Origin of the sequence: Paenibacillus dendritiformis (assembly GCF_015845845.1) — a bacterium.
GTDB classification, from domain to species: Bacteria; Bacillota; Bacilli; order Paenibacillales; family Paenibacillaceae; genus Paenibacillus_B; species Paenibacillus_B dendritiformis_C.
The window spans coordinates 57,672-115,342 of record NZ_LDIG01000091.1; the positions used below are offsets into that span (position 1 = coordinate 57,672).

General features: G+C 57.6%; 52 protein-coding genes and 2 pseudogenes (2 of these 54 cut by a window edge). 19 read left to right on the forward strand and 35 right to left on the reverse strand.

The window, feature by feature from the left end; translation table 11 throughout:
• The 6 genes from ABD76_RS07120 to ABD76_RS07145 all read right to left on the reverse strand — a co-directional run.
• Positions 1-1,054 carry the 5' portion of a DUF7309 domain-containing protein gene (locus ABD76_RS07120; RefSeq protein WP_168182709.1) on the reverse strand. 8 nt of this gene lie to the left of the window's left edge, so only the first 1,054 of its 1,062 coding nucleotides appear in the window; the start codon lies at positions 1,052-1,054; its stop codon lies beyond the left edge, outside the window.
• 162 nt (positions 1,055-1,216) lie between these two features.
• Positions 1,217-1,810: a GTP cyclohydrolase I FolE gene (folE, locus tag ABD76_RS07125; protein ID WP_197255503.1), complete on the reverse strand. Its 594-nt coding sequence runs from the start codon at positions 1,808-1,810 to the stop codon at positions 1,217-1,219.
• Positions 1,811-1,863: 53 nt separating this feature from the next.
• Complete coding sequence (locus ABD76_RS07130; RefSeq protein WP_168180073.1) at positions 1,864-2,070, reverse strand: YneF family protein; 207 nt, start codon at positions 2,068-2,070, stop codon at positions 1,864-1,866.
• 201 nt (positions 2,071-2,271) lie between these two features.
• Positions 2,272-4,005, reverse strand: coding sequence for a tRNA epoxyqueuosine(34) reductase QueG (queG, locus tag ABD76_RS30165; RefSeq protein ID WP_197255505.1), 1,734 nt, complete (start codon positions 4,003-4,005; stop codon positions 2,272-2,274).
• 190 nt (positions 4,006-4,195) lie between these two features.
• Complete coding sequence (locus ABD76_RS07140; protein WP_197255507.1) at positions 4,196-4,747, reverse strand: DUF402 domain-containing protein; 552 nt, start codon at positions 4,745-4,747, stop codon at positions 4,196-4,198.
• A gap of 128 nt (positions 4,748-4,875) precedes the next feature.
• Complete coding sequence (locus tag ABD76_RS07145) at positions 4,876-5,313, reverse strand: GNAT family N-acetyltransferase (RefSeq protein WP_197255509.1); 438 nt, start codon at positions 5,311-5,313, stop codon at positions 4,876-4,878.
• Positions 5,314-5,765: 452 nt separating this feature from the next.
• Here ABD76_RS07145 and ABD76_RS07150 point away from each other — a divergent pair, with 452 nt between their 5' ends.
• Entirely contained in the window at positions 5,766-6,380 is a 615-nt protein-coding gene (locus tag ABD76_RS07150) for a superoxide dismutase (RefSeq protein ID WP_197255511.1), read from the forward strand.
• 69 nt (positions 6,381-6,449) lie between these two features.
• On the opposite strand, the gene ABD76_RS07155 is transcribed toward ABD76_RS07150, so the two are convergent.
• Together ABD76_RS07155 and ABD76_RS07160 are read right to left on the reverse strand one after the other, a co-directional pair.
• A complete protein-coding gene (locus ABD76_RS07155) occupies positions 6,450-6,854 on the reverse strand; it encodes a TVP38/TMEM64 family protein (RefSeq protein WP_197255513.1) in 405 nt (134 codons plus the stop codon).
• Between the two features lie 160 nt (positions 6,855-7,014).
• Complete coding sequence (locus ABD76_RS07160; protein WP_242069429.1) at positions 7,015-8,001, reverse strand: LysR family transcriptional regulator; 987 nt, start codon at positions 7,999-8,001, stop codon at positions 7,015-7,017.
• A gap of 204 nt (positions 8,002-8,205) precedes the next feature.
• Here ABD76_RS07160 and ABD76_RS07165 point away from each other — a divergent pair, with 204 nt between their 5' ends.
• Together ABD76_RS07165 and ABD76_RS07170 are read left to right on the forward strand one after the other, a co-directional pair.
• Complete coding sequence (locus ABD76_RS07165; protein ID WP_197255517.1) at positions 8,206-9,189, forward strand: ABC transporter ATP-binding protein; 984 nt, start codon at positions 8,206-8,208, stop codon at positions 9,187-9,189.
• 26 nt (positions 9,190-9,215) lie between these two features.
• Positions 9,216-9,731: a type 2 periplasmic-binding domain-containing protein gene (locus ABD76_RS07170; protein ID WP_197255519.1), complete on the forward strand. Its 516-nt coding sequence runs from the start codon at positions 9,216-9,218 to the stop codon at positions 9,729-9,731.
• 42 nt (positions 9,732-9,773) lie between these two features.
• Here the strand turns inward: ABD76_RS07170 and ABD76_RS07175 are convergent, their stop codons facing one another.
• A complete protein-coding gene (locus tag ABD76_RS07175; RefSeq protein WP_197255521.1) occupies positions 9,774-11,240 on the reverse strand; it encodes an arylsulfatase in 1,467 nt (488 codons plus the stop codon).
• Between the two features lie 250 nt (positions 11,241-11,490).
• On the opposite strand from ABD76_RS07175, the gene ABD76_RS07180 reads away from it, so the two are divergent.
• The 5 genes and pseudogenes from ABD76_RS07180 (at position 11,491) to ABD76_RS07200 (ending at position 17,121) form a co-directional block, all read left to right on the forward strand.
• Positions 11,491-12,150, forward strand: a complete 660-nt coding sequence (locus tag ABD76_RS07180) for a chromate transporter (RefSeq protein WP_197255523.1) — start codon at positions 11,491-11,493, stop codon at positions 12,148-12,150.
• A 38-nt stretch (positions 12,151-12,188) separates the two neighbouring features.
• Positions 12,189-12,725: a chromate transporter gene (locus ABD76_RS07185; RefSeq protein ID WP_197255525.1), complete on the forward strand. Its 537-nt coding sequence runs from the start codon at positions 12,189-12,191 to the stop codon at positions 12,723-12,725.
• Entirely contained in the window at positions 12,718-13,956 is a 1,239-nt protein-coding gene (locus tag ABD76_RS07190) for an ROK family protein (RefSeq protein WP_197255527.1), read from the forward strand. Before ABD76_RS07185 ends, ABD76_RS07190 begins: the two co-directional genes overlap by 8 nt.
• A gap of 669 nt (positions 13,957-14,625) precedes the next feature.
• A pseudogene (locus ABD76_RS07195) lies at positions 14,626-15,474 on the forward strand (formylglycine-generating enzyme family protein); the annotation flags it as partial.
• Positions 15,475-16,176: 702 nt separating this feature from the next.
• Positions 16,177-17,121, forward strand: a complete 945-nt coding sequence (locus ABD76_RS07200) for a transposase (RefSeq protein WP_197255531.1) — start codon at positions 16,177-16,179, stop codon at positions 17,119-17,121.
• A gap of 742 nt (positions 17,122-17,863) precedes the next feature.
• Here ABD76_RS07200 and def read toward each other — a convergent pair.
• Together def and mutY are read right to left on the reverse strand one after the other, a co-directional pair.
• A complete protein-coding gene (gene def, locus ABD76_RS07205; protein WP_197255533.1) occupies positions 17,864-18,379 on the reverse strand; it encodes a peptide deformylase in 516 nt (171 codons plus the stop codon).
• Positions 18,380-18,494: 115 nt separating this feature from the next.
• Positions 18,495-19,598 (reverse strand): A/G-specific adenine glycosylase, encoded by a 1,104-nt coding sequence (mutY, locus tag ABD76_RS07210; RefSeq protein ID WP_197255535.1) that lies wholly within the window; start codon positions 19,596-19,598, stop codon positions 18,495-18,497.
• A 339-nt stretch (positions 19,599-19,937) separates the two neighbouring features.
• On the opposite strand from mutY, the gene ABD76_RS07215 reads away from it, so the two are divergent.
• From ABD76_RS07215 to ABD76_RS07230, 4 genes are all read left to right on the forward strand, one after another.
• Complete coding sequence (locus ABD76_RS07215; RefSeq protein WP_206765560.1) at positions 19,938-20,756, forward strand: sulfite exporter TauE/SafE family protein; 819 nt, start codon at positions 19,938-19,940, stop codon at positions 20,754-20,756.
• Entirely contained in the window at positions 20,753-21,127 is a 375-nt protein-coding gene (locus tag ABD76_RS07220) for a DUF1634 domain-containing protein (protein WP_197255539.1), read from the forward strand. The genes ABD76_RS07215 and ABD76_RS07220 overlap by 4 nt, the downstream gene beginning before the upstream one ends.
• A gap of 21 nt (positions 21,128-21,148) precedes the next feature.
• The gene (locus ABD76_RS07225; protein ID WP_197255541.1) at positions 21,149-21,625 is read left to right on the forward strand and encodes a chromate efflux transcriptional regulator ChrS; all 477 of its coding nucleotides are present in this window, start codon (positions 21,149-21,151) and stop codon (positions 21,623-21,625) included.
• A gap of 117 nt (positions 21,626-21,742) precedes the next feature.
• Entirely contained in the window at positions 21,743-22,084 is a 342-nt protein-coding gene (locus tag ABD76_RS07230) for a c-type cytochrome (RefSeq protein WP_197255543.1), read from the forward strand.
• 90 nt (positions 22,085-22,174) lie between these two features.
• On the opposite strand, the gene ABD76_RS07235 is transcribed toward ABD76_RS07230, so the two are convergent.
• From ABD76_RS07235 to ABD76_RS07250, 4 genes are all read right to left on the reverse strand, one after another.
• A complete protein-coding gene (locus tag ABD76_RS07235) occupies positions 22,175-23,890 on the reverse strand; it encodes a sensor histidine kinase (RefSeq protein ID WP_197255545.1) in 1,716 nt (571 codons plus the stop codon).
• Positions 23,891-24,100: 210 nt separating this feature from the next.
• Complete coding sequence (gene acpS / locus ABD76_RS07240) at positions 24,101-24,496, reverse strand: holo-ACP synthase (protein WP_197255547.1); 396 nt, start codon at positions 24,494-24,496, stop codon at positions 24,101-24,103.
• Between the two features lie 199 nt (positions 24,497-24,695).
• On the reverse strand, positions 24,696-25,502 hold the full coding sequence (locus tag ABD76_RS07245; RefSeq protein ID WP_197255549.1) for an ABC transporter permease: 807 nt from the start codon (positions 25,500-25,502) through the stop codon (positions 24,696-24,698).
• Complete coding sequence (locus ABD76_RS07250) at positions 25,499-26,452, reverse strand: ATP-binding cassette domain-containing protein (RefSeq protein ID WP_197255551.1); 954 nt, start codon at positions 26,450-26,452, stop codon at positions 25,499-25,501. Before ABD76_RS07250 ends, ABD76_RS07245 begins: the two co-directional genes overlap by 4 nt.
• Positions 26,453-26,768: 316 nt before the next feature.
• On the opposite strand from ABD76_RS07250, the gene bioA reads away from it, so the two are divergent.
• Positions 26,769-28,127 carry an adenosylmethionine--8-amino-7-oxononanoate transaminase gene (gene bioA / locus ABD76_RS07255; protein WP_197255553.1) on the forward strand — a complete coding sequence of 453 codons (1,359 nt, stop codon included), beginning with the start codon at positions 26,769-26,771 and terminating at the stop codon, positions 28,125-28,127.
• A gap of 57 nt (positions 28,128-28,184) precedes the next feature.
• Here the strand turns inward: bioA and ABD76_RS07260 are convergent, their stop codons facing one another.
• From ABD76_RS07260 to ABD76_RS07270, 3 genes are read right to left on the reverse strand one after another with little or no spacing between them, the layout of a single operon-like run.
• A complete protein-coding gene (locus ABD76_RS07260; protein WP_197255555.1) occupies positions 28,185-29,186 on the reverse strand; it encodes an acetoin ABC transporter permease in 1,002 nt (333 codons plus the stop codon).
• Entirely contained in the window at positions 29,176-30,051 is an 876-nt protein-coding gene (locus tag ABD76_RS07265) for an ABC transporter ATP-binding protein (RefSeq protein ID WP_197255557.1), read from the reverse strand. The genes ABD76_RS07260 and ABD76_RS07265 overlap by 11 nt, the downstream gene beginning before the upstream one ends.
• Positions 30,048-30,434, reverse strand: a complete 387-nt coding sequence (locus tag ABD76_RS07270; protein WP_168178464.1) for a GntR family transcriptional regulator — start codon at positions 30,432-30,434, stop codon at positions 30,048-30,050. Before ABD76_RS07270 ends, ABD76_RS07265 begins: the two co-directional genes overlap by 4 nt.
• A gap of 166 nt (positions 30,435-30,600) precedes the next feature.
• On the opposite strand from ABD76_RS07270, the gene ABD76_RS07275 reads away from it, so the two are divergent.
• Positions 30,601-31,458, forward strand: coding sequence for an alpha/beta hydrolase family protein (locus tag ABD76_RS07275; protein WP_197255559.1), 858 nt, complete (start codon positions 30,601-30,603; stop codon positions 31,456-31,458).
• A gap of 33 nt (positions 31,459-31,491) precedes the next feature.
• Positions 31,492-32,847, forward strand: coding sequence for a Na+/H+ antiporter NhaC family protein (locus tag ABD76_RS07280; RefSeq protein WP_197255560.1), 1,356 nt, complete (start codon positions 31,492-31,494; stop codon positions 32,845-32,847).
• 718 nt (positions 32,848-33,565) lie between these two features.
• Here the strand turns inward: ABD76_RS07280 and ABD76_RS07285 are convergent.
• The 5 genes from ABD76_RS07285 to ABD76_RS07310 form a co-directional block, all read right to left on the reverse strand.
• Positions 33,566-33,787 carry a hypothetical protein gene (locus tag ABD76_RS07285; RefSeq protein WP_197255562.1) on the reverse strand — a complete coding sequence of 74 codons (222 nt, stop codon included), beginning with the start codon at positions 33,785-33,787 and terminating at the stop codon, positions 33,566-33,568.
• Positions 33,788-33,850: 63 nt separating this feature from the next.
• On the reverse strand, positions 33,851-34,660 hold the full coding sequence (gene nadE, locus ABD76_RS07290) for an ammonia-dependent NAD(+) synthetase (protein WP_197255571.1): 810 nt from the start codon (positions 34,658-34,660) through the stop codon (positions 33,851-33,853).
• Between the two features lie 92 nt (positions 34,661-34,752).
• The gene (locus ABD76_RS07295; protein WP_197255573.1) at positions 34,753-35,187 is read right to left on the reverse strand and encodes a BrxA/BrxB family bacilliredoxin; all 435 of its coding nucleotides are present in this window, start codon (positions 35,185-35,187) and stop codon (positions 34,753-34,755) included.
• Between the two features lie 328 nt (positions 35,188-35,515).
• Positions 35,516-36,274, reverse strand: a complete 759-nt coding sequence (locus ABD76_RS07305) for a hypothetical protein (protein WP_197255577.1) — start codon at positions 36,272-36,274, stop codon at positions 35,516-35,518.
• Between the two features lie 33 nt (positions 36,275-36,307).
• Positions 36,308-37,927 (reverse strand): ATP-binding protein, encoded by a 1,620-nt coding sequence (locus ABD76_RS07310; RefSeq protein WP_338125066.1) that lies wholly within the window; start codon positions 37,925-37,927, stop codon positions 36,308-36,310.
• A 274-nt stretch (positions 37,928-38,201) separates the two neighbouring features.
• On the opposite strand from ABD76_RS07310, the gene ABD76_RS07315 reads away from it, so the two are divergent.
• Positions 38,202-39,464, forward strand: a complete 1,263-nt coding sequence (locus ABD76_RS07315; protein ID WP_197255581.1) for a BaiN/RdsA family NAD(P)/FAD-dependent oxidoreductase — start codon at positions 38,202-38,204, stop codon at positions 39,462-39,464.
• Between the two features lie 54 nt (positions 39,465-39,518).
• On the opposite strand, the gene ABD76_RS07320 is transcribed toward ABD76_RS07315, so the two are convergent.
• The 4 genes from ABD76_RS07320 to ABD76_RS07335 all read right to left on the reverse strand — a co-directional run bounded on the left by ABD76_RS07320 (position 39,519) and on the right by ABD76_RS07335 (position 43,019).
• Positions 39,519-39,923 (reverse strand): DNA/RNA helicase, encoded by a 405-nt coding sequence (locus ABD76_RS07320; RefSeq protein ID WP_197255583.1) that lies wholly within the window; start codon positions 39,921-39,923, stop codon positions 39,519-39,521.
• Between the two features lie 71 nt (positions 39,924-39,994).
• Entirely contained in the window at positions 39,995-41,296 is a 1,302-nt protein-coding gene (locus ABD76_RS07325; protein WP_197255585.1) for an ABC transporter permease, read from the reverse strand.
• Entirely contained in the window at positions 41,293-41,991 is a 699-nt protein-coding gene (locus tag ABD76_RS07330) for an ABC transporter ATP-binding protein (protein ID WP_197255587.1), read from the reverse strand. The genes ABD76_RS07325 and ABD76_RS07330 overlap by 4 nt, the downstream gene beginning before the upstream one ends.
• A 38-nt stretch (positions 41,992-42,029) precedes the next feature.
• Complete coding sequence (locus ABD76_RS07335; RefSeq protein ID WP_197255589.1) at positions 42,030-43,019, reverse strand: NAD(P)H-quinone oxidoreductase; 990 nt, start codon at positions 43,017-43,019, stop codon at positions 42,030-42,032.
• 185 nt (positions 43,020-43,204) lie between these two features.
• Here ABD76_RS07335 and ABD76_RS07340 point away from each other — a divergent pair, with 185 nt between their 5' ends.
• Entirely contained in the window at positions 43,205-43,678 is a 474-nt protein-coding gene (locus ABD76_RS07340) for a MarR family winged helix-turn-helix transcriptional regulator (protein WP_197255591.1), read from the forward strand.
• 58 nt (positions 43,679-43,736) lie between these two features.
• Here ABD76_RS07340 and ABD76_RS07345 read toward each other — a convergent pair whose 3' ends face one another.
• From ABD76_RS07345 to ABD76_RS07365, 5 genes are all read right to left on the reverse strand, one after another.
• Positions 43,737-46,487 carry a putative bifunctional diguanylate cyclase/phosphodiesterase gene (locus tag ABD76_RS07345; RefSeq protein WP_197255593.1) on the reverse strand — a complete coding sequence of 917 codons (2,751 nt, stop codon included), beginning with the start codon at positions 46,485-46,487 and terminating at the stop codon, positions 43,737-43,739.
• Positions 46,488-46,608: 121 nt separating this feature from the next.
• Entirely contained in the window at positions 46,609-48,111 is a 1,503-nt protein-coding gene (locus ABD76_RS07350; protein ID WP_197255595.1) for an MDR family MFS transporter, read from the reverse strand.
• A gap of 126 nt (positions 48,112-48,237) precedes the next feature.
• Positions 48,238-49,842 (reverse strand): ABC transporter ATP-binding protein, encoded by a 1,605-nt coding sequence (locus ABD76_RS07355; RefSeq protein ID WP_197255603.1) that lies wholly within the window; start codon positions 49,840-49,842, stop codon positions 48,238-48,240.
• Between the two features lie 12 nt (positions 49,843-49,854).
• Positions 49,855-50,457, reverse strand: a complete 603-nt coding sequence (locus ABD76_RS07360; protein ID WP_197255605.1) for an ECF transporter S component — start codon at positions 50,455-50,457, stop codon at positions 49,855-49,857.
• Between the two features lie 160 nt (positions 50,458-50,617).
• Entirely contained in the window at positions 50,618-51,349 is a 732-nt protein-coding gene (locus ABD76_RS07365; protein WP_197255607.1) for an energy-coupling factor transporter transmembrane component T family protein, read from the reverse strand.
• 249 nt (positions 51,350-51,598) lie between these two features.
• On the opposite strand from ABD76_RS07365, the pseudogene ABD76_RS07370 reads away from it, so the two are divergent.
• Positions 51,599-51,904: pseudogene (locus ABD76_RS07370) on the forward strand (MFS transporter); the annotation flags it as partial.
• A 146-nt stretch (positions 51,905-52,050) separates the two neighbouring features.
• Here ABD76_RS07370 and asnB read toward each other — a convergent pair.
• Together asnB and ABD76_RS07380 are read right to left on the reverse strand one after the other, a co-directional pair.
• Entirely contained in the window at positions 52,051-53,901 is a 1,851-nt protein-coding gene (asnB, locus tag ABD76_RS07375) for an asparagine synthase (glutamine-hydrolyzing) (RefSeq protein ID WP_197255609.1), read from the reverse strand.
• Between the two features lie 148 nt (positions 53,902-54,049).
• Positions 54,050-55,591, reverse strand: a complete 1,542-nt coding sequence (locus ABD76_RS07380; RefSeq protein ID WP_197255611.1) for a cobyrinic acid a,c-diamide synthase CobB — start codon at positions 55,589-55,591, stop codon at positions 54,050-54,052.
• Positions 55,592-55,768: 177 nt separating this feature from the next.
• Between ABD76_RS07380 and ABD76_RS07385 the strand changes: the two genes are divergently transcribed.
• Positions 55,769-56,812: an alpha/beta hydrolase gene (locus tag ABD76_RS07385; protein ID WP_197255613.1), complete on the forward strand. Its 1,044-nt coding sequence runs from the start codon at positions 55,769-55,771 to the stop codon at positions 56,810-56,812.
• A 734-nt stretch (positions 56,813-57,546) separates the two neighbouring features.
• Here the strand turns inward: ABD76_RS07385 and ABD76_RS07390 are convergent.
• On the reverse strand, positions 57,547-57,671 hold part of the coding region annotated (locus ABD76_RS07390) for a transposase (RefSeq protein ID WP_197254502.1) (this coding region is incomplete at its 5' end). The annotated region continues 79 nt past the right edge of the window; 125 of 204 annotated nt are visible.

Sequence of the window (57,671 nt, forward strand, 5' to 3'; positions counted from 1 at the left end):
CGTGTTGCGCGAAATAGTCGAACAGATCCGCCTGGGCCTCCTCCAGATAGACGAGGCGCGGCTCGCGTTCGATTTTGATTTTCAGGCGCTGCGCCGTCTTCTCGAACAGATCGAGGCCTTCGTTCGACCGGATAATGAGCTTTTGCGGGCGCGCCCCTTTCTCCTCGATTAATTTAATCATATGATCAATGAATTCCTGCTCGAAATTTCCTTCATAAGCGACATGGAAGCCGACCGCGCTGCGGGTCTGCCGATCCACCCACAGGCAGAGCCGCGGGTAATACGGCCGCTCGGCCTCGCCCTGCACCGCGACGGGAGCGAAGAAATAATCGGTCTCCCACTGCCCCCGCTTCTCCGGAATGCGGCGCACCAGGTCCGTCAGCTTCGCGTCGTCGCTGTATTCATACTTCGCCGGACGCTTCAGGACGAATTCGGGATCGCGCCAGCCTTCGCTCCATTCCCCGTTCTCCTGCGCGCGGACCAACAGTTGGCCGGAGACCGGCGGCACGAGCAGCCGATCGTCCTTCTTGCATCGGGCGGCCAGGTCCACCGCTTGCTCCAAGGCGTTCGTCAGGAAGCGGACCTGCTTCCGGTCAAGCGTCCATGGTACAAGCCCCGGGTCATAGGCCCGGAACAGCGGCCAAGCGTTGCGGCCGCGAAAGCGGAAGCCAAGCTCTTTGATTTGCGCCAGATCCTGCTTGTCCAGATCGGTCCGATCCTCGAATGTCACCATCATGCACTTTTGCCGGTTCAGCCAAGCATATTGATCATCCTGCTCCAGCATCATGTCCTGCAGGCTCTCCAGCCCTTCGGCGCCGCGGAAAACGGCCAGGCCGAACAGCTCTTCGTTCGATCCCATAATGGTGCAGTAGCCCACCTCTCCATCCTCCGGGTTGCATACGCCGAAGATCTCGGAGTCGGACACCCACTTCCAGCTTCCTTGCTTCTTGAAGGCTGCCGCCGCTTCATAGAGGCGATGCCATTCCGCCTGCTCTTCGGTTAACTCCACCGCTTCTTCATTGCGTTCCGTCTGTTCTACATCCGTTTTTGCCATAGAATTTCCTTCGTCCTCCTCTTCCTTGCTGCGCTCTGCCGCAAGCGCGCATCAATCCAAAACGCCGCGCCTCTCTCAACATTGCCGGCAAGCCAAGCAAAAAACCCGCCCCTTTGCCCGGAACGGGTTCCATTGGTTCTGCTCAAACCCTAAAGCACCAATTTACTGCTTAATCAGTGACAAAAATTCCGCGCGCTGCGCCGCATCGTCCTTGAAGCTGCCCCGCGTCGACATCGTAACCGTCTTGCTGCCGGGCTTCTTGACGCCGCGGGAACACATGCATAAATGCTCGCCCTCCACGACCACCATCACGCCGTGCGGCTTCAACACTTCTTCCATAATATCCGCGATTTCCGACGTGACCCGTTCCTGCACCTGCAGACGGCGCGTGACCGCTTCGACCAGCCGCGCCAGCTTGCTCAGGCCGGCAACCTGTCCGCTTGGAATATAGCCGATATGCACCTTGCCGAAGAAAGGCGCCATATGATGCTCGCACAAGCTGTAGTACGTAATGTCCTTCACGATGACGAGCTCCTCATGGGCTTCGTCGAAGGTGACCCCGAGCACGTCGCGCGGGTCGACCTCATACCCGCCGAAGATCTCTTCGTACATGCGGGTGACACGCGCCGGCGTCTCCTTCAGGCCTTCCCGATCGACGTCCTCGCCGATCAGCCTTAAAATTTCTTTTACGTGATGTTCGATCTTCTCGCGGTTCTCACCGACTTTTGAATTGACATAGTCTTTCAAGCCAGCCATAATTGTGCCTCCTCCCGCCTAACGTGCCCATGGACGCGGGCCGTTCCGTTATTTCATTTTCTCTTGTTTTTTTGCATCATTTTCTGAGCTTGCTGCATCTGCTTGGCATTCAAATTATAGCCCATTTGTTTCGCCATTTTTTGCAGCATTTGCGGATCCGATTGCATCTTCTCCATCTGCTTGCGCAGGTAGAACACCCCGCCGGCAAAGCCGATAATGACACCCACGATGAGTGCGATAATCCCTACAACCCAAATCATCTGCTTATGGTCACCCCAACAAAAAATTAGTTAGATGAGGTTATTCAAAAAACCGTCTTTTCGAGGAAACCCGGCTTTTGAACACTCACTTCGATCTATCCGTGAGAAGGCATGGCTTCGCGGAACTCGTCCGCCATTATGATAGCATGTCCCTTCCAATATGACAAACGAATGGAATCTGTCCTGGATTCGCCCTGCGGCTCATTGCCCGCAAGGAATGCCCTCGAGACGGAGCAGGGTGATTTTCTTGTCCATGCCGCCGCCATACCCGACCAGCTTGCCGTCGGCTCCGATCACGCGGTGGCAGGGCACGATAATGGAGAGCGGATTGCGATTATTCGCTCCCCCGACGGCCCGCACCGCCCCCGGATTCCCGATCGCTTCCGCAATCTGCTTGTAGGACCGGGTCTCCCCGTATGGGATCTCGGCCAAGGCTTGCCATACCTGCCGCTGGAACGGCGTCCCCTGGATATCGAGCGTCAGATCGAACTCGCGGCGCGTTCCCGCGAAATACTCCTCCAGCTGCCGCTTGGCCTCCTGCAGCCGCTCCGGATGGCGCTGCAGCGCGACGCGGCCGTACCTGCGGGCCGCCCGCCGCTGGAGCCCTTCCGCCGCCGACAACGCGTCTCCGAACTCGATCGCGAACAATCCGGTCGCGGTCGCGGCCAACGTCAGCGGACCGAGCGGGCTCTCCATCTCCTGCACATATAACGGCTCTTGCTGAGCTTCGGCGCGCTCCCGTGCTTGCATCACAGCTTCCTTCACCTTCGGTTCCTCCTCGCGGCTTAGCGCCGCTTGTAATAAGCGCTTGGCGTCCGGCCCCCCGATCTGGCCGAGCGCCCATGCCGCGGCGGCGCGGATATCCGGCCGCTCATCCGTGCGCAGCAGTCCTTCCAGGGCCGGGACGGCCTGGCGGTCGCGGAAATTGCCGAGCGCCGCGATCGCGTTGCGCTGGATCGGCTTCTTCCCGCGCCACGCCGCCGCGCTGCTGCCGAACTGGGACTTGAATTCCCGGTTCGACAGCGACAGCAACGGCACGAGCAGCGGCTTCGCCTGCTCCGGATCGGGCTGCATCTCGGCATGATGGGTCCAATTCAGCCCGCGGTTCTTCGGGCATACGATCTGACAGGTATCGCAGCCGTACAGCCGGTTGCCTATCTTGACCATCATCTCATGCGGCAGCATCTCCTTCGACTGCGTCTGGAACGAGATGCAGCGCTGCGCATTGAGCTGCCCGGGACCGGCGAAGGCTCCCGTCGGGCAGGCATCGAGGCAGCGCGTGCATTCCCCGCAATCCTCGGTCAGCGGGTGATCCGGCGGCAGCGGCAGATTCGTAATCATTTCTCCCAAGTAGATCCACGATCCCCACTTCGGAGAAATAATCGAGCAGTTTTTGCCGCTGAAGCCGATGCCGGATCGCTCGGCGACCGCCCGGTCGCACAGCTCGCCCGTGTCGACCATGCTCTTCACCCGCACCTCCGGCACCCGCTCGCGCAGGAACTGCTCCAGCCGCTGCAGCCGGTCCCTCAGCACCTGGTGGTAGTCCAAGCCCCATGCGGTCCGGGCGAACATTCCCCGGTACGCGCCCGGCTCCGACTTCGGACCGCCCTCCAGCTTGGACGGATAAGCAACCGCAATCGCGATAATGGAACGCGCCCCGTCCAGCAGCAGCGCAGGCTGCGTCCGCTTGTCCAGGTCCGGCTCCTCGAACCCGGACGCATACCCTTGATCGATGGAATGCTGCAGGCGCGCCTTCAATTCGGTGAACGGGTCTGCCGTCGTGAAGCCGACCTGATCGATGCCCAGGGAAGGCGCCGCATCCATAATCTCCTGCTTGAGCCGCTGCCAGCGGTCCGCTTCCCGGATCGCCCCACCCCCGGCCGCTTGGTCTGTTCTGTATGGGGTCCAGCGTTTCGTTTGCTTCTGTTCCGTCATCCCGTTCACCTCCTTCATTGATGTCGCTCCCGCGGATCGCGCCGCTCTAAATGCAGAACGGCCCCCTAGCTCCGGGTATCGGATTCCCCAGAGCAGGCGCCGCTCCTGTTACGGTCTGACTTCCCTGCTTTTCCATTCATCCCCCGACGCATTCCTTGCTCCCCGGTCTCCGGCCCGCACCGGAAGGCTCTCATTCCGGCTTGATCGACTGCTTCCAGTCGTCGTAATACCGGCGCACCTCATCGTCCCAGAACGGAGGCCGGCCATGCCGAATCCGTTCCAACACCGCGTCGAGGCCGGCGCTAATCTTGCGCTCCACCAGATCAGGATAATGGTATACATGCCGGTTCTGCTCATACTCGTCCTGATCCACCACATTCACCTGGCCGCCAGGCATCTGAATGACGTCCAGATCGTAATCGATATAGGTGAAAATGTTGTCCGTACGGTACGGCGGCGAGGCAATATTGCAGTAGTAGCGTATGCCATGATCCTCGATCAGCGCCACCACATTGAACCATTGCTTTGGAATGAGGAACGTAACGGCAGGAATTTTGCTGTTCCATTGCTTCCCGTCCGCTTCCCTGATCGGAGTCTGGCTGTTAATCAGCACGAACATTCCTTCAGCGGCATGCTCGGGATGCACGAGCGAGGATGGCACGATCCAGTTCTCCAGCCACATCCGGTGCAAATGGCCATCGTGTTTGAAACTTTTCACAAGGGCTTTCTCATAACGTTCCATGCGTTTTCCTCGGCTTTACTTCATTTCTCTTCACTTATTATTAATAGAAAAGCATATCTTCACCCCGATTGCAACGGTTGTAAAGATATGCCTTCCCATTCGGCGACAAATGTTCAATTCAGAGACAGCTAGCCGGTAACAATCCGAAGCTGCTTCAATGAACGCAAGACATGCTGGGCCCCGTATCCCAATGCCTCGAACCAAGGCAGCACGAATTCCGTATGCTCATCCGCAGCAATCATAATGTTGCGGACCTTGCGCTGCTGGAATTTCTGTTCCATTCCGGCGACAAGCGCCTTGCCTACGCCTTGGTTGCGGAATTCCGGGTGCACGGCCAGACGATAGTAGTACCCGTTGTTGCGATCGATGGTGCCGATAGCCAATCCGACCATGATCGTCTCCCCGTTCGGGTTCTCCTGTTCCGCGATGAGCACAAGCTCTCCATCCAAGGACAACTGGCGCGCGAAAGCATCCAGCGTCTTCTCGCAACATTCCTCGGACAGCGATTCCTTCAATAACTGAGTAGCCGGCAAATAATCCGCCAAACGAAAGGATCGAACGTTCATGTCTTACTCTCCCTCATCCTGAGCTTGGTGTAAAATTCGGTTCTCTTCTCTATCTGTGAACAAACAGTCTACGCCAACGGACATCCATTAAGCTCTCATTCCATTATATATAGTATTTACAAATACGACAAAAATCGCGAAATTCCTTCTTTATCATTCAGATTCGCGTAAAAACGCCGAAAAAACACGGTTTTTCTCGTGTAAGCGTTTTAAATAAAGCGTTTACATTACTTTTGGGTCCATAGGTATAAATAATTGGCAATTGTGCCAATTTTGTGACGAACCTTGCGAGTGCGGCGCTACGTTTGAAAGCATCCTATAATGGGTAATCATATAAAGTCAGGCGATATGACAAAGCTCTGACTTTTGAAACATTTATGTTGATTTATTAGCCCGACTCATGGTTAAATGAGTATATACATCACTTACATAGTTTTTGGGAGGAATGAACGATGGCACATCAATTACCAGCTCTTCCGTACGCGAACAACGCATTGGAGCCTCACATCGACGAGACGACGATGATGATTCACCATGACCGTCACCACAACACATATGTGACGAACCTGAATGCGGCGTTGGAATCTGCCCCTGAATTGCAGTCCAAATCCGTAGAGGAACTCATCTCCGATCTGAACAGCGTGCCTGAGAGCATCCGCACGGCAGTCCGCAACAACGGCGGCGGCCATGCGAACCACTCCCTGTTCTGGGAGACCATCGGACCGAACGGCGGCGGACAACCGTCCGGCAAGCTGGCGGAAGCAATCGACAAGGAGCTTGGCGGATTCGACAAGTTCAAGGAAGATTTCGCAAAAGCGGCTGCGACTCGCTTCGGCTCCGGCTGGGCTTGGCTGGCAGTCGACAAAGACGGCAAGCTGTCCGTATCCAGCACGCCGAACCAAGACAGCCCGCTGATGGAAGGCAAGACTCCGATTCTCGGCCTGGACGTATGGGAGCATGCCTACTACCTGAAATATCAGAACAAGCGCCCGGACTACATCGCTGCGTTCTGGAACGTCGTCAACTGGCCGGCAGTTGAAAAGAAATACGAAGAAGCTGCAAAATAAGGAATGAAATAAGGGACTGTACCCCAGGTCTTTCCAGACTTGGAGACGGTCCCTTTTTGCATGCTCCCGTCAGCAACGTTCCGCCTGCTCCCTCCGGCGCCGGCCCGCACGATAACGGTATACCGCATATAATCCGCCCGCCAACGCCGCATAGAGAAGCAGCACGGCCGGAATCTTCAGGCCGTCCTCCACCAGCTGCTCCCCGATGAAGGCAAAGACAAGCATCACCGGGAGCTTGCCTGCCGCCGTAGCGAGCACAAAAGAAACGAACGGCACCGACACGAGCGCCGCGACGACCCCGAACGGGATGACGGGAAAGAGAGAAGCGAGCGCCGCCAGGACGAACATTTGCGCGGCGGCGGCCGCATCGCGGGAGGACTGCAGACTCTCTATCCGATGAAGAAGATCCTCGCGGCAGAACCAGATTCCGGCCATAGCCAAAATGTAGAAGGCTGCGCTGGCCCATTTCCCCATCCCTTCACCTCGTTTTCATCTAACGGTACAAGCCCTTTTCCATTTTAGTGCAATATGTCCGCGCAATCTATTTCTCCCAACTTGCGATCACCCGGATTTCGGGTTACAGTTTATGGAAATATTGAATCCTATCTCATGGCCCTCCACCCTCTTACAGCCATTATCCCCTTCGCTCATCCGCCCTCATCCTCTTGCGCTGCGATGCCTCCATTTCTCCCGTTCGATGCTTCATTTCTCTCGTACGATGCTTCATTCGCCTCTGTCTTGCCGAGCGTCCCGTATTGCTCCAGCATGTCCACATCGCCTTCACCGGCGGCGACATCCACCGTTCCTTGTGATGACAGCGGTAAATGAACCGCTTCAGCCTCCGGTCCGGCAGGCGGATAGCGGTCAGCGTCCCGTTCGCCGCCTCCTGGCTCACGGCCCGTTCCGACAGCAGCGTCACGCCCTGTCCATGGATGACGGCCCGCTTGATCGCCTCGATCGAGTTCATGTGCAGCCGCGAGATCAGCTTGATCCCGTGAGCGTTCGCCCATTCGAGCATGATGCGCCGCGTCGCCGATTGGGTATCGTGGAAAATGAACGGCTCCTCGCCGATCCGCCCGGCCGTCGGGACTCCTTCCCGCGCCAACGGGTGCCCCGGCGGCACAACAAGCACCAGCTCGTCCTCCAGCCAGACCTGCTGATGAAGATCGTCGGCCTCGAACGGCTGCGACGAGAGAATCCCGATATCCAGTTCATGCTGCCGCAGCCGCTCTTCGATGGCCGGAGCCGTCTGAATCTCGAGATGCACCGTAACGTCGGGGTAGCGCATCGCGAAGGCGTTCAGCACATCCGGCAGCAAATACGCCCCCGGCACTTGGCTGGCGCCGATCCGCACCGTGCCCCGGCCGCCCTCCGTGAACTCCCCCATGACATGATAGGTCTCCTCCATCAAGGCATGGATGCGGCGCGCATAATGATGCAGCGCCTCGCCCGCTTCCGTCAGCACCAGCTTCCCGCTTCGCGACTCGAACAGGGGCATCCCGAATTCGTCCTCCAGGCTTTTCAGATGGAACGTGACGGTGGGCTGTTTGACGCCCAATATTTCGGCTACTGCCGTTATCTTTTGATATTTGGCCAGCAGCGCCACGATCTGCAGCTTCATAATGTTCACGGAACCGCTCCTCCCTCCGTCAAGCCAACGCCATGCTCCCATCATAGAGAAAATCTATACACCGCGAAAGAGATTAACAAAAACTTTAACTATACCTTTACATCACGAAAACATTAGCATGAACTTCCGCCCGTACAATGAGGCTAATCGAATGAGGCTAATTGAAGGCAAGAGAATGCAAGGAGGCACCATCTCATGAATGTTCATATCGAGAGCTTGACCAAGTCCTTCGGCCACGCGCCGGCCCTTCAGAACGTATCGCTCACGATTCGGTCCGGAGAGTTCACGACGCTGCTCGGCCCTTCCGGCTGCGGCAAGACGACGCTGCTCCGCCTGATCGCCGGTCTCGAGACCCCGGACAGCGGAGAGATCCACTTCGGGGAAGAGACGATCTTCTCGGCGGCGAAGCGAGTTCACAAGCCGGTTCACAAGCGGGGGCTCGGCATGGTATTTCAAGATTTCGCCCTGTGGCCGCATATGACCGTATTCGAAAATGTCGCCTTCGGGCTGCGGGCGGCCGGGCGCACCGCCGGCTTGAAGGACAAGGTGCAGGAAGCGATTCGCTTGGTCCGCCTCGCCGGCTTCGAGCAGCGGCGCCCGTCCCAGTTGTCCGGCGGGCAGCAGCAGCGGGTCGCTTTCGCCCGCGCGATCGTGACCGAGCCGCAGCTCATTCTGTTCGACGAGCCGCTCAGCGCGCTCGACGCCGTGCTGCGGGAAGAGATGAAGGCGGAGCTGATGGCTTTGGTCCGCGCTCTCGGCATGACCGCCCTGTATGTGACGCATGACCAGTCCGAAGCGATGTCGATGTCCGATCGGATAATCGTCATGCAGGGCGGAAAGATCCTTCAGGCGGCCGCGCCTGAGCATGTTTACCGCACTCCCGCCGATCCGTTCGTCGCCCGCTTCGTCGGCCGATCGAACTGGATTGACGGAGAGCTGGAGATGTTCCGTCCGGAGCATATCCGCTGGACGGGGAACGCGCACGATCGCTCCTGGAAGGGCAAAGTGATTCACACCGGCTATATGGGAGAACGGTACGAGCTGCATATTGAAGTGGAGCCCCACGGCGTGTGGACGGCCTATCACCAGGAACGGCTGCCTGTCGGAGCCCCTGTCACCGTATACGTCTCCCCGCAGCATATCCATGGCATGAACATGAAGGAGGACATTGCAGTATAAAAAAGAACGGACCCTTCTCCCTGCGCATGATGTCGTTATTGACCGTGCTGATGCTGGCCTGGCTGACCGTCGCTTGCGGCTCGGCCGCGCCGACCGCCCAATCCGGCGAAGCCGCGCCCGCCGCGCCGCAGGCCGCGAAGACAGACCCCGGCGACAGCGCCAAGCTGGTCATTTACACCGCCGGGCCCCAAAATTTATCCGAAGCGATCAAGAAGGGCTTCGAAGCGAAGACCGGCATCGCGATCGAGCAGTTCGAAGGCACGACCGGCAAGGTGCTGGCGCGGCTGGAAGCGGAAAAGAGCAATCCGGTTGCCGATGTCGTCATCCTCGCCTCCTGGCCGTCCGCGATGGGAATGAAATCGGCCGGGTGGACGCAGAGCTACAAGGAGGCCGCAGGCGCCGATAAGCTGTACAAGGACTGGATGGACCCGGATTATCATTTCTTCGGCTACAGCGCGGCGCTGGAAGCCGACCTGGCCCAAGCGGGCTGGCTGCTCCCGGTCGACCAATTGAAGACCCAGCTTATTTTGCAGCGATATTAAGCCGCAAGGCCAGCCCGATTTCCTTGAGGCTAGCCTTGTTCCTTATAAAATATGAGACAGACACGCGACCGGCGTACATCCGGTAATCAGCTTTTCCCCGTCGCTGTAACCTTCTTCCCTGTCCTTCAGCTCCCGCACGAGCACCTGCCGCCAATACGCCACCCGCTCCTGGACGGCGGCATCGCCGATCGCATTGTGAAGCTCCTGCGGATCATGAACGAGATCAAAATATTGCTCCACGCCGGTCTGGGAATACCAGATAAACTTCTCCTTGCCGTTCGTCACCCAGTGCGTCGAAGCCATTCCCTGTGCGTGCTCCCCGTGCAAATAGTCGCGCCATTCCCGCTCCCGGCCGCGCGCCGCCGCAAGCACGCTCTTCCCGTCCACGCCCGCCGGGATCGGCACGCCCGCGGCATCGAGCAGCGTCGGCATAATATCCCGCATCTCGACGACATCCTCGACGACGCTGCCCCGCTTCAAGCCGAGCCGGTTGCCCGGATCGTTCACAATGAACGGCACGCGGGCGCTTCCTTCATACGGCAGCGACTTGCGGAACAAATTATGGTCGCCCAGCAGCTCCCCGTGATCGGACGTGAACAGGATGACCGTATTCCGCAGTTCTCCGTATTCGTCCAGCACTTGCAGGAAGCGGCCGATCTGATGATCGAGATGCGTAATCAGCGCATAATAGGCGGCCATCGCCTGCTTCAGCCTCCGCTTCGGCACAATGCCGCGGGACGTAATCGGGCTGAGACCTTCCCGCGCTTCATCCTCCGTGCCCGCCCAATCCCCGACCGGCGGATCCGGAATCTCCTCATCCTTGTACATATCGAGATACGCCTGCGGCGGATCGAAGGGCGGATGCGGGCGCACGAACGACATCCAGAGGAAGAACGGCTTGCCCGGATCGCGGCGCCGCACAAAATCGATGGACTGCGTAACCGTCCAATTGGTCGGATGCAGCATCTCGGGCAGATGCCACGGACGGGCCACCGTCGAAGCGTTGCAATCCAGACCGAGGTCGGTCAGATCGGCGCCGGGGACGCGTTCTCTTAGCCAGGTTACATAATCGTCCACTTCATCGAAATAAGCCTGCGATGGCGTGCTGCGGTTCCGATTATGGTGCAAATAGCCGTCATGCAGCACGACGTTATGGAAGCCGAGCAAATTTCGCGCCGGATAGACATGCATTTTTCCGACACACTGGGTATGGTAGCCTGCGCTCGCCAATTCGCCCGGTAGCGTCGTCCCATAATTCCAGGGTACGCAATCCCGGTAGCCTACCCGCCCATGGGAGGTCTGCGACTGCCCTGTAAAAATCGCCGCCCGCGCCGGAACGCAGGACGGGGTCGCCGTATAGGCGCGATCGAACCGGACGCCGGTTCGGGCCATCTCATCCAGGTTCGGCGTCTCGACCAGCGGATGCCCGGCGATGCTCAAGCAATCGAAGCGCATTTGATCCACCGTGATTAGAAGAACGTTGGGACGCGCCGTCTTGTTGACTGTCATCGTTCCATCTCCTTTGCCTCTAAAAGATAAGTTCGATTGTAAGCCCTATCATTCTGCAATCATTTTATCATAACGAACGAAAGAACGGTTAAATTTCTCCCACTCCTGCTTCAAATCCAGTCCAAAACAAGCTTTTTCTTGGAAATAACGCCCTTCGTCTTTTAACTTTATTCCATTTTGGATAAAAGTCGGTTATACTAGCAGAAGAGACATAGCAAAGCATGTCAGTCACAAGAATGGGGATGAAGCGATGAGCGACACTCCGATCGCCAGAAAATTACCGGGTTATCCCGCCCTTCTATTGCAATTATTTATTTCGTTTCTCAAAATCGGTCCGACCACCTTCGGCGGCGGGTATGCGATCCTGCCGGTCATCGATCGGGAAGTGACTCGGAAGCGCCGCTGGCTTGATGAACAGGAAATGGGCGAAATCACCGCCTTGTCCGGCGCCGCCCCTGGGGGGATCGGCCTGAATGTTGCCGCTCTTGTCGGCTACCGGATTGCCGGCCTTCCCGGCCTGATCGCAGCCATTACGGGGATTGCCTTGCCCACCGTCCTCATCATGCTTGCGCTCGGGATGGCCGCCGCCTGGTTCCGTACCAATCCTTACGTGCAGGGAGCGCTTGCGGGCATTAAGCCGACGGTCATCGCCCTGATCGTATACGCCGCCTTCAGCATGGGAAGAGATGCCTTGCGTCACGTTTTCGGCTGGACGGTCTCCTTATTGTCCGCGGCCCTGCTGCTGTGGATCCCGTTCAATCCGATTGCCGTGCTTGCCATCGGAGCGGCTGCGGGCCTCGTGGCAGAATGGTTCCGGCACCGCAGACTGCGTCGCCATGAGGGCCCCTATGCCGCCTCTTCGCTCCATCCTCCTTCCTCCTCCCGCCAGGTCAAGCAGGAACAAGGATAGATGATCAATCCCGATTCGCCCGGAAAGAAGGATGCAGCATGCTATGGGACTTATTTTGGACGTTTTTCAAGCTGGGCTTCGTCTCGTTCGGCGGCGGCTATGCCATGCTGCCGGTGATCGAGCATGAAGCGCTGAGCCATCAATGGCTGACCGCCTCGCAATATACGGAAGCCGTCGCCTTGGCCGGGATGGCTCCCGGGCCTATCGCGATGAACAGCGCCGTATACGTCGGCTATACCGCGGCGGGCTGGCCGGGCAGCCTCATGGCCGCGTTCGGCATCGCGCTGCCGTCGGCCATCATCATGTTCTTCGTTGCCACATTTTTCTATCGCGTGTATGATAATCATTGGGTGCAGTCCGCACTGGACGGAATGAAGCCTGCCGTCGTGGCGCTGATTGCATTGGCGGCCGTCAACATGACGCGCAACGCAGGCTACCTGAACGGCTGGACCATCAGTTCGGCCTGGCCGATCATTTTGTTTATCGCAGCCTTGTTCGCACTGATTCGGCTTCGATTGCATCCGATCACGGTCATCATATTGTCTGGAATAGCGGGGATGGTAACCTATGGGTAATGCATTGGAGCAACGCATCCCTTCCAAAAAGGGAAAAGAACTGTTTCAACGAATCCGCCGGGCGCCGGAAATATCGAAAAATGATCTGGTCAGCGAGAGCGGGCTTACCGTCAGCACGCTGACCCGTGTGCTCGAGGAACTGGCGGCGCTCGGCCTTATTGTGGAGAGCGGCTTCGGCGCCTCCACGGGCGGACGCCGTCCGATTCTGTACCGTGTCCGCGCGGAATACGGCTATGCATTCGGGCTTGATATCTCCCGGACCTCATCCCGGCTCGTCCTGCTGGACACGGCCGGACAGATGAAGGCGGCCCACGTCATCGAGATGAACGGCCAGATGACGCCGGAGCGGCTTATGGAGCGCGTAACGGCCCATATTCATACATGGATGGACGAGTACCGGATGAATTCGGATACGGCACTCGGTCTTGGCATTGGCGCTGTCGGACCGCTCAACCGGTTTGACGGCGTCATTTTGCAACCGGAATATTTCCCTGCGCCCGGGTGGGAGAACGTGCCTATCGTCGCCGAGCTGAAGCGGCGGCTGCAGCTTCCCGTGCTGCTGGACAACGGCGCGAATACCGCCATCCGGGCCGAGGCCTGGGCGAACCGCTCCATGGACGTGCGCCACATGCTGTACGTTCATGTCGGGATCGGCCTCCGCTCGGCGATGATGTCCGACGGCAAGCTCATCTACGGAGCCGTCGACATGGAGGGCGCGCTCGGCCAAATGATCATTCAGGCCGACGGCATCCCTAACCGCTCCGCGAACGGCAATTACGGGTGCCTCGACTCCTATGCCACCATCTACGCGCTGGAGCGCGAAGCGAACGCGATGCTGCGGATCGGCCGGCGCAGCCTGCTCGAGCATATCGTGCCCCGCGGGGAGCCTGCCGCATTCCCGCATATTATCGAGGCGCTGAAGAAGCACGATCCGCTCGTCACCGAGCTGGTTACCCAAGCGGCCACCTACTTCGGCGTCGGGCTTGCCAACCTGCTCAATGTGCTCCATCCGGAGCGCGTCGTGCTGGGCGGACCGTTCATGAATATTAACGATCTCTATTTCTATACCGCAACGCAGACAGCGATTCGCAAAACCTATCATTACCCGAAATATCAGGTCGTCTTCAGCAAGGGCAGCTACGGCGAAGACGCCCTGGCGGTCGGCGGAGCGCTCATGGTGCTGGATCAGTTGACGGCGCCTGTCCCACCTTCCCCGGCGATGCACATGTAGTACAATATCCTTAAAGCGTGACACTGCCTTCCCGGACTCGCTGGGGAAGCCGCCGCATGACGATCTAGCACACAGCCGCATGACGATAAACTACAGCAATTTAAGTACAAACCCATGCCTTCAAACACTTGAGAGCACATCGCATACCCAGAGCCCGCGGCATCGCACAATAGTGAGCACGATATAGCACTCTATAGCACTATATAGAACTGTAGCACTATTTAGCACTATGTGGAACTATATAGAACTGTTTAGCACTATTTAGCATTATATGGAACTATATAGAATTGTATAGCACTATTTAGCACTATGTGGCACGATATAGCTCTCTATAGAACGTAAAATATCATTGCCAATCCGTATTGTCCAAGCGATTTCATTTCAGCCAAGGAGGCGATCACGATGACTCAAATCAACCAGCAACCGGATGGTTCACCGCGGCCTTGCTGCGCCGCAGCACGCGGCACCTCCCTCTCGGCAGAACCGGCAGCCGGAGAGCGCCTGAGCGGACAAGCGGGACCCGATTGCTCCCGACTCCATGCCTCTGCTTCTTTGACAGGCCTGGACAATACTGCCGCTGACGTCCCGCCGGATGAGTCTGTCCAGGCCGCGCGGAGGCTGCTGGCCAATATGGACGGAAACGCTGCGTCGCGTCCGTCCCTTGACAGCTTCATCCGCCTGGAAGGCGGCACCTTCGCCATGGGCTCCGAGGATGCCGAAGCGTTCCCGGCGGACGGGGAAGGGCCGATTCGGGAAGTAACGGTTGGCCCCTTCCGGATCGCACCTTATGCCGTTACCAATGAAGACTTCGCCCGCTTCGTCGCGGCGACGGGCTATGTAACCGAAGCGGAGCGCTTCGGCTGGTCCTACGTCTTCCATCTGCTTGCTCCCGAGCTGGAAGGGGAGCATATCATCGGCAGCCCGCAGGGAACCCCATGGTGGCTTGGCGTTCGCCAGGCCTGCTGGCATCGCCCGGAAGGCCCCGGCAGCAGCGTCGCCGAACGGATGAACCATCCCGTCATTCACGTGTCATGGCATGATGCACAGGCCTACTGCGAATGGGCTGGCGCGCGCCTCCCGGCCGAGAGCGAGTGGGAGTTCGCTGCCCGCGGCGGACTGGAGCGCCGGCGCTATCCTTGGGGCGATCTGCTGAAGCCGGATGGCGAGCATCGCTGCAACATATGGCAGGGCAAATTCCCTGTTAAAAACAACGCCAGCGACGGATACATCGGCACCGCTCCCGTCGACACCTTCGAGCCGAACGGATACGGGCTGTACAACGTCGCCGGCAACGTATGGGAATGGTGCGCGGATTGGTTCACCGCCAACCCGAACGAGCGCGGCCCGGCCGTTCAGCCTCGCGGACCGCGGACAGGAACGGAACGCGTCATGAAGGGCGGTTCCTACCTGTGCCACAAATCATACTGCAACCGCTACCGCGTCGGCGCACGGAGCAAAAACACCCCCGACAGCTCCACCGGCAACCTCGGCTTCCGCTGCGCAGCCGACGCCAACTAAGTGATGCAAGCCAATTAGGGCCGACGCCAACCGAAGCCTCTAAGAGCTTGCCATCGCGGAGCATCATCCCCGGAGGCCAACTGGCCTCCGGTTTTTGCGCGGCTTAGTTGGGGAGCCTTCGACCCGCGGGGCCGCTTACTCCCGTTATCCTGCCTATTTCCCACCTGTGCTTTCCAGTCCAGTGCTCACCTCTGCTACCCAGACTATTCCCCACCTGCGCTTACCTGTCTAGTACTTACCTTTGCTACTCAGACTATTCCCCATCTGCGCTTTCCTGTCTAGCGCTCACCTCTTCTATCCTGACTTTTGCTCACTTCCGCTGTACTTTCTATGTGCCCATAACCGACAGAGCCATCTCTTGTCGAATCAAGCAACCTCTGTATTCAGGTCCTTTTCATCATTATCCCCTCCACTCAAGCTGACTCAATGGGATAGTGACTCAAAGGTAATAGAGGACCATTCGTTCCAACAAAGCATGATTGTTCTCCAATAATCGCACCCTACACCTATTAACCGGGTTGCGAAGACAATTCAATTACGTGTTGAAAATGCTTCAGAAATTTTTAAGAATAATGGAGGACTCGGCAGCCAAAATTTATTGGATAAATTTCCAAACAAACACTTGAAATAGGAACATTAGTTCTGTATAATAAAAACAGAATGTATGTTCTGTCATTTGCTTTTGCAGGGGGGGAGAACGGCATGCGCGCCTGGGAGTCGATTAATAGCGTGGAAGAATTGATGCATCTGTTACAAGACGAAGCCGAGTGCATTTCTTTTTTGTTTCGTATAAAGTGGCCTTTTGGGTTTGTATGCCCCCGTTGCCATCATGGCGAGGCTTATGTCATCAAGACGCGTCGACTGCCGCTGTATGATTGCCGCGCTTGCCGCCATCAGACCTCACTAATTGCAGGGACGATAATGGAGGGAAGCCGTACGGCGCTGTGGAAATGGCTTACGGCAATCTGGCTTGTTTCCCGTACCGACATATCATTCAATGCGGTTGAACTTCGCTCACTCATTCAAGTGACATATAAGACGGCTTGGTCCATGCTCCATAAAATTCGAAAAGCTATTAACCGTGCCGACACCGGTCAGCCGTTGAAAGGAGAGGTTCATGGCATCGTGGCTTTCTATGGACGTCCCTATTTTTCCCCTATCCTTCTCCATGAACGGGAGTGCCCGATCATAGTTGCTGAGTCGAGCAGTGCGGAGTTCGTCGGTTCAGATCACGGCAATCCAGCTTCTGTTATCGAAATGGAAGAACAGAGAGCCCATACCCGCAGAATCAAGATGAAGATCGTTGACCGTTGTTATTGCTCCGGCAAGTCGCTCTTGCGCACAGGTTCTGAAGAATTCGCCAAGCTTCACGCTCATAGCGATTCTACCGTCTCGATTATTCGCTATTACTTCCACGTCAAGCGCAACAGATACCTGTGCCAGACATTCAAGCGTGCCTGGAAGTGGATGAATGATAAGTTTCACGGCATCGGGTCTACATACCTCCAGTTGTACTTGGATGAGTTCTGTTTTCGCCATAATGCCGCAACCCGTGGATCATCATCGTGGGGCTATTTATTGCGTTCATGCCTATCGTTCCGTGATGCGCATGTTTCGAACGCCTCTTATGTATTTTCCGCTGCATAGGCAGATGCCGACGCATGAAAATATGAAAAATGGGTGTAACGTCCATCTATCATTCACTACAATAGGCCTTTCAGGAGGATGCACATCTGAAACAACTTTCTGCATGCCCTCAACACGGCCCTCGCCTGATGAGCGTTCCGTAGCAGCATAGCGGGGATGCAAATAACTTAGGCTCAGAGAGGTGATATAGGCTGTAGTTTGTTCTTCGGAAAACTTTTCGGTTGGTCTACTTGTGAGGCAGCAAGAACTGCAGTACTGCTCCTATGCCCTTTTTATGAGTGGATGGGATAATGGCCAAAAGAACTTTAAACCCCACTGTCCTGTACTGCGTCCTTCCTGGATCTCATTCAGCTCTCCCACACTACCTGATTCTTCCGCATTGGCGCCGCATTAGATCCACTATTCAGATAAATTGTTTTACTGGCTAGTATTTCGACATCATCTGTCAGTTGCCTTACTGTCTTCTGCGTAGATGCCTTCTGCAGAACTATAAATTGCATTATCACTACTGCACCACTTCTTCTGTTTTACGACTTTTGACTTGCTAAACTGCCACGCTGCACTCTGTTCGGTTTACCCAGCTCCATATCAAATACCCGGCTGCCCTCTTGAATAATATAATAATCGCATTACTCGCCGTGCAGGGAGGTCTCGTCACACAGAATGCCGGGAACGTTACAGACCCGGGCGGTGGTACCGTTCGATCAGTTTTTCAATACGTGAAACTATGACGATCATCGATTTATTGGCCGTTCGAGAGGCGAATCACGTCGAGCAGCGGGACATATTGATGGGTGGCTTCGTGGACGAGATGGCTGTCGGTCACATGGTCAATGAACAGCTTGCCGTCCAGATGGTCCATCTCATGCTGGATGCAGCGGGCCAGGAGGTTTTCTCCCTCCAGTGTAAATGTCTCCCCGTTGCGATCCATACTGCTGATTTTGACGTATTGATATCGCTTGACGCGGCCGTAATATCCCGGATAGGATAGGCACGCTTCCATCCCATCTTCTTCCCCCTCGGCCGCCAGCAACTGCGGGTTGATCAATTCAATCAGGCCTTCGCCGCAGTCCATGACGAGCACGCGCCGCAGCACGCCGATTTGCGGCGCCGCCAAGCCGGCTCTGCCGGGGCGGGCATAGAGGGTATCTTTCAAATCATCGAGCAAGGCCAAAATCCGGTTATTCACTTCGGTAACAGGACGGCATATTTTTCGCAGTATCGGATCCCCAAAAGGAAGGATTTCTCGTTGAGCCATGAACACACACCCTCATTTCAAATCGAAAAGGCAGGATGACGTCTACCGTCGGCCTGCCTTTTCGTAATGGTGTCTATTATATCATAGGTACGCAGCAGAAGTGTTATCCGTGCTGTCATTGCTCGGCGAAATAAGCATGCAATAGTCGTAAAAATAAGTTCGGGAACGCCAGCCGCTCCATCTCTTCCGGCCCGATCCAGGCATATTTGCCGCCGGCAATCGCCTGTGAGGCATCTTCTATTCCGCAGCGGTACACGCGCATCTGCCAGTGGATATGGCTGAACGTATGCTCGGCATCGGTCCAATGCTCGAGCGGCTTCAGCCGTACGCCCTCCGACTGCATCCCTTGCCGCAGCGTCTCCATCGCTTCTTCCTCGCGCAAATCAAGAAGCCCTCCCGTCTTCGGGGCCAGCAAATGGGGCAGTTCCCACATGCGCGCCAACAGTCCGGCGTCCGGGCGCTGGCGCACCAGCACTTTGCCTGCATGCTCCCCTGCGCCTTCCACGAGGGCTGCATAGCGGAGCTCCGGCTTCGGCGGCTTCGCTTTGGTCTTCACCGGCAGCATCAGTTCCTCGCCGGCAATCCGCCCGGCACAATGCTCCATGACCGGGCATGGCAGGCACGCCGGGGCTTTGGGCGTGCAGACGAGCGCGCCCAGCTCCATCAGCGCCTGGTTGAATTCCGAGGCACAGCCCTCCGGAATCAATTCCTGCGCCAGATGCTCCATGTGCGCGCGGGTGCCGGCCTTGGCGATGTCGTCATGCAGGCGGAAGTAGCGCGACAGCACCCGCATGACATTGCCATCGACGGCCGGCTCGGGCCGGTTGAACGCGATGCTCATAATCGCACCCGCGGTATACGGCCCGATGCCCTTCAAGGCCGAGACCTTGGCCTTGTCGTCCGGGATGCTGCCGCCGTATTGCTCCTTGACTTCACGCGCGGCAGCTTGAAGATTGCGGGCTCGCGAATAGTAGCCGAGCCCTTCCCACGCCTTCAGCACCTCTTCTTCCGGTGCTTCGGCCAGCGCCTCGACCGTCGGGAAAAGAGCGATGAAGCGCTCGAAGTAAGGCTTGACGGTCTCGACGCGAGTCTGCTGGAGCATAATTTCCGATACCCATGTATAATACGGATTCGAATGGCGCCGCCAAGGCAGATCCCGCCGGTTCGCACGGTACCAACTCAGCAGCTCCCGGCTGAAATAACGCTTTTGTTCGTTCATGACGGCCTCCCGTTCTCGTTCTTTAAAATTAAGGAGATTACTTTTTAACGATCTTAACGATAAACAACCTTACGTATTTGTTCAATCCCTTCCCCCGCTTTTTTGCCGCTTCCGGCTGGGACCGCGAACAAGACCCTGCCAAAATAGAAGGTTGTTTTTTGAAATTACCAACAAATCGAAATCATTATATGATATATTTGTACACATCGAAACCTAACCAAGGGGCTGTTAATTCGAAATGATGGAATAATTCTAGTTATTAAACAAAATAATTCTCCTTGGCCTCCGTTTCTACTATCTTAGAAAGGAGATGCGTTCGTGACTCTCTTTGCTTTTGAAATGCTGCTGATTTCGATCTTGGCCGGCATCGTCGGATCCGTGCTTGGGCTCGGCGGCGGCATTATCGTCACTCCCGCATTGACGCTGCTCTTCGGCGTCGACATCAATCATGCCATCGGAGCCAGCATTATCTCCGTCATCGCGACGTCCAGCGGATCTGCCATCGCTTATATCAAGGACCGGATTACGAACCTCCGCGTCGGCATGTTCCTGGAAATTGCGACAACGGTAGGCGCTATTACCGGAGCTTTTCTCGGAGCGATAATCGCGCCAGACTGGCTCTATGTTATCTTCGGCCTGCTGCTGCTGTACTCTGCCCTGGCCATGCTGAAAAAGGCCAAATCCGACCTGCCGGCTGAAGTCGAACCCCATCCGTTGGCGACGAAGCTGAATCTGCACAGCCATTATTATGACAAGGCGATTCAGCAGGAAGTCCACTATACCGTGGCCAACCCTTACGGCGGCTTCGGCGTCATGTATGGCGCAGGCGTCATCTCGGGCCTGCTTGGCATCGGCAGCGGCAGCTTCAAGGTGATGGCCATGGATCTGTTCATGAAGCTGCCGCTCAAAGTATCCAGCGCGACCAGCAATCTGATGATGGGAGTAACGGCGGCGGCCAGCGCCGGCGTCTATCTGTTCCGCGGCGATATCGATCCCGTCATTTCCGCACCGGTCGCACTCGGCGTCTTGATCGGAGCCACCCTGGGCACGCGCATTATGCAGCGTTTGAAAAACAAAACGATTCGCAAGCTGTTCGTACCGATACTGGCCTACGTCGCCATCCAAATGATTATACAAGGGATAGGTGGTCAAGGATGAACGAACCGAAGAATAAAGAGAAGGAAATGCTTGATGTCGAAGCCGCGGTCAGCTCGTTTTTGCGAATCGGCGTCCTGACGAGCGCGGCCGTTATTGTGACCGGACTCATCATGTTCCTTGTTACGGGAATAAGCGGCTATCCGGAGGGCGAATATCCGACCACCGTCACGGCGATTATACAAGGTATCGCTGCCGGCAGAGCCTATGCGATTATCATGGGCGGCTTGCTGCTTCTCATTATGACCCCGGTCGTGCGGGTTTTTATTTCGATTTTCGTCTTTGCCAAAGAGAAAGACTATATGTATGTCGCGATTACATCGCTCGTCTTCGTCATTCTGATGATAAGTCTGGCGTTGGGCAGAGCTGGTTAACGAACTTCAGGAGGTGTTCGCATGTTCTCCTTCGACGATATCCCCGCTTCAATGCTCGATGAGATTGATAAGATGATTTTGTCGGCGCTGCACAGCAACAGCCGGATCTCGTATACCGATCTGGCCAAGAAGGTCAACCTGTCCCGCGTGGCCGTCCAAGCCCGGGTACAGGCGATGATGGAAGACGGGCTGCTGGAGAAGTTCACGATCGTCATTAATCCGGAAAAATTGGGCATCCGGGTTTCTGCTTTTTTCAATGTCGAGGTGGAGCCCCAATACTTGATGAAGGTCGCAGAGCAATTAGCGAATGAGCCCTGCGTGACGAGCCTGTATCATATGACGGGCCCGAGCAAGCTGCATATGCATGGACTGTTCGCTTCGAACCGGGAGATGGAGCAATTTCTGCAGGAGAAGCTGTATCCCCTTCCCGGCATTATGAGCGTGGAGACGCAAATTTTGATCAAACGGTACAAGAGCCGGATGGGCATGAAGCTGTAGGCCAGTTGTGAACCTTCTGCAACATTGCGGCGGAAAGCTTGCTTTTCAAGGAATTCCTTTCCTATACTGAGTACAAGATCATAGACAATTCGGAAAGTACGGGAAAGGAAGGGTTCCATGCGCACACGCAAATTATCGGCGCGCGCCGCGGCAGGCGGAGCGCTGCTGCTCGCAATCAGCATGCTGCTTGCCGCTTGCGGCGGATCGTCGTCCGCCTCGACGCTGGAAGGGCCGGAGGAAGCCGTCGCCGTCTACAAGCAGCGCTGCATGCAATGCCACGGCGATCAACTTCAGGGCTTGATGGGGCCGGAATCGAACCTGCAAAAGGTCGGGGAACGGCTGTCGAAGGAAGACATCGTAAATACGATCAAGAACGGGGGCAATCGCATGCCTGCGCAGCGCAACATCAATCAGGACGATATTGACAAGGTCGCCGAGTGGCTCGCCGGCAAGAAGTAGCCGGGCACGGCCAAGCTGCCGGGCCGGACAGGCAGAACGCAGACGGAAGCGCAGAAGTGCGCCCCTGTCTCCGTTTTGTGTTGATGGCGATTACGAGGTTGGCGCGACCGGCAATGTAAAGGTCAGCATAACACCGCCATCGATATTGGCAATGGAATACCGGCTCTGATGCCGGTCAAGCAGATGCTTGACAATCGACAGGCCGATGCCGTTGCCGCCCCCCTGGCGGCTGCTTGACGCATCCGCGCGATAGAATGCATCCCACACGTGGGGAAGATGCTCTTCCGCAATCGGCTGGCCTTCATTCCGAACTTCAATCCGGACGACGCCGGGCTCAGCGCCGCGCTGCACCCGGATGTCGATCCGCCCTCCCTCCGGGGTGTGGCGAATCGCGTTCGTCAACACATTGGTCACGATCTGCTCCAGCCGCTGCGGATCGGAGCGAACCATAACCTCATCCTCCGGCAGCCAGTCCAATCGCAGCACCCGGTCCGTTGCAAACGGTTCCACCAATTGCAGCACGTACGCAAGCGTGGAGCGCAGCGGCACATTACTCCACCAGAGATCGAAGTGACCGCTCTCCAGTTGGGACAGATCCAGCAGATCCTTGACGAGGCGGGACATCCGCTCCGCTTCGTTCACGATGACCGAGGCGTACTTATGCCGCTTCGCCCCTTGGCCCACATTGTCGCGGAGCGCTTCCGCGTAGCCTTGGATCAGACTGACCGGCGTCTTCAGCTCGTGAGAGACGTTGGCGACGAACCGCTTGCGCAGCAGCTCCAACTGCTTCTCCTTCTCGATGTCCCGCTGGAGCTGTTCATTCGCCGCCTGCAGCTCTCCCATCATGCCGTTCAACTCGTTAGCCAAATAGTCGAAGGTCGCGGCCAATTCTCCAATCTCATCCTGGCGCCTCATCTCGGTCCGCACGGAGAAATGAAGCCGGGCCAGCCGTTTCGCCATCTCGTTCAGCTTGACAAGCGGATGGGAGATCAGGCGCGTGAACAGAAAAGCGAAGCCAAGCAGCAGCACGATCGCCGCCAGGAAGAAGTAACGGTAGAACCCGCCGAGCAGCGAGGACGCGTCCGAGACGGGCTGAAGCGTGGATACCGTTATCATATACTGCTGCTTGCCTCCGTCGTCCGGCATGGGCGCCATGGCGGCCCACACCCGTTCATTCCGGTTTCCGTCGATGCCCCGATCGTAGAGCTCGACGGCAATCCCTTGCCGCAGCGGCTTGCGCAGCATGTCCTTTAGCTTCTCATGCAGCACCGATTTCAGACGCAGCGTCTCCGGACCGAACCACCTCGCAGGCTGGACCGGCATAGCCGGAAGCATGCCTTCTCCTGCCTGCGGCAACTTCCCGTCCATCTTCGCGCCCAGCTCATTGCCGGAAAAGTGGGACGGTCTTGCCGGCGCCGGAAGCGTAATCTCGGAGCCGGGCAAGGTCGGATACAGCGTAATACGATAATCGCTGTCGTCACGCATCGGAGCGGCAGCTTGCGGCCGGCTGCCCAGGAACACATTGACCGTCCGCCCATCCTTCACGACAACTCCGGTTAAGGAATAATGCTCCATGTCGAACGATGCGATGCGCTTCATCCACGCGGCATCGACCTTGTCATCCCCCAGTTCTTCGTACATGCTGCGGAATTCCTTCTCCAGTTCATTTGCCCGTACCTTCAACGAATACGGCTCGAAGAACATCAATTGCATGATCATGAACAATGCCGTGAATAAGAAAAAACCGACCGCCGTCGTCCAATACACCTTTTTCGCGAGGCTCCAAGTCCGTTTTTGTTTTGTCATCGGTATTTATATTCATTTCCTCCCACGGTGATATCCGTCGCCACGCATTGGAATTTACCCCCATTATGTAGGAAGCCCCCTGAGATTGCAATATACGCCTGTTTACATCAAAGCAGCCCCGCCCCCCAGGATCGGGGAACAGGGCTTTATTGCGCGGATCATAAGTTATTCCGCAATCGGACAGGCCGCCCAAGGCGGTGTCAGCGGCCCTTATTCCGGCAGGCGCTCCACGATCGCCTGCGCCGAAGCAAGGCTTGGCTGATGCGAGATGCTGACGTGAATGCGGCAGGAGGCGCCGGACAGGCCGAGCCGGCTCCAGGCTGCCTCGCTGAGACGGGCATGCGGCTTGCCAAGCGCATCGGACAGCACTTCGATATCGTGGAAGCCAATCATCGGCCCGAATCCGGTGCCGAACGCCTTCACCACGGCTTCCTTGGCCGCGAACCGCCCGGCGACCCATTCCGTCCGGCGCGCTTCCCGCAGCGAAAGCGCCTCCCGCTCGCCCGCGGTCAAGATCCGCTGCAGGAAACGCTCTCCGCTTGAACCATTCAACAAGCGGGCAACCCGCTCCAGCTCCAATATGTCATGCCCGATACCGTAGATCACGAACCTCTTTCCCTTCTTTACGGTTACGCTTGAATTTTATATATAGAGCATACAACTGAGAAGCCGTAACAAGCAAGCTTGTCTCCGGCATAGCGGGCCGGCGTTGTTGCATGCGATTCCGAATGGCCTGCTCGGTTCCCGTGAGGTTAGTTCCCGTCAGGTTGCTTCCCTGCGGGGCAGCCTCCCCACGTGCTGCCGTCTACTCGCTCACCCGCCATTTCACCAGCTTGTTAATGACGAACAAGGTGACGATGCTGTAAACGAGCAGGACGACACAGTTCCACATGACGCCGTCAGTCCAGCCAATCAGCAGCACGGTGCGCATTGCATCCGCCGCGTAGGTGGTCGGGAACAGATACGAGACCCACTGCAGTGGCTGCGGAAGCTGTTGAATGTCCATCATGACCGGGGACAAGAAGGTAATGAACATCATGAGCACCTGGCAGATCATATTCGTCAGCTGATGATTCGGCGACCAGAAGCCGATGCACACCCCGATGCCGACGACGCTGGCCAGCGACAAAATAATGACAACCGGTAGCCCCCATGACAAATGAAAGGCGATGCCGTAGCCAATGCTTCCGATGACGGCCAAAATGACCGTAGACGGCAGCGTGCTCATCAAGCCGCGCAGCAGATTGGCGATGACAAAGCTCATTTTGGAGATCGGGAGCGAAGCGTAGTACGTAAAGTGTCCTTGGTGCTTTTGCCATGAAATCTCCTGGCCCATGCTGTTCATCCCCATCACGATGACCCCGAAAATCAGGTTGCCCGCAATGATGCGGGTAATCATCTCTTCGCTCGGATTCTCCGTGAAGAAGGTCATGAACATCATCGTCGTCAACGGAAACATCGTCGCCATCAGCAGCACCCACGCCCAACTGTCCCGGATGATGGCGAATTGGATGCGGAACAGAATGGACAGCTCGGTCATCGCGCGTCCCGGACCTTGCAGCGGAGCGGATGACGCTTCCGAATTCGGATGTGGAGCGATCGCCGGATTCATGCTCCCGCCACCTCCTTTTCTACCTCTTGATCAATATGAAAATAGACATCTTCCAGGCTCGGCGGCTTCACGGCGTATTCCTCAATCGGCAATTCCGGAGAATGGACGATATAATCGAGCACTTGACTCGCATCCTCCTTGTTCACCAGCAGGACAAGCCGGTTCTCTCCATTGCCGTGCAGCTGCCCCCAACGCTCCATCGCCCGCATCGTATCCTCGCGGCGCCCGAATTCCGTCGTCAGCTCGAACTTGAGGCGCTGATCGACCTTCTGCTTCAGCTTCGCGACCGTATCGTTCGCCAGCAGCCGGCCGTGATTGATCACCGCGACCCGATCGACAACCTGCTCCGCCTCGAGCACATTATGCGTGACGAGAATGACGGTAGCGCCCTGCTTATTGCGCTCCTTGATCAGATTCCAGACCAGGCGCCGATTGGCCGGGTCGAGTTCATTCGTCGGCTCATCCAATATGAGCACCGGCAGTCGGCCGATCATGACCGTCCCGATGCCGACCATCCGCCGCTGGCCGCCGGATAGATGCCGCAGCAGCTTCCGCCCCTTATCGGCCAGCCCCATCAGCTCCAGCAGCTCCTCGGCCTGCCGCTCGGCCTCCGCCTTGGCCATCCCCCGCAGCCGGCCGGTGAATACGAGCGCTTCGCGCGCCCGGAGCGAGGACAGCACATGCGGCTCCTGCGAATAATAGGCAACCTGCTGCGCGACCCTTTTCGACTGCTGGCTGACGTCGATTCCTTCGTACCGCACGGAGCCCGACGTCGGCTTCAAATGTCCGATCATTTGCTTGATCAAGGTCGATTTGCCTGCGCCGTTCGGGCCGAGAACACCCAAAATCTCGCCCTCCAGCACCTGGAGCGAAATGTCGATATTCGCCTGGACCTTTCCCTTTTTATAGAGCTGGCTCACTTGTTCGACTTCATATACGACCCGATTCACCCGCTTTTCCCTCCTCCTTCTTCTATCTATGAGCATACATGGCGCTCCTCTTCGCCTGAAGCGTCCGCCGCCTGAAATCGGATTCATGCTGAAGAAGAATTTATATCTCGGTCTGGAGACCGAGGAGCGGAGCCGGCCAAGAAGGCTCGGTTCCAGGGTGCCTAAACCTATCCGCCGCGGGAGCTGCCCCCAGCCATTGGACGATAGGTATTGTCTCCACCTTTATCATTTGTTAACCTTATATTTAGATAATATGGTTTACATTTTAATGCAGAGAAGTTTACGGACTTACCGAACACGAAGGAGATGGAGTTCCATGGAAGAGAACCGGAAGCGGCAATTGCTGGATAAGGATCGGGCGTATGTGTGGCATCCGTTTACGCAAATGAAGGATTACGCCGATCGCGATCATGTGCTGATCGAAAAGGCCGAGGGCCTCTTCCTCTATGACGCGGACGGACGGCGGTATTATGATACGGTATCCTCCTGGTGGTGCAATCTGCATGGGCATGGCCATCCGCGCATCAAGGCGGCGATTCGCGATCAGCTTGACGCGTTCGACCACATTATGTTCAGCGGGCTAACGCATGCGCCGGGCATCGAGCTGGCCGAGCAGCTCGTGCGTCTGACCCCCGAAGGGCTGACGCGGGTATTTTACTCCGACAACGGTTCGACCGCCGTCGAGGTGGCGCTCAAAATGTCGTTCCAATATTGGCAGCACCGCGGGCGAACGGAGAAGACGACGTTCGCTTACCTGGACGGGAGCTATCATGGCGATACTTTGGGCGCGGTGAGCGTGGGCGGGGTCGATCGCTACCACGCGCTGTTCCGGCCGCTGCTGTTCCACGGCCACCGCCTGCCGGCGCCCGATCTGCGGCAGGCGCGTACCGCGGGAGCCGAGGGCGAACGCGAGGCGGCGGCTCGGGCGCTCGCCGCGGTGCGCGAGCTGTTCGAGCGGAAGGGCGACACGATCGCGGGCTTGATCGTGGAGCCGATGCTGCAGGGAGCCGGCGGCATGATTATGACGCCGGCCGCCTATTTGCAGGGCGTGCGCGAGCTCTGCAGCCGATACGGCGTCCACCTCATCGCCGACGAGGTGGCGACGGGCTTCGGGCGAACGGGCGTCATGTTCGCCTGCGAGCATGCCGGGGTCAGCCCGGATATCCTGTGCCTCAGCAAGGGACTGACCGCCGGCATCATGCCGCTCGCGGCGACGCTGTGCCGCGAAGAGCTGTACGCCGCGTTCTATGACGAGGACGCGGCGAAGACCTTTTTCCACGGCCACAGCTTCACCGGCAATCCGGTGGCGTGCGCCGTGGCGTTGGCTTCGCTGCGCCTGTTCGAGGAGGAACGCGTCCTCGAACGGGCGCAGGACACCATTGCCGCGCTGGCGGACGCCCTGCGCGGCCTGGCCCGCCTGCCGCATGTCACCCATGTGCGGCAGCTTGGGCTCGTGGCGGCGTTCGACCTGTACCTGGATGCCGAACGCCGCCAGCCCTTCCCGCCCGAGCGGCGCATCGGGGCGGCCATGTACGAGGCGGGCTTCGAGGAGGGACTGATTCTCCGCCCGCTCGGCGATACCCTCTACTATTGGCTTCCATTGTCCGCCACGCCGGACGATGTCCGCGACATCGCGGCCCGCACCGAGCGGGCGCTCCGCCGCGTCCTCGGCTAAACGCACGGCGGGCGGGAGCTTGTACATCCGCTCCCGCCCGCTTTATCATCCGTCTCACTACAGCCTCATCCGCGCCAGCTTGCGGATACTCAGATATCCCACTATAATGCAGAACCCAGCTCCAAGCAAGTACCCCAAGCAGCCCGGGTAAACGAGAGTATAACAGATGTCGCCCCCGAGCAGAGCCGCGCAGAACACGCCGATACCGATCAGCACCTTCTCTCCCGCAGGAAACAGAATCAGCTTCCCGTTGTTCTCCAGAGGGTTCCGATTATAAAGAACAAGACCCGCGACAAAGAGCAGCAAAGCGGACGCGCCGACGAATCCGTACGGATACCGATTGATGCTTTCCGTAATCCAGCTCAGGATGTTCAAGTTTTCCCATACGGTCCCGCGCAATTTCATGTGCTGATAGATTGGAGCCGGAAAAAAAACATAGATAAGCTTCCGAACCATCGAAGTTATAAATTCATATATGCAGAAAAGAATGAAGGTCAGCACCGCCTGGGCCGTCCAGCTGCCTGTGAAGGAGCCGATGAACAGCATCAACGTATACGCCGACAGGACGGCGAAAATATCATGAAACGCATACTTGATAAAATCCATGATGGTAAAATGCGAGCCGATCGGAGAAGCCCACAGCATGGCGGCATACAGCAACGTGATGACAAGGACGGACGAGATGGTATAGGCCGCGCCAACCATCCATTTCGTTCCATAGATCAGCCAGCGCGGATACGGCAAGGCGAACCCCAGCTCGCTGATGTGGTTCCGCCGTTCATAGCCCATTTGCCACAAAGCCAGCAAAAAACAGATCAGCGCAAGCCCGAACTGAAAAATGGCATATTTCTCGGAAAACGCCCAGTTCACCGCATTCATCGGGTCGCGGTCGAATATCGAGGCGTTATGCCCGATATATTCCGGCGACTGGAACCACCATTGCTGCATATGCATAAACAAGACGGCCAAAAAACCGAGCAGCGGCATCAACGCGAATAATCCCCATGTCTGGCGAATCTCCTTCCGCCACAGCGGCCGGATAAACCAATTATGCAGCACCCCCGTCACCTCCCGATTTCCATGTAAACCAATCTTCCAGCGAGAGCGGGAGCTCGTCGATCAGCATCGGTTCCTCCCTCTCCAACGCATGCAAGGCCGCTTCCGATTCCACAATCACCGTATACACGCGGCCAACCTGCTGGAGGGCGAACACCCCCGGCTCATAGAGCCAGGCTGGCGGCTCCGGCTTGCCGAACACGATCTGCAGCTTCTTGATCTGCTGCCGCAGCCGCTCCAGCTCCCACACTTCCTCGGTCAGTCCTTCCCGCAGCAGGACGACCGTATCCGCGATGCGGTCCAACTCGTTCAGCATATGCGATGAGATGAGGATCGAAGATTCTTCATCCAGCGATTCGACAATCAGACTTAAGAGCTGCTTCTTCGCTACCGCGTCTATCCCGTTCGTCGGCTCATCGAACAGAATCAGACGCGCTTTCGTAGCCAGCCCGAGGGCCGCGCTGAACAGCATCTTCATCCCCTTCGACAGCGACCGCACCCGCTTGTGAAGCGGAAGCTTGAAGTTATCCATGGCCTCCGTAAAATAAAAAAGATCAAAATTCGGGTAAATTTGCGCGTACCAGCTGGCGCATTCCCGAATCGTATACGATTCCAGCGCCGTCGGCGCGTCCGGGACAAAGACGATATCCCGCTTGAGCTCCGGATAGCGGTGCACGCTAATGCCGTCAAAAGCGACGCTCCCCTGATCCGGGCTATAGATGCCGACCATCGTCCGCATCAGCGTCGTCTTGCCGGTCCCGTTCCGGCCCACAAGCCCGACGATGCGCCCCGGCTCGATGCCGAAGGTGACGCCTCGCAGGACAGGCTTGCCGTCAATCGATTTATGTACAGCCTCCACTTGCATCATGATTCTTCCCTCCACCATTCATGACATGCCTGCTCGACCATGTCCAGCAGACCGGACGGTTCCAGTCCGAGATGCTTCGCTTCCAGGGCAACACGCTTGATGTCCTCTCTCAGCTTCTTCATCCGTTCCTCCGCCATGCCGGGAGACGCCGCTTCCGCGACAAACGTGCCTTTGCCCCGCATCGTCACAATCACCCCTTGCCGTTCGAGCTCCTGATAAGCCTTGCTGACCGTATTCGGGTTAACCAGCAGCATCGCGGACAGCTCGCGCACCGAGGGCACCTTCTCTCCCGCTTCCAGCGCTCCCGTGGCGACGAGCGCTTTCATCTGGTCCACGATCTGCTCATATATCGGCGAAGCGCTCTGCTCTTGCAGACGAAACATGGAAACCCTCCCTTTCTGCTGATCGAACCAAATAGTGTATTATTAGAACTAGTACACATGGTACACAAGAATAGACATTCCTGTCAAGATGAAAAGGAGACATTCTGCTTCAGGGGTGTGGTACAATGAGTGAAAATAAGCTGGAAGGCAAGGAGGTTGGCTTAGATTGAAATATGCATTCACCTATTCAGGGCAGGATGGCCGCATCCTGCGCGGGGACGTGTTTCTGCCTGCCAAGCCGCTGGGCCCGGCGGTGCTCCTCATTGCGCACGGGTACAAAGGGTTCAAGGATTGGGGAATGTTCCCTTATGCGGCGGAGCAAATCGCAAACCGCAGCGGACTGCTTACGATAACCTTTAATTTTTCGCATAATGGCGTCGGCCCCTCGCTTGACCGCTTCGATCAGCCGGAGCGATTCGCAATCAATACGTACGGAGAGGAGCAGACTGACCTTGCCACGCTGCTCGATTGGTTGCGCTCCTCCGAATTCCCGCAATGGCTGGCTGCCCAAGGAGGAAGCTTCCCTTGGTCGAAGGAGATGCCGCTGTACCTGCTCGGCCACAGCCGGGGCGGGGCAAGCTGCCTGCTGTATGCGCTGGAGCATCCGGAGCGCATCGCTGGCGTACTTACGTGGAATGGCGTTACAAATATGGATTTATTCTCCGAGGAACAGAAGCAGGAAATGCGGGACAAGGGCCAATCCAAGGTGATCAATGCCCGGACGGGCGAAGCGCTCCCGTTATCCCGTCTGCTGCTGGACGATCTAGAAGCCAATCGCGAGAAATATGACCTGATTCACCGCGTCCGCGATGCCCGCTTCCCTCTCGCGCTGATTCAAGGCTCGGACGATTTGCCGGGATTTCGCGACGGATCGGCCCGTCTGGTAGCCAACTATCCCCAAGCGGAGTGGATTACGATCGAAGGGGGCGGCCATACGTTCAACACGGTTCACCCGTTCCAAGGCACGACACCGGAGCTGGAGGCCGCCATTGAAGCAACCGTTCAGTGGCTGAAGGCCCGCTAATTTTCGCACATAGACAGGAGTTGCTGTGTACTTATGTTGACCCCGCGCCAGCTCGCTGTATCGGTCCTGACGACGATAGGCGGCCTTACCGCCGCCTATCTGCTCGGTCTGCCGCATATTGCCGGCTTTGCCGCCGGCTTCCTTGTGCTCGCTCTCTGCTCACGCAAGCAGGGCCATCCCTGGCCCGACCTGCTTCGTTATATGCGAGCGGGCGCCCTCCACACGATGGAAGTCGTCTGGATTCTGCTTATGGTCGGCCTGATGATTCCGGCCTGGACGCTCAGCGGAACGATCCCTTACTTAATCGAGCAGGGACTGTCCTGGATTCATCCGGCATGGATGACCACGCTCACCTTCTGGTTGTCCGCTCTATTTTCCATGCTGCTGGGCACCTCGACGGGAACATTGAGCGCGGTAGGCATCCCGATGATGGGTGTCGCGGCGATGGCTGGCGTGCCGCTGCCTCTCATGGCCGGCGCTCTCGTATCCGGCGCGTTCGTCGGCGATCGCACCTCCCCCTTCTCAAGCGCCCACCGCTTGGTCGCCGATTCAACGGGAACCTCCGTCAGACTCCAGGCCCGGGCGATGCTGCCCACAACGCTGATCGGCCTCGGAGCGGCTACGGCCGTCTTTGCCTTATTCGACTGGGCGGGAGCATGGGTCGTACCGGCCAAGGCATTGCAGATGGAAGCCTATCGCGACGCCTTTGCATTTCACCCGCTGCTGATCCTGCCCGCTCTCGTTCTGGTCGCAGCGATCCTGTTCCGGATCAAAACGCGTTACGCCTTCCTGCTCTCCATCGTAACGTCAATCATTCTCGGAACCTGGCTCCAAGGCGCCGGCGCGATGACATGGTGGAATGGCCTGCTGTGGGGCTATGACCATGCCTCGCTTCCCTCGCTGCATACGAAGGGCGTGCTGAATATGGTCGACCTCGTCCTGCTGATAGCGATGGCCGGCGCCTTCAACGGCATACTGGAGTCGACGCGCACCCTGGAGCCGTATATGGCCTCCTTATTGGGCGCGAAGCCGTCTCTGCCCGGAGCCACCGCGCGCATCGGCTTATTCGGCTTCATCCTGGCGCTGGTCTCCTGCACGCAGACCCTGCCCATCATGATGTCAGGGCGGAGCGTGCTGCCGCTGTGGACCACCCGCTTCCCGCCGGAGCAGCTCTCCCGCATCGTCGCCGATACGGCTCTCGTTTTCGCTGCCCTGATCCCGTGGAATATGCTGGCTGTCCTCTGCGCCACGATTCTAAATATGCCCGTTCATCAATACGCGCTCTTTGCCGTCTTTCTATGGATACTGCCGCTGTGTACGTGGCTCGTGTCCTTCCTGAGGGGGCGGAAGCAAAGTACCGCGCATTACAGCAAAACATTATCGGGCTGAACGAGGAAAAATGGCAGCGACGGGACATCACGGCTTAGACTGCCGCCAGAGCATGCTCCTCCCTATAGAGACCGAATCCTTTCCTGGTCGGGCTGCTCTGGTTTCGGCCGTTCCGTACGTCCCCTTCCGAGGCCTTCTTCCGAGGATTTCTTCGGAACTATTTTTCGAAGGTCTTCTTCCGAAATATTTTTCCGAAGTATTCTCCGGGACCTATTATCCCGAAGTACTCTCCGGCGGTCTCCCCGAAGGCATTGGACAGTATCTCCTTTTGCGCCTTTCTGTCACTATCCCCCTAGCTCATAAAATCAAATGCTCCTTCCCGATATTGCGAGATTGCCCGGTTCGGTTAAGAACTTCTGTATCTTTTGGACAACTAAGCAAGCCGTTCGTCTCTCTCTTTCTTGTTTATGAGTCAAGGGGATAGTGGGCAAAAGGCCTTGAATACATATCTTTTCCCCACGACGCGGAAGAGAGGACATCCCGTTCACATCACACAGCGGGCACGTTACCCGTCAATAACGCGAGATTCGTCGACGAACACCAAATTCGATCAATTATCATGAGGTTCGTCAGTTAACACGAGAATCGTGAGTTAACTCGGGAATCGATAGTTAACACGAGAACCGTTAGTTAACACGAGAACCGTTAGTTAACACGAGAACCGTTAGTTAACACGAGAATCATTAGTAAACACGAGATTAGTGAACTCTAACGCGGATCAGCTAAAAAAGATGATACCCGTCGAAAAAAACGTTCCATTTCTCTCCCCCATGCCTATAAGTTTCAAATGTGATGCTGAGTTATTGGAATAGTTGCGCAATGAAACGCTGCCGCGTCTTGCCAATGAATGCCGTTGTCCTTCATCAAGAGAAAGCCCTGCGTCCTCATGGCTTGCACAGGCATGGTTGTTAGGCATCAAAAAAAGACAAGCACGGTTCATGTGCTTGTCTTCCTCGAAGAAAAGAGAATAGGGCAGGCAGGCCTGGTCTATTTCGCTTATCGTTCAGATGCCGGGAATCGGGGCGCGCTTGTGCTCGGTTTTGCGGTAATGCTGTTCGAGCTTCGCTTGAACGTCGGCGGGAACCGGCTTGCCCTCCAGGTAATCGCTGTTGTGCTCGTAGGAGACGCCCAGCTCTTTCTCGTCGGTCTGCCCCTCCCACAGGCCGGCGGTCGGCACTTTGTCGATGACGCTGCGCGGCACGCCAAGCCGTTCGGCAAGCTGGCGAATCTGGCGCTTGTTCAGGGAGGACAGCGGAGTAATGTCTACGGCTCCGTCGCCCCATTTGGTGTAGAAGCCGGTCAACGCTTCGGAGGCATGGTCCGTGCCGACCACGATCAGGTTGAGGTCGAACGCCAGCGCATATTGGGCGACCATCCGGATCCGCGCTTTGATATTCCCTTTTCCGGGAACGCTTAAATGGCGCGGTTGACCAAGCCGCTTGAACCCTTGCTCGACCTCAAGCGCAACCTCGTTCACCGCCTCTTCGATGTTGGTCTCGACGGTATGCTTCAACTCAAACGCTTCGGCGACGGCATAACTATCGGCAATGTCAACCTGCTCCCCATAGGGCTGGAACACGCCGAGCGTCATGTACTCCTGGCCGGATTCCGCTGACAGCTCGTCGGTGGCCTGCTTGCACAAGCCGGCGGCGACAGCGCTGTCGATTCCGCCGCTAATGGCGATCAGCAGCCCTTTCGCGCCTGCGTTGGTCACATACTCCTTCAAAAAATCAACACGTTTGCGGATTTCGGCATCTACATCGATTTGGGGCTTGACTCCGAACCGACTGATGATTTCCTCTTGTAGGCTCATCTGGATATCTCCCTTCGATCCATCCTGTTCACGATCTGGTCGTATTTATGGAAACATCCCCGCATCGGACAAACGCGGGGATGAGCTTCTCCTTAGCGGCAGTAGCGATCAAACGCTGCTGTCAGATCCGCCGCAATCTGCTCGGCAGAGCGGTCTTCTACGCTATGGCGTTCAATAAAATGCACCAATTTGCCATCCTTCATCAAGGCGATGGACGGGGAAGACGGCGGATACGGCGCAAAGTATTCGCGCGCTTGTGCCGTTGCTTCTTTGTCCTGGCCTGCAAAGACGGTGAATAAATGATCCGGCGTCACTTCATGCTCCAGCGCTTTGCGCACGCCTGGACGGCATTGCCCCGCCGCACAGCCGCAGACGGAGTTCACGACCACAAGCGCGGTTCCCTTCGCCGTCGGCAGCTTCGCTTCCACCTCTTCCGGCGTCCGCAATTCTTCGAATCCGATCGATGTCAATTCATTGCGCATCGGCTGGAGCATATCGCGCATATATTGCTCAAAAGACATAGACATTCTTCACTTCACTCCTAACCCGTTAAATAATTACCCCGATAGACGTCACCAGATAGTGCTATCGTTAATATTTTAACCATTTGCACAGGAGTAAAGCAAGGGAAAGCCGTTCCTTCCGGAAGCGGCTTTCCCTTATCTCGCGCCGTGAGCGCTTATGTGGAAGGACGGTTTGGACCTTCCAGTTTTTTGTCAACCGGTATTTTGCCGCGCGTGTCGGCTGTACGGTTGGCTTCTTCCTGCTGCTTTTGTTCCTTGGAATGACTTTCTCGCATCTCCATAGGCCTCCTTCATGCAGTATCGCGTCTAGTATGCGCACCTGCGGAAGAGCCTATCCTTCCCCCATATCCGCGGAGCGCTCCGGCGATGAATCCGTCCGTGTCTCCGCCTTTTCCCGGTGCCGCACAACGATATATCCCGCAGCCAGCAGGACAACGCACAGCCATTGCTCCGGGGCGAGTCCCATCCATACAGTCTCATGAGACTTCAGGAAGCTGGCAAGCATGCCGAAGGCGCCGACGGGAACGAAGGTCCACTGCGCATCCGACAGACTGCCCAATGGACGCCGTCTCATCCAGATTCCCGCCAGCCATAGCAGGGCGAGCATCGACTCGACGGGCGGCAGGCCTCTTGGCGAGATGCCGCTGGGCATCGGCAGAGCCGTATATCCCGGCGCCGCGCCATCCTGCACCGCGTACAGCCACCCATAAGCGGCGAGAAATGCCAGCAGCCCGTAGGCGAGCAAGTCGGACAGCACCGGATACGACAAGCTGTGCCGTCTCATGTACACGGTCGTCCACACGATAAGGCCGAGTACAAGCAGCACATTGCCGTTCGTGGATGTCCCGCTCAAAAACAAGAGCGTGCGCGGCTGTTCCCACAAAATCGACGGTGCGTCCCACAGGAAGCCGAACTTCGCATTCAGCATGCAGAGGAAGGCAACCCCGTAGGCCCAGTCGGCATAGCGGCGATTCAATCCCTTGTCCATGCGGGCCCGGAGCGAGATGATGAGCGCCGCGATCAGGAAGGACGCGAAGCTTGCCAGTAAATCGCCGTTGATGGTCAAGCTGCCAATCTGGATTACGTTCACACGCTCACCTCCCTCATCTATGATAGCGGACGACTAGAGCGCGTTCAACGCTTCGAGCGGATTATGTTCCTGCCCCTGATGCGGTTCCCCCCGCCGCTTCGGATCGATATGGAAGGTGACGATGAACGTGGTCCCTCGCTCCGATGTCTCGATCTCGATCGTTCCTTCATGCCGTTCGACGATGCTCAAGCAGAGCGGCAACCCAAGTCCGGTCCCTTTGGACTTGGTCGTATAGAATGGCTCGAACAGCTTTTCCATGACAGAGTTCGGTATACCTGTCCCGGTATCGCTTACAAGGAGCTGAACGCCTTGCGGCACGGCACGCGTAGTGAGCGTCAATGTCCCTCGCTTCTCCATCGACTCCATTGATTCCAGCGCATTGCGCGACAGGTTCAGAATAAGCTGCTTCATTTCCTTCGTATCCAGGTACAGCTCCGGAATATTCTCGCCCAACTGATAGATGATCTCCTGGCCGCGCAGATTGGCATCCGCCCACAGCAGCGGCGACAACTGCTTCATTATATCGTGGAGATGGACCATTTCCTTCTCTACGATGCGGTTTTGCGCCAGCGCCAGGAAATCGTTGATGATTCCGTTGGCACGGTCGATCTCGTCCATAACGATCCGGTAATAGTCCTTCATATTGTCGGGACTCTTCTCCTGGATCAACTGCATGAACCCGCGAATGACCGCCATCGGGTTGCGGATCTCGTGCGTAATGCTGGCAGCCATCTGCCCGACCAGATGCAGCCGCTCCATGTTGCCGATCTCGGCGCGCAGCTTGGACAGCTCGGTCACATCATGGGCCATGCCGACCGCTCCGACAATCTCCCCGGTCTCTTGACTGTAGATGGACTTCGCCAGAATGTAATAATCCCGTTCGCCAAGACGAGCCACTTCGCCTTCAACCGCCCCTTTTTGCAAAGCCCATTGCAGGATAATGAACTTATTCGGCTCATCTCCCATCTTCTGCAGCAGATCCCGCAGCGGACGCCCCATTAATTGCGCCCTCGTCACGCCGGGAACCTGCATCTGAATCCCTTCGATCATCATATCGTTGAGGGCGGTGATGCGGGTCTCGGCATCGATGGCAATGACGCAAAGCGGAGCCGCATTGAGAATCTGCTTGAGCTTCTCGACCTCCTCCCGGTATTGGCGGGAGACAATCCGGTATCCCTGCTGCAGGAACGTCTTCTCCCTCGTGCCTTCCATCATATACAGCACCAAGCAGGCGGTGAGCAAAAACACGATGCCGAACAAGACGATAAAGGGAGAGCCGAGGGCTCCGACAGCGGTATCCACCGGAGCGTTCCAAAGATACGCGGCATAGACAATGCTGTACACGAGCATGCCGAGCAGCGAGAAGGAAATAATGATGACAAGCCGCATTCGCAAGCCGGACTGACGGAATTTGTTAATGCTAATAAACAATAGCGGGGTTAAATAAATCAGGGCATCTCCCCATTGGTTCCCCGCCGGTTGATATAGTGGGAAGGCGATAATAAAAAAGGTATAGAGGGCCACCATAACCAATCCGATGCGGTATCCGCCGTACAGCACGCCCAGCATAAAAGGGATCAGCCGGAAATCAAATGGCTGCGAAGCCTCCGCATGATGAAAGGAGAACAGGATGCACAGAAACACGGAAATCACGGAAGCCGCTCCAACAGCAAGCCGAGTCAGCAGCGGCCGCGCCGACCGAATGGAACATAGCTGGCAGGAGAACGCCGGTATACAAGCAATCAAAACTTGCAAAAGGGTTTCCTTCAAAGCGATGTACATGCTTTCTCTCCTCTGGCATGTTGTGGAATGCATTGATTAAAACATAAATGCCCTAGTTTGACAATGGAGCAAACCAACCTTTTAGGCATTTTTCTACATAATGCGATACAATAAGGGACGAAACGACGGTGAAGGAGCATACGACATGAAAGAGACCGATATTATAGTTATCGGCGGCGGACCGTCAGGATTGATGGCCTGTATTGCTGCTGCGGGGGAAGGCGCGAACGTGCTGCTGATCGACAAAGGGGACAAGCTGGGCCGCAAGCTCGGCATTTCGGGCGGCGGGCGCTGCAACGTAACGAATAATAAAGAGTTGGATGAACTGATTCGTCATATTCCGGGAAACGGGAGATTTTTATACAGCGCGTTTTCACATTTCAATAATCGGGATATTATCCGCTTCTTCGAGGGACTCGGCATCGCGCTGAAGGAGGAGGACAACGGCCGGATGTTCCCGGTGTCGGACAAGGCAAAGACCGTGGTAGAAGCGCTTATCGGGGAAGTCCGCCAGCGGGGCGTCGCGATCATGACCAACCGGCCCGTGTCCGAGGTGCTCTACGCTGATGGCGCCGTGGAAGGCGTCCGCCTGCCGGATGGCACGATCATCCGCGCAAAAGCGGTTATCGTCGCGACGGGAGGCAAGTCCGTTCCCCGCACGGGCTCTACCGGCGATGGCTATCCTTGGGCCGAGGCTGCCGGGCATACGATCACCGAGCTGTATCCGACGGAGGTGCCGCTGACCTCGCAGGCATATTTTATCCGCGAAAAGCTGCTGCAGGGCTTATCGCTTCAAGATATCCGTCTTACCGTGTGGAACGCCAAGGGCAAAAAGATCATTGAGCATGATGGAGATCTCCTCTTCACGCATTTCGGGCTGTCCGGCCCGGCCGCGCTTCGCTGCAGCCAGTTCGTCGTCAAGGAGCGAAAGCGAACCGGGCAAGAGACAGTGCTGCTGACCATCAACATGAAGCCGGAGCTCAGTCCGGAGGAGCTGGAGCGGCAGCTAATGGAACGGTGGAGCCAGGAACCGAAGAAGGCGATCAAAAACGTGCTCAGACACCTCGTCCCCGAGCGGATGGTGCCCATCCTGCTCGAGCAGGCCGGCATCGAGGAGAGCGTGACCCGCGATCATATTCGCAAGCAGCCGCTCCAAGAGCTGTGCCGGCTGATTACGGCCTTCCCCGTCAAGGTGAACGGCACCTTGTCTCTGGAGGACGCGTTCGTTACGGGAGGCGGCGTCAATTTGAAGGAGATCGACCCGCGCACGATGGAGTCGAAGCTGATGCGGGGGCTGTTTTTCTGCGGGGAGATTCTTGATGTGCACGGGTATACGGGCGGCTATAACATTACGGCAGCATTCGCTACCGGATATACGGCCGGCAAGCATGCCGCTGCCCTCCAATAAGCAGCAAAGCGGCTCCACTCCCCGCCGGGGAGCGAAGCCGCTTCTTGCGTTGCCCTAGATATGAATCCCTCCAGGGAACTGGTTCGTATCGTCATTCCAGCCCATCGCGTCCTCTTCCCGCGCCGCGAGATCATCATGACTCGATGCGGCCAATGCATACCGGTCGTCGTCTGCCCAATCCTCATTGATCACATGCGCCGGAATCGGAATGAGATCGATATTATAGGCATCATTCACGATCGCGGATTCGGTCATATCTCCCTCTTCCACAAGCGTGCCGCCGTGAGCCTCGGCAATCTCCATCGCTGAGGTCAGATCTCGCTTCTCCACATGAATATGAAGCTCCGTGCGGTGATCGCCGTCATACACCGGCTCATAGCCGAGCTCTTCCAAGGTGTCGAAGGCCAATCGGGCACTCGCGGCATCCGGGAACCGGAACCGGATAGCGGCTGCTTCCATGTCTTGCCCTCCTCTTTCTCCGCTTTGGACATAATATGCCCGCAAGACCGGAATCTCATCCGTTCATCGCTTCACGCGCCGAATTGGCTCCCCTTTTCTTCCTTCTCTTCCTTCGTCTTCTGCTTCCAGCCCTTGATCTGCACGATGACGGTTCCAATCGCGCCGGCGGCCAGTCCTCCTGCAAGCCCCATGCCGACTGCCGGCAGCGGCGGCGCAATGAACAGTCCGCCTGCCAGCGCCCACAGGAAGCCGGGAACGGCCGCCAGCACCTGAACCATATGCGCCGCCGCATTCTGCAGGTGAGAGGATCGGAACGAGAACATCGAAGGCACGTCTCCCTCAATGAATTCCCTCCAATATGAGCTTAGCCAGTAACTTAGTACGCCGCACAGGACAGGAACGATTAAATAGTACAAGGTTGACAGGGACATGACGGAGGCAACGACCGCGGACAAGCCAACCCCAATGAACTGGAGATAAAACATAACATGATTGCGGCTGCGGAGGAGCGACTTGACGGCCAAAGAGCCGATGATCTGCCCTCCGTTCTTCCGCTTCATGAAATAGCCCGAGCGCGGGAATAGCAAGCCCCGCTTCCGCTTGCGCCGCACGGGCTTGTCCATGCTCTGCGAGAGCAGCAGCGCGGTCAGTCTCATCCGTGCCTGGCTCTCCAGCTCGACATCCCGCTCGAAGGCATGGGTGACACGCAGGCGATACCGCACAGAGGGCACGGCAAGGGCACAAAGCAGCAGCGCCCCGGCCAACGGCAGCGCAGGATAAATGGACAAGAGATAGGTGAGGCCGCGGAAAGCGGCAATCGCCGCAAGGCCGGTCAATATGCCGAGCCCGCCGCGCCGCCAGCCATGCCATTCCGTCTGCACGCGGTTGCGAACGCAGGCCGTTAATACGGCCAAGGAGGCGATCCCGGCGCCCAAAGCGGCCAACTCCCCTGCAGTCAGGCCGTATCCCTTGATCAGCCAAGGGGCTGCCACAACGGCGATAAGTCCAGTCATCACGATGCTGCGTACCGTGTACATGAGCACTCCGAAGGCGGCCAGCCGGCTCCACCACGCTTTCTTCTGCCTGAGGAACAGAACGTCGCCCGCTTCGCTCCACGTATGAAGCGCGCCGGACAGCACCGGGAGGAGGAAGGGCAGCAGCCATATTTCTCTCGGTATCGCAATCCATGCTGCCGGTAATGGCAGCGTCCACCAATCATAGTAGAACTTAATCCCGAGCAGCAGCGCCGGAATGGCAATGTAGAGCCACACGGTCCAATCCAGCGCGGACCGCAGCGCCTTCCATTGATAGGCAGCATTCGTCGACCACCGGTACAGAGCGAGCCTCCACGGCCCGGAATACGGCCGCTTCACGTCAGCACCTCGAAGCAGTCGAACAGCGTCCCTTCCGGCAGCCCGCTCGCTGCGCGTACTTCATCCAAGGTTCCGGAAGCGACGATACGCCCTTGATGGATCAGCACAAAAGAGTCGCAGACCCGCTCCGCCGTATCCAGCACATGCGTGCTCATGAGGACGCCGGCTCCCCGCTTCCGCTCCTCCTCCAGCATCCGGAGGAAGCGCCGGGTAGCCCGCGGATCAAGGCCGACGAACGGCTCGTCCACGATATATAAGGAAGGCTTGAGCAGGAAGGCGATAATTAACATCAGCTTCTGCTGCATGCCTTTGGAAAAGCTGGCCGGCAAATGATGCTTCACCTCGGTTAATTGAAAGATGCCCAGCAGCTCCTCCGCCCGCTCCCGGAAATCGGCTTCCGGGAGCTCATGGGCGGCGGCGGCCAGTTCCAGATGCTCCCACAGCGTCATCGAGTCATACAGGACGGGCTGCTCCGGCACATAGGCATATGTCCCCGTTCCGTCCCCGATGCGAATGGCCCCCTTGACCTCGCGCATAATGCCGAGGATGGACTTGATGGTCGTGCTCTTGCCGGCCCCGTTCGGCCCGATAAGTCCGACAAGCTCCCCAGCGTTCACTTGAAAGGAAATGTTGCGAATCGTTGGCTCACCTTTGTCATAGCCCGCCTCTTCGATTCGTGTATCCAATACGATCATACCGACACCTTCTTCTAGCTTGCTCGTTCCCTTACGGCTTAGGGCACCAAGAGAACGATTTTTCCTACATTTTCATTACGTTCCATCCGCTGATGCGCTTCATTTATTTGTTCGGGCCGCCATACCGAATCGATGACCGGCAGACACTCGCCGCGCTCCAGCCATTCCCCGGCGAAGCTCCGGAACGCCTTCGTCAGTTCGCTCTTGCGCTTCGGAGGCAAGCCGCGCAGCGTGCTCCCGATGACATGCAAGCGGCGCAGCATGACGGACATGAAGTCCACCTCCGCCTTCGAGCCGCCCAGCGTACCGATCAGGATCAGCCTCCCGTCCATCGCCATGCAGCGCACATGATCATTCCAATACGTGGCGCATACCGGATCCAACACGACATTCACGCCGGCGCCCTCCGTCCAGGAGAGCACCGTCTCCGCTAACGGCTCGGTCTTATAGTTCAAGACGAACTCCGCCCCCAACGATTTCAGCCGCTCGCATTTCTCCTCCGTTCCGGCCGTGGCGGCGACTCTCGCCCCCGCAGCCCGCGCGAGCTGAATCGCAGCCGTTCCCACGCCGCTCGCCCCGGCATGGATGAGCACCGATTCCCCGGCTGCCAGCTTCCCGAGTTGGAACAGATTCAAATAGGCGGTCAAATAAGCCTCCGGCAGTGCCGCCGCCTGTTCCAAGGTGAGCGCCGCCGGGACGGGCATCGCCATATCGGCCGGGATGACCGCATACTGGGCATAGCCTCCTCCCGGAAGCAGCGCCGCCACCCGGTCTCCCGCCTTCCATCCGGTCACGCCTGGGCCTACGGCCTCTACCGTTCCCGCCATTTCCAGGCCAAGCACGGGAGACGCTCCTTCCGGCACCGGATATTTCCCGCGCTTCTGCAGCAGATCGGCCCGATTCAGCGCCGTGGCATGCACCCGGACAAGCAATTCCCCCTCGCCCCAGCGCGGAACCTCCATCTCTTTCCAGGTCAATTGAAGATCCGGTTCCACATGACAAGCGAGCATGTTTTTCGCATAGGTCATTCTTTTTCCGCCTCCTTACGTATCTCCTCTCCATTATTGACCGAATGGAGCGGAAAGATCGCGATCAAATTTAATATTCAAAATTTTCTGCACTTTTTAACCGAAAGTGTGATCTATGACATGTTGGACATCATCCTAAGCTTATACGATGAAGATGTAACCAGTAAAGCGAGGTGGAAAGGACTATGTCTGAACGGGCGCAACGCGACACCGATGAAGCCCTTCATTTGTTCCGCGTATTCTCCAAAGCGTTCAAGAGCGTCTCCGATCATGCCGCTGCAGGCTGCAAAAAACAAGGCTACAACCCGACCGACTTTGCCGTACTCGAAATGCTCTATCATAAAGGACCACAGCCGATACAACAAATTGGAGCGAAGCTGCTGCTGCAAAGCGGCAATGTCACCTATGTCATCGACAAGCTCGTGCGCAACGGGCTGGTGCAGCGCCACCCTTGCTCCAAGGATCGGCGCGTCATTTTCGCCGAATTGACGGAACAGGGCCGGACAGAGATGCAGAATATTTTGCCGAAGCAGGCTCAGACCCTGCGCCGGGCATTAAGCGGACTGACCCTGGAAGAGAAAGCGCAAGCGATCATTCTGCTCAAAAAGCTGGGCATCCAAGCGGAAAAGCTCAGCCTTGTCACAAAAAAAGAGGGGTAACACGAGAAAGAAACGGCCGCGGTTGCGAATGCCGTTTCTTTGCTTCTTATCCCGTATTTTATGCCTGCCCTCCCGCCGCTTCCGCGTTGGCTCTCCCGTCTGCATAGTGGGAGAATTGACGGAAGCGCGCCGCGAATTCCTCCGCAGGCAGGGGATGGCTGATATAGTAGCCTTGGAAATGGTTGCAGCCCAACGACTCCAAGTAATGGAACTCGTCCGCCGTCTCCACCCCTTCCGCTATGACCGTGAGATTCAGGCTGTGGCCGAGCTGAATGACGGCCTGCACAATCGATGCGTTGACCGGATCCGCAGACAGATGCCGGACGAAGGAACGATCGATTTTCAACGTATGAACCGGCAATGTCTTCAACCGCTCCAGCGAGGAATAACCCGTTCCGAAGTCGTCGATGGCGATATTCATCCCGCGCCGCTTCAGCTGCCGCAGGACATGGTTGGCTTGTCCGACATGCTTGTGCACATAACCTTCCGTAATCTCCAGCACCAATTGCTCCGGTTCGAACTGGGTCTCCTGCACGATACGCTCCACCATCGCCACGAAATCCTGATTCAAAAACTGCCTCAGCGACACGTTCACCGAAAGGCGAATCGGCGGCATCCCCTGCTCCCTCCATTGGCGATGCTGCATGCATGCGCTGCGCAGCACCCATTCGCCAATCGGAATGATTAAACCGGTTTCTTCCGCGACCGGAATGAACTGCGAAGGCGATATATAACCTTGCTGCGGGTGCAGCCAGCGCAGCAGCACCTCGGCGGCGACGACCTTCCCTGCCCGATCGACAATCGGCTGATAATGAAGCGTCAGCTCGTCCCGCTCCATCGCCTTGTACAGCAAGCTTTCCAGCAGCATGCGGCCGGAAGCCAGATCCGGATGAATCTGATCGAAGAACATGTAAGACTGCCCGCCCCGCTCCTTCGCCGCATACATCGCCGTATCGGCCTGCTTGAACAGGGCGGTCAGCGTCTTCCCGTCATCGGGGTAGAGCGCGATCCCGATCGATGCCGAGACGAACAGTTCATGCGCTTGAATGCAGAAGCGCTCGCGGAAATGCTGGAGGATCCGCTGCGCCAATTTTTTGGCCTCCTCGCGCGTTCCCTTTTCCAGCAAAATGACGAATTCATCGCCGCCAAGCCTGGCGCACAGGTGCGCTCCCTCCTGCTTGGACAGACAATGGAGCAGGCGCTGTCCGGCCCGTACGAGCAGCATGTCGCCAATCTTATGGCCGAGCGAATCGTTAATGTATTTGAAGCGGTCGAGATCGATGAACAGCAGCGCCAGAGGCGCGGCGTCCACCTCGGCCCGATCCAGCGCCTTATCCATCTCTATCGTAAAATAATGGCGGTTCGGCAGCTTGGTGAGCGGATCGTAATAGGCCAGCCGCTGCAAGTGCTCTTCCGATTTTTCCAGCAGCTTCGTCTGCTGCACTAAATGCCCGTTCATGCGGTGAAGCTCGCGGAACTGCACGGCAAGCCTCTCGGCCATGGCGCGGAAATTCAACATCAGGGATCGAATCTCTCTGAGTCGGCTATGCGGCCATGCCTGCCTCTCCCAATCCGTTGCCGTCGGATCAACGCTCGTCATGCGGTTCAAACCGTCAAGGGAACGAACGAGAGAACGGCTGACCATAACCGCGATCCCCGCTACAATTCCCCATACGGCCAGCATCAGGGCCAATTCCCGGACATAAAAATGGAAGATCGTCGGCAGGAATGTATCATTCGGGAGAAAGGCGGTAACCGCTCCCGCCCTTCCGGACTCGCCGTAGCGTTCCAGCACATAGTAGCCGTCTTTCCAGCGGCAGGTTCCGTAAGGGTAGTGCTTCGCCCCCGGCAGCACGCGGTAGAAGCCGGCCACCCGAGTCCGCTCCACTCCATCGCCGGACGTTAACGTTTTGGGAAGGGGAAGGTCGGTGCGGACCGCTCCCGCTTCTGCGAACAACCGCTGCCGGGAGTCCGCCCACATCCGGTCGCTCCACGCGAACAGATTGCCGCGCTCGTCCGTCAGCGCGAACTTGAGCACGCCGCCCAGCGATACCTCCTTCAGCAGACTCTCCGCCAGCGATACGTTCTCCCATACGCCGGGCCCGTTCCCCGGGTACCGCCGGCTCGATCCTTCCAGATCCCGGAGCGCTTCCTCGGCCCGGATCGACTGCTCCTCCAAATGGGCATACGCCTCGCGCTCCACTTCCATCAATACGCTGGTGCCGCCCAGCCTCATCTGCGCCAGGAAGGAGAGCAAGACAGCGCCCAGCGCCAGATGAACGATAACGCGATGGAGAGAAATCGGCCGATCCGCGCTGCGTGCGAGGAGCCGCTGCCACGGCACATAGGCAAGCAGCATATCAGCGAGAAGCGCATTGGCGATGCCATTTACAGTGAACATCATATATTGGAGCATGACCTCTGTCCCGAACACGCCGGTTCGCGCCAAAAACAGCAGCACGAATGCCGGAGCTCCGGCCGCAAGCCAGAACAAGCTGTCCCAGAACAACAGCCGCCGTCTCCGGCGATAAAGGTACCCCACGACGGCAAGCTCCAATCCGATGAACGCCAGCATATCGACAGGAAATCCGGCGAGATAGAGGATCAGTGCGGCCAGACCGGCGAGTGCCATCGTTCGGACGGCACCAAATAAGACCAAAGCCACAAGGAAGAAAGCCCCACTCAGTGCAAATTGCACACCGAACGGGAACTTGATTTCGATTTGGGAGCCGATGACCCCCAGCAGGATAAGCGAGATGTTAACAAGCCCCGTACGGCTTGAGTTCGACAGTACCGAGGTATACGGCATAGAGGACGACTCCTTTGGCTGAAGGTAGTTCGACAATTCCCCTATAACCATTCGACACAAATCCATATTTTCCTACTTTATGCATAAAAAAACCGCCCCCTAAGGGACGGTCTAATGTATTCTATTTGCTGTTGAGTTTGCCCTTCGGCATCAGCAAGGTGCAGCCGAGGCAGATGATGGCGACCGCCGCCATTACGAGGAACACATTTTCGAGTCCCGTCTCCAGGAACGTGCGCAGGCTGCTCATGATATCCGGCGCCAGTTGGCTGGCGCTCTCCGGGTTCAACAGCTTGTTCAGATCATCGTCCGAAATGCGCGAAGCGACGTCCGGACCGGCTTGTCTGACCATGGACGCGATGCGTTCATTCAGGAAGGTGCCGAGCGCCGCGATGCCGATGGTCTGACCGAGCGTCCGCACGAACGTATTCAGCGCCGTGGAAGCGCCGCGCATATTCCATTCGACCGACGATTGGACGATAATCGTGAATACGGTAATCGAAAAACCGAAGCCGAGTCCGGACACCGTCATCAGCGCGACGATGACCCACATCGACGTGGCGCCCGTAATGGCGGCAAGCCATATCGATCCGGCGGCAATCAGCGTCATGCCGATGGAGGAGGTCAGCCGCGGGCCGCTCTTGATCAGCATGCGGCCTCCGATAATCGAGCCGATGAGCCAGCCGATGGACATCGGCGTCAGCGCCATGCCGGAGCTGGTGGCGCTATGACCCATGACTCCCTGAATCCAGAGCGGCATGTACGAATTGATGCCAATCAGCACGCTGCTGACGAGGAAGCCGACGAGATTGGAGATGGCGATGTCCTTAATGCGGAACAGTTGGAACGGAACCATTGGTTCCTGCGCCGTTTTTTCGATACGGTAAAACCAGATGAGGAACACCGCAGCCAAGCCGAGCAGCGCGAACATCCAGGGGGATGTCCAGGCAATATTCTGCCCGCCGGTAATGATGGCGAACAATAAAGCCGTCATCCCGATCGAGAAGGTCGCCGCGCCAGCGTAATCGATCGGCTTGTCCTTTTTCTCCACCTTCTCGTGGAACAGCTTGGCGATCATCCATACCGAGATAATGCCGAATGGGACATTGAAGAAAAAGATCCAGTGCCAGGACAGAGAATCGACAAAAAATCCGCCGACCAACGGGCCGACCAGACCGGCTATACCCCAAATGGAGCTGAACAGCCCCTGGATTTTGGCGCGTTCCTCCAAGGTGAAGATGTCCGCCACGATGGTGAAGGTGGCGGGCATGACCGCGCCGGCCCCGATCCCTTGAATGGCCCGGAACACGATCATTTGCGTCATATTGGAAGATAGGCCGCACAGCATGGAGCCGCCGACGAATAAAATAGAGCCGAAAATAAAGATCTTTTTGCGGCCGAACAGATCGGCCAGCTTGCCGAACAAGGGCGTCGAGATGGCCGTCGTCAGCAAGTAGGCGGAATAGACCCAACTGATCAGCTTGAGTCCGCCCAGATCGGAGACGATCTGCGGCATCGCGGTGCTGACGACCGTAACCTCAATCGCCGCCAAAAATGTAGATAACAACAAGGCCAGGGTCACGAGCTTCCGCTCGCGCCCGGCCTGCATCGTTGCAGTGCTTCCCATTGCTTCATTCCCCTTCTCTCTCGCTTGCTCTCCGCTTCCATTCAAATTGGTGCTGTATATTGTTACGCATGCCGCCGCTATAGGCTATCTTATCATGCCCTTGTCCGGGCTGCGAACCGAGGTTCCTTAATTTTGTTCCGGCCCTGCGCTCCGCCGCCCGTCCGCGCCATACCAGCGTCCCGCTTCCATATAGGCCGTGAGCAACTGCGGATAAGCGGCCTCATCCCATATGTCATCATGGGTGATAACCATTATGCCGCAGCCCTGCCCGGCCTGCGCAAGGCACCAGTCGCGTATCAGCGCGGCGCTACCGGCATCGAGACCCGCTGTCGGCTCATCGAGCAGCAGCAGGGCGGGCCGGTGCAGGCCGGCCAGCGCGACGCAGAGCAGCCGGATAGCCCCGGCAGGGAGATCATGAGGATGACGGCGGCGGTAACGGGACAGGCCCGTAGCCCGAAGCAGTTCCTCTGCCATCGCCGCAACCGCATCCTCCCGCTTGGCCTGCGCCGGCGGCACCGGGGCGTTCGAGCGGCTGCACCTCCAAGCCATGGCGGCCGCGTCGAGCAGTTCCTCTTCCACCGTATTGGCGAACAGTCCGGCTTCCGGCTGCTGGGGCACATACCCGATCAAGCGGGCCAGTTCATAGACGGAGAAGCGCTGCAGCGGCTGGGCGGCGAGCCGAATCTCTCCAGACCGCCGTCCCGCTTGCCGCGGCATGCCTTTCGTCAGCAGCTTGAACAAGGTTGATTTACCCGCTCCGTTCGGTCCGCGAAGAAGCATGCATTGGCCCGGATACAGCTCGAACGAGACCTCGTCAAGCGCCCGTTCCCGGCCGTTCGAGCGGGCGTTATCCTTTCGCCTTTTCCCGTACCCGAACGACAGGTCCTTCACTTCCAGTACGGGGTCATCCTCTGGATGCTCATCAGGCAGCCGTCCTTTCCTGTATGCGGTGACTGCGGTTGTCGTCTCATCCGGTACGGCGATTGGCGGCGAGGACGGCAGTGCCGCGGTGGACGCCCGCAGCTTGTCCAGGGCGGCCGCCGCTTCCGCTTCATGGAGGCCGCCATCATAGATGATGCGGCCTTCCTCGAGCAGAAGCAGCCGCACATCGGGCAACTGCCCGATCCAATCCTCCATCCGGGCCCCGGCCAGCACCGTCGTTCGCCCGGCTTTCCGGCCTGCGCGAAGCGTCTGCAGGAGTCGCTCCCGCGAAGCCGCATCCAGATGGCTCCAGGCCTGGTCCAGGATGAGCAGCTTCGGCTCCATCGCCATCACCGCAGCGATAGCCGTCCGCTGCTTCTCACCCCCTGACAGATCCGTGATCGGCGCCTCCCGCAGCGATTCAAGCCCAAACGCATCAAGCTGCTCCTCCACCCGGCGCATCACTTCATCCGCAGGCAGCCCCATATTTTCCGGGGCGAAGGCCAGCTCGTCCTCCACCGTGCCGAGGATGAGCTGAGAATCGGCATCCTGCAAGGCCAATCCGGCCAAGACGGGCGGCTGCCCCTCCGGCGGTGCCGCCTTCCCTTCCAGGGTGCCTTCATGGGGCTGCATTACGCCGGCGAAGAGCTTGCACAGCGTTGTCTTGCCGCTGCCATTCGCTCCGGCGATATAGACGACATCCCCCCGGCGCAGCGTGAAGCTGCAATCGCGGAGGGCCGGCTCGTCCGCGCCCAAATAGGCAAAGGTCACGCGCTCGATGCGCATGACCTCGTCACGCAGAAATCCCATCGTGGAAGCCCCCTATCCCCGCTGCTCGCGGTAGGCCTTCCCCAGAGCGAACGGGCGGACCGCCCGCGCGGGCGCCAGCCGATCGCCAATCAGCTTCGTCAATGCGCCGCAGAGCACAAGGCCGCTGAGACAGCGAATCACAAGCGTCGCAATCAATACCCACGTCTCATAATAAATGTAGCCGAACATGAAAGCCGAGACGACGAACCAGATCGGGACCGCCGCCAAGCCGATAAAGAGCATGGCCCCCCAGTCGTAGCGCCGGTAACGGAACAGATACAGCAGCGGCTCGATGACGATGCCGTAGCATAGCGCGGCTGCAATCGCCGACCAGGCGCCGTAGGCGGTGCCGACCAGAATCTGCACGACGGCGCCGAGCGCATAGGTCAGCATCGCCGCGCCCGGCTTGCGAATAATATAGGCGGCCAGCAGGCCGTAAATCATATATAACCCTACGATGGATGATGTCAGCATCGGTCCGCCTAACGAGTGCAGCAGCTTGTTCAGCCAGGACAAGCCGCTCGTCAGCACCCCGTTCGCCGCGGCCAGCAGCGCCATGAGCACCCATTCGCTCAAGGTCAGCGAACGCCATATTCGAGTATTGGATGAAGTCATCTGTGGTCAACTCTCCCTTATGCGACAGGATGGATGGTCCGGCATCCCTTTTCCTCTATACACGTTACAAGCCATGCGCTGGAAATGCAAGTAAAAAAGCGGAGCCCGCCTGCGCCCGGACCGTGATGCCCGTGGCCGGCAAGGCAAGGACTACGGACGCTTAGCCGCACCACCAGGTGGCGGCGGCTCCCAGCGCCGAGGCCAGGGCCAGTCCAATGCCCGGAGCCGCGAACACGATCCGGCGCCGATACGTGCGCGAGGCGGTGCCGAACCGCTTCGCCTCCATCGCCGTCGCGACGTCCTGCACGCGCCGGAGCGTATGCGCAGCCGCGCCGGCAAGGACGCGCTGCAGCCGCTCGAGCCGTTCCCCCGCGCTATGCGGCGGAACGAGGCGGCGCAGGCGCTCGGCGTGCCGGATGCGGGCCGTCTCGGCCAGCAAAATCGGCACGAAGCGCAGCGCGATTGCCGCCGCGTACGCGAAGCGGTCCGGAAGCCGCAAGTAGCGCGACATGGCGAGGACGGCATCGCGCGGGGCCGTCGTCCCCGCATAGACGAGCGATGACAGGAACAACGTCATCGCCCTGAGCGTCAGCGCGGCCGACTGGAGGCCGGCTTCCCGCGTCAAGGTCAGCTTCCCGGCCGTCAGCCACGGCGTGTCGCCAGGCAGGACCAGCCACTGGAACAGCAAGAGCGGAAGAGCGAATCCGCCGATCCATAAGCTCACCAGCTTCCAGCGCTGCGCCGTCCACCCGCTTCCGGTCAGCGCGATCAGCAGGACGGCAAGAAACCAGCCGGCCTGCCACTCCACCTTCATGCTGATCATGACAGCCAGTCCGGTGCTAAGCAGCCAGATACCCTTTGTTAAGGGGTCGATGCGGTGCAGCCAGCTCATGAGTCTTCCCCCCTTTATCTTGCAAGCGCCCGCCGGGACAAGCTTCCCGCCTTCTGAACCGCCATGGACGCATAAAATCGTACGGCCGAAACCAACTTAATACAGATCGGGAAGAGCTTGCGCTTTTCTTGCCCGTACACCGAAAAATTCAATTAGCATCATACCGCTTAACCTGAAGAAAGTAAAGACGGAGCAAGCGCGGCGAAGCCCTCTTCGGAGATGCCGCAGCGTACGGAAAGGAGGCCAGTGATGGCGGTGGAAGATATAGCGAAATCTCGGCGCAACATGGTTCTCGTCGGTCTTATTATGGGGATGTTTTTCAGCTCGCTCGAACAGACCGTCGTAGGTACGGCCATGCCGACCATTATCAAGGAATTAAGCGGGTTTGCCATCTTCGCCTGGGTGACGACGGCGTACATGATCTGTTCGACTACCGTCATCCCGCTCTCGGGCAAGCTGGCGGATCTGTTCGGGAGCCGGTTTATTTATTTGACCGGATGGATTATTTTCGTTATCGGTTCCTTCCTTTGTGCAACCGCGATCAACATGGGCCAACGTCTTAAGTGTCATGTTGTGATTTTCAGTCCCATAGATCTGAACATCCCTTGAGGAGCCCTGATACAAGCGGTGGCACGCCAAAAAAGGCGCCTCTCCAAGGAGAAGCGCCTTTCAACTCATTATATTCTTTATACCGGACCGGATTATTGTTTGCGCATATACGTCCGGTACCAGAGGCCGAACACGTACAGCACCCAGATTTTCCGGGAGTAATCGCCCTGGCCGTTGCGGTGGCGGCTGAACATCTCTTCCACCGCGCTCAAGTTGACGAGCGGATCGATGCCGCTTGCGGCCAGTTCCTCCCACATGATGCCGGCCCGCTCTGTGCGCAGCCAATCGCGCATCGGAACAGGGAAGCCGAGCTTCGGCCGGTGGAGCACCGAATCCGGAATAATGCCCTCCATCGCTTTGCGCAGCGCGTACTTCGTCGTCTTCTCGGCAATCCGGTAGGAAGCAGGGATCGTACGGGCCACGTCGAACACTTTGCGATCCAGGAACGGGACGCGCAGCTCCAGCGAATGCGCCATCGTCAGCTTGTCCGCCTTCATCAAAATGTCGCCCGGCATCCACAGATTCATATCGATATATTGCATCCGCGACACCGGATCGAGATGGCGGGTGCGTTCATAATAACGGCGCGCGATATCGAACGGCTTCTGGTAGGCCGCTACCTCTTCCGCGCCGACGCGCAGCAGTTCCGCCTTCGCGTCGTCGGTCATGATATTGGCATTGCCCAGGAAGCGCTCCTCCAGCGGAGTGGTCCCTCGCAATAAGTAGTTTTTCCCGTAGAAAGAGAACGGGATGGCGCGCACCATCTTGTTCACCATGCGCTGCATTCCTTCCGGCATCCAGGACAGATAGCGCAGCGAATGCGGTTCGCGGTAGATGCGGTAGCCGCCGAACAGCTCGTCCGCGCCTTCTCCGGACAGCACGACCGTTACGTGCTCCTTCGCCAGCCGCGCGACCTCGTACAGCGCGATCGCGGACGGATCGGCCACAGGCTCGTCCAGATGCCAGATCGCGCGCGGCACTGCATCGAAATACATTTCCTGCGTAATGATCCGATCATAGTGCTCGGTATCGATCTGCCGGGCCGTATCGCGGGCGATAATCGTCTCATTGTTCGCCCCCTCGAAGCCGACGCTGAACGTCTTGATCGGCTCGATAGAGCGCATGAGCGTGGACGTAATCGTCGAGTCGATGCCGCTCGACAGGAAGCACCCGCGCTGCACCTCGCTGTGCAGATGATGCTCTACCGAATCGCGCATGACATGGCGAATCTCGTCGATAACCTGCGTAAGCGGGCGATCGACCGGTGCGAACATCGGGTCCCAATATTTCTCGATAACCGGCTGCCCGCCCAGCGGAATCGTCATCGAATGAGCCGGCGGCAGCTTGTAGATGCCGGCGTACATCGTCTCCGGATCGGGAACGTATTGGAAGGTCAAATAATTGTAAAAGCCATTCATGTTGACCTGCCGGGCCACGCCCGGGACGGTCAAAATGCTCTTGATCTCCGATCCGAAGACCAGCATCTCGTCGTTCATGTAATAATACAGCGGCTTGATGCCGAAATGATCGCGAGCCAGGAACAGCTCCTGCTTGTTCCGATCCCAAATCGCGAAGCCGAACATCCCCCGGAGATGGTTGACGCACTTCGTTCCGTATTCTTCATACAGGTGCAGAATACATTCAGTATCCGTATTGGTTTTAAACTGATGGCCGCGGCCGAGCAGATCCTCGCGCAGCTCCAAATAGTTATAAATCTCGCCATTAAAAATAATCCATACCGAATCATCCTCGTTGCTCAGCGGCTGCGCTCCCTCGGCAACGTCAATGATGGACAGCCGGCGGAAGCCCAGGCCGACCCGGTCGCCGATCCACAGCTTCGCATCGTCCGGTCCCCGGTGATGGATCAAATCCATCATGCTGCGAATGAGATGTTCGGATGGTTGTTGATCATGAAAATGATAGATTCCGGCAATGCCACACATCGGTTCCAAATCCTTTCGATCATTGCATACGTATATGCATGAAGTATGTCAACATATAGTTGGCGCTAGTCGGCACTTGCCGCAATCGCGGCATAGCTAGCTGGATATCGTATACCGGCCTTGACATTTTTAGACCCGTACTGATTCATTATATACGCTTTTGACGAAATGCGACACAGGCGTCGCGCCAATTCGCCACAATCTCCGGGTTCGACGCGAAATGCAGATGCGTATACCCGGCAACGAATGGCAGGCCGGCCGGATGAACCGCTCCTTCCGGCTTCTCTCCAGCCCTTCCCCGGGAGAGATAGGCCGGAGGATAAGCTTGCTTCGGCCCGGCCTTAGGCTCCTCGACCGTCGAATAATGGAACTCATGTCCTCTCGCCGTGCCGCCCCGCAGCAGGAAGTTGCCGTCCGTTCCGCTCACCTCCCGATAACCCAGCGCGGCCAGCTTCGTGCCCATCCGCGTCTCGCCCGGAAGCAGACCGGCCAACGGGCAGACTTTCCCGTCAACGGTAACGAGCCGTTCCATCAGCAGCATGTACCCGCCGCATTCGGCGAACGTCGGCATGCCCGCCTCCACGGCTTCCCGGATCGAATCAAGCGTCCGGCCGCATCGGGACAATTGCTCGGCAAATGCCTCCGGGAAGCCGCCCCCGATATAGAGCCCGTCGGCCCCTTCCGGCACCGGCTCGTCCAGGAGCGGCAAGAACCGCACCAGCTCGAATCCTGCCTCTTCCAGCATCTCGAGATTATCCGCATAATAGAAATGAAACGCAGCATCATAAGCGAGCGCCAGCCGCAGCCGCAGCTCCGCCCCGCCGATCGGCGCCTCCGTTCCGGCACCTCCCGCCTCATCCGCCTCGCCTGCGGGCAGGGGCGCCGCGGGCGGCCGCTCCATGGCTCCGCCGCCGTTTCCGCCGTTTGTCTTCTCCTCCCGATCCGCTGCACTGACCGCCGCGATGCGCAGCAGCGCCTCCATATCCGTATGCGCCTCGACGGCGTCGGCCATACGGTCGAACAACGTCTCCAGCCCGCCTCGGTCCACGGCCGGGACGAGACCGAGATGCCGCTCCGGCACCTGCAACCCGTCTTCCCGCAGCACATAGCCCACCAATGGCACGCCGCACATTTGCTCTACCGCCTCCCGGATCAGCTTGCCATGGCCTTCGCTGCCAACCCGGTTCGCGATGACGCCTGCCAGGCGCACCTCGGGATCAAGCTGCTGAAAGCCGAGCACGATCGCCGCGGCGCTTCGCCCCATGCCTGACGCATCAATGACGAGCAGCACCGGACAGTCGAGGTGCTTCGCAATCGAAGCCGCGCTCCCCTCCTCGCTGTCGGCGCGGCGCCCGTCGTACATCCCCATCACGCCTTCAATAAGCGCGATATCCGCTGCGGCGGAATGACGGAGGAAGGTCGACCGCATCGCTTCCGCTCCGCACATCCATTCGTCCAGATTGCGAGAGCTTGCTCCGCATACGGCCGTATGATAAGTAGGATCGATATAATCCGGCCCGCATTTGAACGGTTGGACCTTCCACCCTTGACGGGTAAGCGCCCGCATCAATCCCAGGGTGACCGTCGTCTTTCCGGTCCCGCTTCCGGTTCCGGCGATAAGCAGCCGGCGCGGCCCCTTTGTCGGATTACGATCGATAAATGTCGAATGAGTTGAATGTAGTTCGGACATGGTGTCTTATCCTTTCGGGTCTCTTTTTCCCCATTGTACAGAACCTCTGCCGCGAACGCCAATGAAGAACGCTTTAGATAACCGCAGTATCCTATCTCGGGGATGTGTAAATTGCCATTTCCCTGCACAACCTAGTATCATCGTATCGACAATAACTGACAAGGGGAACTCGCGGATATGATCTACATCTTCCTGGCATGCACGCTCATCCTTATCTTCGTTCTAATCGCATGGATTGTTCCGAGATATGCCGTCTACCAGATGACCCGCAAAAAACCGGCCACCTACGACAATTGCTTCGAGCTGTTGGAGCAATATCGCGTCTTCAGCAAAAAGGAATTCGACGATTGCGACAAAGAAGAAATTTTTATTCGCAGTCACGACGGATTGAAGCTTCACGGCACGTACATTGAAAAGCATCCCTATTCCGATCGAATCGTCATTATCGTGCATGGATATACATCCGCCCTTCCGTGGTCGGCCCAATTCATGAACATGTTCTTCAAGCTCGGGTACAATGCCCTTTTGATCGATCAGCGGCGGCACGGACAGAGCGAGGGGATCCGCACCACCTTCGGATTGAAGGAAAAGCGCGACATTGAAGCCTGGGTAGAATGGATTATCGGGAATAAAGGAAAGGACTGCACCATCGGGCTGCATGGCCAGTCTTTTGGCGGGGGCACCGTGCTGGAGTACGCAGCCAATCCTCATCCGCGCGTGAAATTCATCGTGGCCGACTGTCCCTATTCCGATCTGACAGAGCTCATACGCCATCAGGTCACCGTACTGAATCGCCTTCCGGCCTGGCCCTTCATGAAGCTGATCGACATCCTGCTGGAAAGCAAAGCCGGATTCCGTTTGCAAGATGTCAGCCCGATCAAGGTAATGCGAACCTGCAAGCTTCCGATCCTCTTCATCCACGGAGCAGCGGATATATTTGTCCCTACCAAAATGAGCATCGATATGTACGAGGCCAAGCCCGAGCCCAAGGAACTGCTGCTGATAGACCAAGCTACCCATGCGGTTGCCTATTGCTACGACAAAGAACGGTATGCCGACAAAGTCACCCAATTCGTCATCCAACATACCGGCCTCCCAACCGCCCGCGAAATGGAGGAGATCGATCCAAGCAAGCATCAAGACGCGGCTTCGGGTCAGCAGCCGTATCCGGCCTACCAGGCGCAACATGAATCCCATGCGTCCATACACCGCGCTACGTGACGAGGCACAGCCAAGCACGCCGGGGAGTGCATGCCCGACATGCACTGCCCCCGGAAGCGGTAGCCTCGGGGATCCCCTAACCAAGTAGATCGACCCGGCCTGCGCTTCAACCGGGCTATTTGTTCCTCAACCGCCAGCAAGTTGCTCATAAGCACCTTCTCTCCGTTTACCTCCCTATCAACGGTCTACGCCTCCACAGACCTTCTCAGGCATATCCTCTCAAGTCCTTTTGGCCAATATCCCATTCCCTCATAATTTGGCGAAGGCGTTACATCAACATATTATCTCCATGGCTGTTTTGTTCTTGCCAAACAACTCATCTATCGCCGCCATACTTCCTTTACAACATTCGATCGAAGGCCCTTCATCACGAAAACAAGGCGAATAAGAATAGGCTGCAATTGCATCTATACCGGGCAAGTTGTTTCTGAACCATGGGGATAGTGTCCGTAAGGGTCGCACGACCCAACTTCCTTCCTGACCCGAGGGGAGATTGACCATATGTGTCCCACAACGGCGTCTCTTATGAGCCCAGGGGAGATTGACCAAAAGCATCCCGCGCACCTGCTCTATTCGCCGATCCTCCTCCAAAAATCAAAACCACCCGTCCAACGGGTGGTTTGCACTTGGGGTATAACCCCCTGTTGCCAAACTGCGCCTAAAGACGCTAGCCTGACAATTAAATTGTTCAGGCTCAGTGTAACTTGTCACTTTCACTTACCAGTTAAACTGGTTTACTTCTTCTTGCTACTGTTTCTGTTGAACGGATCTTCATACTCTTTCACACTCAGTTTATCAACTGCTTGGTCATGTGCTTCCTGTTCACGTATATATTTTGCGACAGTTGCTTCGTTTAAGC

Excerpts from the sequence above, each read along its gene's own strand:
- ABD76_RS07215 (WP_206765560.1), top strand. The coding sequence starts at position 19,938 with ATGCTGCTGATTTCGATCTTGGCCGGCATCGTCGGATCCGTGCTTGGG.
- bioA (WP_197255553.1), top strand. The coding sequence starts at position 26,769 with ATGGAAGAGAACCGGAAGCGGCAATTGCTGGATAAGGATCGGGCGTAT.
- ABD76_RS07150 (WP_197255511.1), top strand. The coding sequence starts at position 5,766 with ATGGCACATCAATTACCAGCTCTTCCGTACGCGAACAACGCATTGGAG.
- ABD76_RS07365 (WP_197255607.1), bottom strand. The coding sequence starts at position 51,349 with ATGAGCTGGCTGCACCGCATCGACCCCTTAACAAAGGGTATCTGGCTG.
- ABD76_RS07225 (WP_197255541.1), top strand. The coding sequence starts at position 21,149 with ATGTTCTCCTTCGACGATATCCCCGCTTCAATGCTCGATGAGATTGAT.
- ABD76_RS07330 (WP_197255587.1), bottom strand. The coding sequence starts at position 41,991 with ATGATCGTATTGGATACACGAATCGAAGAGGCGGGCTATGACAAAGGT.
- ABD76_RS07140 (WP_197255507.1), bottom strand. The coding sequence starts at position 4,747 with ATGGAACGTTATGAGAAAGCCCTTGTGAAAAGTTTCAAACACGATGGC.
- ABD76_RS07380 (WP_197255611.1), bottom strand. The coding sequence starts at position 55,591 with ATGTCCGAACTACATTCAACTCATTCGACATTTATCGATCGTAATCCG.
- ABD76_RS07170 (WP_197255519.1), top strand. The coding sequence starts at position 9,216 with ATGATGTCGTTATTGACCGTGCTGATGCTGGCCTGGCTGACCGTCGCT.
- ABD76_RS07265 (WP_197255557.1), bottom strand. The coding sequence starts at position 30,051 with ATGATGCAAGTGGAGGCTGTACATAAATCGATTGACGGCAAGCCTGTC.
- ABD76_RS07385 (WP_197255613.1), top strand. The coding sequence starts at position 55,769 with ATGATCTACATCTTCCTGGCATGCACGCTCATCCTTATCTTCGTTCTA.
- ABD76_RS07190 (WP_197255527.1), top strand. The coding sequence starts at position 12,718 with ATGGGTAATGCATTGGAGCAACGCATCCCTTCCAAAAAGGGAAAAGAA.
- ABD76_RS07320 (WP_197255583.1), bottom strand. The coding sequence starts at position 39,923 with ATGGAAGCAGCCGCTATCCGGTTCCGGTTCCCGGATGCCGCGAGTGCC.
- ABD76_RS07160 (WP_242069429.1), bottom strand. The coding sequence starts at position 8,001 with ATGAAGCTGCAGATCGTGGCGCTGCTGGCCAAATATCAAAAGATAACG.
- ABD76_RS07165 (WP_197255517.1), top strand. The coding sequence starts at position 8,206 with ATGAATGTTCATATCGAGAGCTTGACCAAGTCCTTCGGCCACGCGCCG.
- nadE (WP_197255571.1), bottom strand. The coding sequence starts at position 34,660 with ATGAGCCTACAAGAGGAAATCATCAGTCGGTTCGGAGTCAAGCCCCAA.
- def (WP_197255533.1), bottom strand. The coding sequence starts at position 18,379 with ATGGCTCAACGAGAAATCCTTCCTTTTGGGGATCCGATACTGCGAAAA.
- queG (WP_197255505.1), bottom strand. The coding sequence starts at position 4,005 with ATGACGGAACAGAAGCAAACGAAACGCTGGACCCCATACAGAACAGAC.
- ABD76_RS07280 (WP_197255560.1), top strand. The coding sequence starts at position 31,492 with ATGTTGACCCCGCGCCAGCTCGCTGTATCGGTCCTGACGACGATAGGC.
- ABD76_RS07145 (WP_197255509.1), bottom strand. The coding sequence starts at position 5,313 with ATGAACGTTCGATCCTTTCGTTTGGCGGATTATTTGCCGGCTACTCAG.
- ABD76_RS07130 (WP_168180073.1), bottom strand. The coding sequence starts at position 2,070 with ATGATTTGGGTTGTAGGGATTATCGCACTCATCGTGGGTGTCATTATC.
- ABD76_RS07285 (WP_197255562.1), bottom strand. The coding sequence starts at position 33,787 with ATGAACCGTGCTTGTCTTTTTTTGATGCCTAACAACCATGCCTGTGCA.
- ABD76_RS07315 (WP_197255581.1), top strand. The coding sequence starts at position 38,202 with ATGAAAGAGACCGATATTATAGTTATCGGCGGCGGACCGTCAGGATTG.
- ABD76_RS07350 (WP_197255595.1), bottom strand. The coding sequence starts at position 48,111 with ATGGGAAGCACTGCAACGATGCAGGCCGGGCGCGAGCGGAAGCTCGTG.
- ABD76_RS07185 (WP_197255525.1), top strand. The coding sequence starts at position 12,189 with ATGCTATGGGACTTATTTTGGACGTTTTTCAAGCTGGGCTTCGTCTCG.
- ABD76_RS07230 (WP_197255543.1), top strand. The coding sequence starts at position 21,743 with ATGCGCACACGCAAATTATCGGCGCGCGCCGCGGCAGGCGGAGCGCTG.
- mutY (WP_197255535.1), bottom strand. The coding sequence starts at position 19,598 with ATGAACGAACAAAAGCGTTATTTCAGCCGGGAGCTGCTGAGTTGGTAC.
- ABD76_RS07175 (WP_197255521.1), bottom strand. The coding sequence starts at position 11,240 with ATGACAGTCAACAAGACGGCGCGTCCCAACGTTCTTCTAATCACGGTG.
- ABD76_RS07360 (WP_197255605.1), bottom strand. The coding sequence starts at position 50,457 with ATGACTTCATCCAATACTCGAATATGGCGTTCGCTGACCTTGAGCGAA.
- ABD76_RS07180 (WP_197255523.1), top strand. The coding sequence starts at position 11,491 with ATGAGCGACACTCCGATCGCCAGAAAATTACCGGGTTATCCCGCCCTT.
- ABD76_RS07340 (WP_197255591.1), top strand. The coding sequence starts at position 43,205 with ATGTCTGAACGGGCGCAACGCGACACCGATGAAGCCCTTCATTTGTTC.
- ABD76_RS07355 (WP_197255603.1), bottom strand. The coding sequence starts at position 49,842 with ATGGGATTTCTGCGTGACGAGGTCATGCGCATCGAGCGCGTGACCTTT.
- ABD76_RS07335 (WP_197255589.1), bottom strand. The coding sequence starts at position 43,019 with ATGACCTATGCGAAAAACATGCTCGCTTGTCATGTGGAACCGGATCTT.
- ABD76_RS07295 (WP_197255573.1), bottom strand. The coding sequence starts at position 35,187 with ATGTCTATGTCTTTTGAGCAATATATGCGCGATATGCTCCAGCCGATG.
- ABD76_RS07155 (WP_197255513.1), bottom strand. The coding sequence starts at position 6,854 with ATGGGGAAATGGGCCAGCGCAGCCTTCTACATTTTGGCTATGGCCGGA.
- ABD76_RS07245 (WP_197255549.1), bottom strand. The coding sequence starts at position 25,502 with ATGAATCCGGCGATCGCTCCACATCCGAATTCGGAAGCGTCATCCGCT.
- asnB (WP_197255609.1), bottom strand. The coding sequence starts at position 53,901 with ATGTGTGGCATTGCCGGAATCTATCATTTTCATGATCAACAACCATCC.
- ABD76_RS07200 (WP_197255531.1), top strand. The coding sequence starts at position 16,177 with ATGCGCGCCTGGGAGTCGATTAATAGCGTGGAAGAATTGATGCATCTG.
- ABD76_RS07270 (WP_168178464.1), bottom strand. The coding sequence starts at position 30,434 with ATGTTTCGTCTGCAAGAGCAGAGCGCTTCGCCGATATATGAGCAGATC.
- ABD76_RS07220 (WP_197255539.1), top strand. The coding sequence starts at position 20,753 with ATGAACGAACCGAAGAATAAAGAGAAGGAAATGCTTGATGTCGAAGCC.
- ABD76_RS07345 (WP_197255593.1), bottom strand. The coding sequence starts at position 46,487 with ATGCCGTATACCTCGGTACTGTCGAACTCAAGCCGTACGGGGCTTGTT.
- ABD76_RS07235 (WP_197255545.1), bottom strand. The coding sequence starts at position 23,890 with ATGACAAAACAAAAACGGACTTGGAGCCTCGCGAAAAAGGTGTATTGG.
- folE (WP_197255503.1), bottom strand. The coding sequence starts at position 1,810 with ATGGCTGGCTTGAAAGACTATGTCAATTCAAAAGTCGGTGAGAACCGC.